We start from the raw sequence: 57,671 nt of genomic DNA on the forward strand, positions 1-57,671 counted from the left end.
GCATCCGTAGCTCAGCTGGATAGAGTACCCGGCTACGAACCGGGCGGTCAGGGGTTCGAATCCCTTCGGATGCACCATTTTTTTACGAACTTACACGCATCCGTAGCTCAGCTGGATAGAGCACTCGGCTTCGAACCGAGCGGTCAGGGGTTCGAATCCCTTCGGGTGCGCCATTTCGGTTGAATCCCGATATAATTCGAGTATACTAATCACACTAAATTTTGAATTGATTATCAATCTACTTTTTTCATATGATTTACTAGTTATATTCATTAAATAAATAATGTAGATAGATAACCCCTAATTAATGGACTTTTTTATGTTGGACCCTAATTTACTTCGAAATGAACTGGATCTTGTTGCTAACAAATTAGCTCGTCGTGGATTCAAATTAGATGTTGATACTATTCGACAACTGGAAGAAAAACGCAAAATATTACAAGTTGAGACCGAAAATTTACAAGCAGAACGTAATGCTCGCTCTAAAGCTATTGGTGAAGCAAAATCACGAGGAGAAGATATTACGGCTGTTCGTGAAGAAGTCAACAAACTTGGTGAAAAACTTAATAATGCGAAAATTGAGCTTGATACCTTACTCAATAAAATTAAAGACATCGTTGCCAATATACCTAATATTCCTGATGATTCTGTACCTGATGGTAAAGATGAAAAAAATAATGTCGAAATATCTCGGTTTGGTACACCAAGAACTTTTGATTTCCCAGTGCAAGATCATGTGGCATTAGGTGAACGATTTGGGGGGCTAGATTTTGCTGCCGGTGTAAAATTAACGGGAGCAAGATTTGTAGTAATGAAATCTCAAATCGCTCGCTTACATCGCGCTATAACCCAATTCATGTTAGATCTTCACACCGAACAACATGGTTATGCCGAAATCTATGTGCCTTATTTAGTTAACAATGCAACTTTATTTGGGACCGGTCAATTACCTAAATTCGCAGGTGATTTATTTCACACTAAACCATTAGTCGAAGAAGCTGAGACTAGCAACTATTCATTGATTCCAACTGCGGAAGTACCAGTGACTAATTTAGTGCGAGATGAAATTCTTGACGAAAATGTATTGCCGTTAAAAATGACAGCGCATACCCCATGTTTTCGCTCTGAGGCAGGATCTTACGGTAAAGACACTCGTGGTTTAATTCGTATGCATCAATTTGATAAAGTCGAACTTGTGCAAATTGTCAAGCCAGAAGAATCAATGAAGGCTTTAGAAGAGCTAACTGCTCATGCTGAGAAAGTATTACAATTACTTGAACTACCTTATCGTAAAATAGTGTTATGCACCGGTGATATGGGTTTTGGGTCATGTAAAACGTACGATCTGGAAGTATGGGTACCAGCGCAAAATACTTACCGTGAAATTTCTTCTTGTTCAAATATGTGGGATTTTCAGGCGCGACGTATGCAAGCAAGATATCGCAGTAAGGCAGATAATAAAACTTATTTAGTCCATACCCTAAATGGCTCAGGTTTGGCAGTAGGACGAACTTTAGTTGCGATTATGGAAAACTATCAACAAGCAGATGGAAGAATTAAAGTACCTTCAGTTTTAGTACCTTATATGAATGGTATTGAGTTTATTGGATAAAATAAGTTATATTACTCATATTGATAGCGCTAATAATTAGCGCTATTTTTTTATAAAACAAAGGGGAAAATGAATGATAAAAGGAGTGATACTTTCAATATTAGCATCATGTCTTTTTGGTTTGCTTTATTACTACCCTGTTTTATTACAACCGTTATCGGTGGTAGATATTTTTTGTTGGCGATTATTAACCTCGTTCCCCGCAATACTGGTATTAATTAGTATTGAAAAACAATGGTCTGCTATTTATATGTTATTTTACCGAATTAAACATCAACCATTATTTTTACTAGGTCTGTTATTTTCATCGCTGCTGCTTACCATCCAAATGATGATTTTTATTTGGGCACCGCTAAATGGTCATGGCTTATCAGCGTCGCTCGGTTATTTTTTACTACCATTATCCATGGTGATTTTCGGACAGTTATTCTATAAAGAAAAATTAAGCTTTTTGCAAAAAATAGCTGTAGGGCTTGCCGCACTAGGTGTAACCATTGAAATCTATAGTACCGGTGCATTTTCATGGGAGACTGCAGTTATTGCTTTGGGTTATCCAATTTATTTTATGACCAGAAGAAAATTACAAATAGAAGGTATAGCAGGAACATTTTCTGATTTCTTTTTTATTTTTTTAGGCTGTCTTGCTTTTTTTTCGATTAATTATAGTCTAGATAAAGCAATCAATGATATCTGTCACTTTCATATTTATCTCCCCATGCTAGGAATCATTACAGCAATTGCTTTTGCAATGTATTTTGTAGCAAGGCGATTACTACCAATGGGATTATTTGGCCTGCTAGGATATGTTGAACCAGTATTGCTAACCATTGTTTCGGTATTATTTTTACATGAATCAGTATCTTCCAAACATATAGCTTCTTATGGACTTATTTGGCTTGCTGTGTGCGTGCTTGCCTTAGAGGGTGGTATCTTTGTTTTGCGTGCGTTAAAACGCAAACGCATACGATAATGATTCATAAAAAAGCACTATCTTTAGTGCTTATTAGCGTAAATATCCCATAGTTTATTTACTAAATGTTACTGAGTGACCATAGCTTTCTAAAATAGATTGTATTTTGTCTAACGTTTCTCTTGGTGGTGCTTCAACACCTTCCAACATATATTTATCCCCTAGTGTTTCCCATTTGTAGGCACCTAACTTATGGTATGGCAATAATTCTACTCGCTCGATATTATTCATACCTTGAATAAATTGACCAAGTAAATGCGCCGAATTATCATCATCTGACCAACCAGGTACCACTACGTAACGAATCCAAGTCCTTTTATTAATTTTTTGTAGATATTTTGCAAATTCAAGCACACGTTTATTAGGCACACCAACTAATTTACGATGAATTTCATCGTTAATTTGTTTTAAATCCAACATAACAAGATCAGTAACATTCATTAACTCTTCAATAGTATGATCCAGCTGTCTAGCATAACCATTAGTGTCTAAACAAGTATGGATACCCTCTTGATGGCATGCTTTAAACCATTCTGTTACAAATTCAGCCTGCAAAGTTGCTTCACCACCTGATGCGGTTACCCCGCCTCCATTAGGCATAATAAAACTTTTGTAAGAAACAATTTCTTGCATAAGCTCATCAACCGTCACTTCTTTACCTGCTTTCAAATCCCAAGTATCGCGATTATGGCAATATAAGCAACGCATTAAACAACCTTGAAAAAAAACTATAAAACGAATTCCAGGCCCATCAACCGTACCAAAGGATTCAAATGAGTGAATTCGACCCTTAATTGGTTGCTTAGTTGTCATAATAATATTTTGTTCCATAAACATTCTCTAATAATACTCACATTACTTTTATGGTTTATTTTAACTCAGATGATGTTTAGCTTACACCAATTGTATTAATTGGATATTTGCTATAATTTTATTAAATTACATATAGCGTTAATAGGATTATTGCCACGAATAATATTTAAATCAAAACTAACATTGATTTCGATAACTACATTAAAAAAAATAGCGTCCAATATGGACGCTATCTGCGTGTATTGATTAACAACAATGACAAATATTACATTGACTGTGTAAAAGTACGTGTGATAACATCGTTTTGTTGCTCTTTAGTTAAAGAGTTAAAACGTACAGCATAACCAGAAACACGAATAGTTAATTGTGGATATTTTTCAGGATGCTCCATTGCATCTAACAATGTTTCACGATTCAATACATTCACATTTAAGTGTTGACCACCTTCTACTGTGGCTTCATGGTGGAAATAACCATCCATTAAACCAGCAAGATTACGTTTACGTACACTATCATCTTTACCTAACGCATTTGGTACGATAGAGAAAGTATAAGAAATACCATCTTTAGCATAAGCAAATGGAAGTTTTGCAACAGAAGTTAATGAAGCCACTGCACCTTTTTGGTCACGTCCATGCATTGGGTTAGCACCTGGTCCAAATGGTGCACCAGCACGACGTCCATCAGGTGTATTACCTGTTTTCTTACCATATACAACATTAGAAGTAATAGTTAATACTGATTGAGTAGGAATTGCATTACGATAAGTTTTAAGTTTTTGAATTTTCTTCATAAAACGTTCAACTAAATCAACAGCAATATCATCAACACGTGGATCATTGTTACCAAATTGAGGATATTCACCTTCAATTGCAAAATCAATAGCTAAACCATCTTCATCACGAACAGTTTTCACTTTCGCATATTTGATAGCAGATAATGAGTCAGCAGCAACAGAAAGACCAGCAATACCACATGCCATGGTACGAATAATATCTCGGTCATGTAGCGCCATTAATGAAGCTTCATAGCTGTATTTATCATGCATATAGTGAATCGCATTTAAAGCAGTAACATATTGTTTTGCTAACCAATCCATGAAATGATCTAAGCGAGCAAATACAGTATCAAAGTCTAAATATTCATCAGTGATTGGCTCCTCTTTAGGACCTACCTGCATTTTTAATTTTTCATCCACACCGCCATTGATTGCGTATAGAAGAGTTTTAGCAAGGTTAGCACGTGCACCAAAAAATTGCATTTGTTTACCAACGATCATCGGGCTTACACAACAAGCAATCGCGTAGTCATCGTTGTTAAAGTCAGGACGCATTAAGTCATCATTTTCATACTGTAAAGATGAAGTATCAATTGATACTTTAGATGCAAACTCTTTAAAACCACTAGGTAATTGTTCAGACCAAAGAATAGTCATATTTGGTTCTGGTGATGGTCCCATGGTATATAAAGTATTTAAGAAACGGAAAGATGTTTTAGTCACTAAAGTACGACCATCAACACCCATACCTGCAATAGATTCGGTTGCCCAAATTGGATCGCCTGAGAACAATTCATCATATTCAGGCGTACGTAGGAAACGAACCATACGTAATTTCATTACAAAATGGTCAACAATTTCTTGTGCATCTTTTTCAGTGATTAAACCTGCAGCAAGATCACGTTGGAAGTAAATATCAAAGAAAGTCGAAGTACGACCTAATGACATTGCAGCGCCATTTTGTGATTTAACTGCAGCTAAATAACCAAAATAAGTCCATTGCACAGCTTCTTGTGCAGTTGTTGCAGGTTTAGAAATATCAAAACCATATTTAGCAGCCATTTCTTTTATTTGACCAAGTGCACGATGTTGTTCGGCAATTTCTTCACGACGTTGCATTGTCATGGCTAAATCAACACCATTTTCAAAATCTGCTTGTAATGAATTAAATTGAGCAAATTTATCTTGCATTAAATAGTCAATACCATAAAGCGCTACACGACGGTAATCACCAATAATACGACCACGACCATAAGCATCAGGAAGACCTGTAATAACGCCTGATTTACGGCAACGAAGAATGTCTGGAGTATAAATATCAAAAACACCTTGGTTATGAGTTTTACGATATTCAGTAAAGATTTTTTTAACTAATGGATCGAGCGTTCTATTATATGCTTTACAAGAATTCTCGATCATTTTGATACCACCAAACGGAATAATTGCACGTTTTAATGGTTTTTCGGTTTGTAAACCAACAATTTTTTCTAGATTTTTTTCAATATAACCGGCATCATGAGCGGTAATAGTAGATATAACACTGGTATCAAAATCTACGGGCGCATGGGTAGCATTTTCGATTTTTATGCCTTCCATGACTTTTTCCCATAATTTAGTTGTAGCCTCAGTTGCTCCAGCTAAGAAAGACTCATCACCTTCATAAGGAGTATAATTTTTCTGGATAAAATCGCGAACATTGACATTATTTTGCCAATCACCTTCCTTAAAGCCCTTCCAAGCAACTGCTTGTACTTCATTTAAATTACTCATAGTTTTTACCTCAGGTTTTCAAAAACATATATTTGCCCTTTGCAATAAATAAGGGCAAATATTATACAATCAATGGGGCTTACGTAAATATAAAGCCCAATAAGGCAGTGCTACAGCTAGACCACCTAAAATATTACCTATAGTTACAGGAATTAAATTATTAAATATAAAATGCTCAATAGTCAGCGCTTTAAATTGATCCGGAGATATACCAACTGAAAGCCAAAATTCGGGAGAAGCAAAATTATTAATCACAATACCCATTGGAATCATAAACATATTAGCAATACTATGTTCAAAACCACTTGCAACAAACATTGCTACCGGTAAAACCATGATTAACATCTTATCTAATAAGCTCCGTCCAGCATAACTCATCCATGCGGCTAAACAGACCATTAAGTTGGCAAGGATACCAAGGCAAACAGCTTCAATAAAAGTATGATGTAATTTATGATCGGCGGTTTGTAATACATTTAATCCCCATAATCCATTGGCAACCATGTATTGACCAGAAAACCAGATAACCATTACAAACAATATTGCACCTACAAAGTTACCAACATAGACTAAAATCCAATTGCGGATCATTCGCATCCAACTTACTTTATGCGTCATCCGAGGCAAAATAGTTAACACAGTTGACGTGAATAAATCAGAACCACAGCAAACCACCAACATTAATCCTAAAGAAAAGCAAATACCACCAACCAATTTCGCTAAACCAAAAGCAACTGTTGCAGTTCCAGTTGTAACTGTAATATAAAAGACAAAAGCAATAGAAATAAAAACACCAGCAATGATGGCTGAAAGGATTGTACTACAAGGATGTTTACTTAATTTGTAATTGCCAACGTCTTCGGCTATTTGGGTCATTTGTGCGGGGGAAAATGAATCCACAATCTTATCAGTACTCAAAACTAACGTCCTCAAAAAAACTAGGGTTTTATGAGACAAATAGTATACTCAAAATTTGAAGTAGATCACCTTTTTTTTAATAAAAACTTTTAAAACTTAAAATCCATTAATTTTAAGGTAGGTAACTTAACTGCTTAAATAACTATCAGATCCATTTGATTAAGTTAATAATTTAAGCTACCTAACATTTATTCCTAGTGTTACCTGTTATCTAATATATTACTGACTTTTATAAGATAGTTACGCGATTCTTGTGATACATGTGAGGTAACTAATTTTCGATATACTTGCTGTGGTGTCATTGAATTAATGATATTAATAGCTTTATTACGATCATTTGAAAATGTACGTAGTACACTTCCTGCACCACCATTATAGGAAGTGATCATAGCGTAGCGTAATGAAATTGGATTATCAATACCTGCTAAATATTTAGTTTTTAGCAACGATAAGTAAGCCGTACCCATATCAACATTGTTACGTGGATCAAGCAAGAATTTTCTACTAGGCTCACCAGATTTACCTCGTAATTTAAAAATGTCGCGACCAGCGGTGTGCTGTTGTACTTGCATTAAACCTAGTGCATCACTACGGCTAACTGCATAAGGGTTAAATGCTGATTCGACTTCCATAATGGCTAAAATTAATCGTTCATCAATGAGATAACGATTTGAGGCTTCGGTGACGAGGGGTAAAAATTTTCGAGCTCGTTGGTTGATATGGTTAGGAACAAGTTTAATTTCAACATAAGTAATTTGATGAGGGCCAGATGTCCGCGTTCTTAAGCTATTAGCAAGCACATAATCAGCAAAGCTGTTGGCTCTACCACTCCAACGTATAGGTTGCCTTTCTTGATCAAGTACTTGATTATATAAAAAAGGTTCTTTTGTTAAATTTTGACTAGTTTTATCATGACGAATAATATCAACTGGCTCTGGCATCAATAATGTTGCAACAATAGCCTCTTTTAAAATATTTTCTGGCATATTTGACAGGGTTTCTATCGTAATTATACCAGAGACAAAGTTGATATGAACTCGCGTTTGCAAATTATCTTCATATTGAACATAATCTTTCGGTCCGGCAATAAGTACTTCTTTTGGCCCCCAAATTTGTTCGATATTATTTGCATACTGACTGATCAAAATGTTAAATGCATTAGTATCTTTAACATAATAGTCATCATTATTTGATTTTTTACTAAAACAACTGGTTAAAATGCTAACAAAAAAAATTAATATAATGATTTTTATATTATTTTTCATTTTATGTCTCAATTTTCAGGTTTATATCCATCGATAACAACATCACCACCTTCAAATAAAAATTTGACCATTTCAGTTTCAATTTTTTTTCGATGCTCTGGGTTCATCATATTAAGTTTATTTTCGTTAATTAACATAGTTTGTTTTTTTAGCCACTCTTGCCAAGCAAGTTTTGAAATCTCATCAAAAATACGTTTGCCAAGTTCACCAGGGTAAAGCTGAAAGTCGAGACCATCAGCTTCTTTTTTTAAAAAATGGCAGTAAATAACACGACTCATGTTTATCCTTATTTTAAATTCAATTAACGATTAAAAATTGATTATACATGAAAACAATTTATGAAAAGAAGAAAATTAATGAATATTTAACAATGCATATAAATTCATAATAACTGCATAATTATTTACTTTACTTGGTAAATAATTAGCATATTATAACAACTAAATAATTTAACTAAGGATGATTAAATGAAATCTCAGATAACACGTGAACTGTACGATAAAGTTATTTTACCTATTTATGCACCAGCTAATTTTATTCCCGTTAAAGGTAAAGGTAGCCGTGTTTGGGACCAAAATGGTGATGAATATATTGATTTTGCTGGTGGAATTGCAGTAAATGCCCTTGGTCATTGCCATCCTAAATTAGTTCAAACACTACATGAACAGAGCGAAAAGTTATGGCATGTAAGTAATGTGTTTACTAATGAACCAGCGTTACAACTTGCTCAAAAATTAATTGATAACACTTTTGCCGATCGCGTCTTTTTTGCTAACTCAGGAGCTGAGGCTAACGAAGCCGCATTTAAACTTGCCAGACATTATACCATTGAAAAATATAATCCTTATAAAACCAAAATTATTGCTTTTTATCAGTCATTTCATGGCCGTACTTTTTTTACCGTGTCAGTAGGTGGGCAAGCTAAATATTCTGATGGTTTCGGACCTAAACCTGCTGACATTATTCATGTACCATTTAATGATCTTAATGCGGTTAAAGCAGTTATGGATGATCATACTTGTGCAGTTGTGCTAGAGCCAGTGCAAGGTGAAGGTGGATTAGCTTCAGCGACACCAGAATTTTTACAAGGAGTACGAACACTTTGTGATGAATATAATGCGCTACTTATTTTTGATGAAGTACAATGTGGTATGGGCCGTACAGGCAGTTTATTTACTTATCAACAATATAATGTAATACCAGATATATTAACTTCAGCCAAGGCTCTTGGTGGTGGTTTCCCAATTAGTGCAATGTTAACGACTGAAGAGATTGCATCGGTTATGCATCCAGGTGTTCATGGTACTACATATGGCGGAAACCCACTTGCTTGTGCGGTAGGATGTGCTGCTTTTGATATCATCAATACCCCTGAAGTACTTGAAGGGGTACTAAAACGTCGGGCAATATTTATTGAACAACTTGAAAATATCAATGATAAATTTAAAGTTTTTCGTGAATATCGAGGTAAGGGGTTATTACTTGGGGTTGAGTTACAACCACAATTTTATAATAAAGCCCGCGATTTTTTAAATATGGCGACAGAGTTTAACGTGATGATTTTAAATGCCGGACCAAATGTGCTACGTTTTACACCTTCATTGATTATATCAGAAGACGAAATAACACAAGGCATGAGACGCTTTGCAAAAGCGGTCGAAACAGTTGTCAATTCTTGAGTTTTTCTATACAGTAACAGCATTTTAATTGATTAAGTGCCATGACTGTACTTAAAGGATACTTATTTATGACTGATATTCGTCCATTAAATTACGCCAAAACCCATTTTATTTTAAGTGCGCCTGATATTTCTCATCTGCCAATTGATAATGGTGTTGAAGTCGCTTTTGCAGGGCGTTCTAATGCCGGCAAATCCAGCGCGCTTAATACCTTAACTAATCAAAAAAGTTTAGCCAGAACCAGTAAAACACCTGGTCGCACTCAATTGATTAATCTTTTTGAAATCGAAGAAAACTGTCGTTTGGTGGATTTACCTGGTTATGGCTATGCACAAGTCCCTGAAGCTATCAAACGTAAATGGCAAAAATCATTAGGTGAATATTTACAAAAACGTGAAAGTCTTAAAGGATTAATTGTATTAATGGATATTAGACATCCATTAAAAGATTTAGATCAGCAGATGATTGAATGGGCGGTTTCTGTTAACATTCCTGTGATGTTACTTTTGACTAAAGCAGATAAACTAGCTTCGGGAGCACAAAAAAAACAAGTTAATATGGTAAAAGAAGCAATTTTACCTTTTCAAGGTGATATTACCGTTGCGCCTTTTTCTTCACCAAAACGAATTGGACTTGAACCTTTAAAACATAAGTTAAATGAATGGTTTAATCTCCTATAATTTGTTATATATTTACTAAATGTCGTTTTATAATGTAAATTGTTATTCACAATCGGACAGTAAACGATATTGCTATGATAATTTGATATGAAGCAATAAACTGGCAAAATCGAACGACGATATTGAATATTATCATCATTTGTTCGTTTTTACTGTATTTTAATTTAATCTAAATACAAATAAAACCATTGAGGTAAACATCTCATGCATAGTTCAGCATTTGCATTTCATACTTTATCACCCGATCTTATTGTTGCCAGTTTAGCATCAATTGGCATACGCATTGACTCAGGTTTAACGGCTTTAAATAGTTATGAAAATCGTGTCTATCAATTTTGTGATGAAGATCGGCAACGCTATGTTGCTAAATATTATCGCCCACATCGCTGGCATCGCGAACAAATTCTTGAAGAACACCAGTTTACAAAACAACTGTTAGATAACGAAATCCCTGTTATTGCGCCATTAACCTTCAATAATACCACCTTACATGAATATCAAAATTATCTGTTTGCACTTTTCCCAAGTGTTGGCGGTAGACAATTTGAAACAGATAACATTGAGCAAATGGAATCGGTGGCAATGTTACTTGGCCGTATTCATCAAATTGGTGCTCAGCAACCATTTGCCTATCGTCCAACTATAGGGCTTGATGAATATCTTTATCAGCCTCAAGAAATTTTATTGACTAGTTCTGTTATTCCTAAACAAGTGCAATCAGAGCTTAAAACAACATTAAACCAATTGATTAAAATTGTACAACAGCATTGGCATAATGACTGGCAGGCAATTCGTTTACATGGTGATTGCCATGCTGGGAATATTTTATGGCGAGATGGTGCAATGATTGTCGATTTTGACGATGCTCGAAATGGTCCGGCAATTCAGGATGTATGGATGCTTTTATATGGTGAAAAACAAGAACAACGCTTACAATTAGATATGTTAATTGAACTGTATCAAGAATTTTATGAGTTTGATATTAACCAGCTCAAGCTTATTGAACCATTAAGAGCAATGAGAATGATTCATCATCTAGCATGGATCATTCAACGTTGGCAAGACCCAGCCTTCCCTATCGCATTCCCTTGGATAACTGATCTGGATTTTTGGTATCAACAGCTAGTAATATTTAAACAACAAATTCAGGCAATTAAATCGCCACCAATACAATTAATTTCAAGAATGTGACATACATTTGATATTAGTGAATACTTGCTAGCAAGGATTATTTTATAACTTTCAATAAAACAATAATAGATAAGTGATATATTAAATTAATCTAGTAATTTCAATAAAATAGGTAATGTTGGGCTTTGTTCGATTAGTCTTTCTTTTTGCTGTTTGGTCAGTCGCTTGATTTTATATTCAAGTTTAAGAGCGGTTGAAAGGTCACCAATCATAATTTGATAAACCACAGTGAGATCTTTATGCCCTTTTAAGTATTTAGCACCTTTATTATGTTGATGTTGATGTTGATGTAAACGCCTAGCCACATTCGTTGTAATGCCAGTATAAAGCGTTTGCTTTGCAGTTCTAATAATGTATAGAAACCATATTGATGTTTTAACTGACATAATAAGACATACAAAATGAAAATATAATAACATTTTTATATTTAATGCTGGTATATCAAATTAGTTTTTAGATTGATAATGATTAGTAAATATCTACCTCACTTGTTAGTCTAAATAGTGCTGTTCCGTTTACTTTGCAAGAGATAATGTTTAAGATAGATCAATTTTTTGGAGTATTTTGAGGTTATTAATTTGAATAATTTTGCAAAAATTATTGAAATGCAACGTGGTGATATTAAATTTGCTTATGTTGAAAATGATGAAATAAATTATTTAGCTCTTTTTGATCAATTTTTAGCAGAAGAAGGGCATCATGAACTACTCGATCCTAGTGATAGAATTGAAAGATATACTTACTTAATCAACCATAATCAAACCAAGTTTATTTTTAAAATCGATGGTGGAGTTGAGCACCGTTTAGAACGACGACTTATTGCCAAAATTACAGGTGATTTTTATTTTAATTTGATTCATAAACTCGCCAAAATGTCACTTGATAAATGTGATGTTGCCTACGAACTTTATTTAGTTGCTTTCGATCAAAAAACTAAACGCCACTATATGATATTCAATTTTATTGAAGGTCGTTCATTGCAATGGGAAGAAATGAAAGATTATGGTGATCAAATAAAAGACTGTATCGAAAAACTACATAGTTACAATTTAGTTTCGAATGATATCCATGGTGGCAATTTTATTTTAACACCAGATGGGAAAATCAAAGCAATTGATTTGACTAACTCTGGATTTATCTGGCTTACCAAGGCCAATGATGCAATCGAATTAAGGGATCGCTTTGATATAAAAATTAAAGTCCCTTTTTTAGCTATGGCTTTTAAAGAATTTGCCCATGGTTTTAAACGTATATCGCGTAAACTACGTGGTAAAGAGGTCTAAATTTAGTAGCGATTAGCTGTGAGGAAAGCTTTCCTCACATTAATAAATTTTATAATATAAACTCTATAAATCATTAGCATATTTTTTAAAACATCAATCATTGCTAAACAAGTAAAGCAACTGTTCATATAACTTAAATTATTAGTTCACCTTGATCGATTGCTAGCAAATACGTTAATAAATAGATAGAATTAACTAAATCAGCCGGAAAAAGGATATAACATGAGGAAGTTAATCGCACTTTTTGTTGCATTAATGCTAACTAGCTGTGCATCTCAAAAAATGGCGTCAATTTATCAGATGGAAGGTATTGAAATAACCAAAAATTCATCAGATGTTGATATCTTAAATAAATATCGTACTTCTCGTGTAATTACTACTATTCACTCTTCATTATCACTTTGTATTGCGCAAGAGCTTGATAATACTCCTGTTGTACTGACAAGTGAAAACCATTTTGGTTCCCATTGGTGGTTTTCTAATAATATACCTAATCAACAAGCAATAACAGTTAATAGCGGTGAATCAATTAAGCTGATAGAAGGTAACAGCATAGTAGCTAATGCAATAACAGACTATCATTACTATTCCAAATATTTTGTTAGTTATACCTTAACAGCAACTCGTGATAAAAATAATATTCATTATTTATTCAGTAATATCAAACAAGCACAACAATACACAGGCTCTGTAGTTAATGACGGGTTTGAGAGTGTAAAAACACTCCAAAGTGCACATCCAAACTTGGTTATTGAGGCGTTAAACAAAGAAGTCGATAAAATTCAAGCATGTTTATTACAATAAGCTAAGATTAAATAACATAGATATATTGTAAAGATGTTTCAGGTCTACTATACGTTTGCGTATATTTATCGACAACCTAGCTATTACTATTTAATAGCTAGTTAAGATTGAACAAAAATGGAATAAATTAACCATAACATTTTTCAAAAAAATAAACTGTCTAACTGATATTTCGAAATATCGGTCTTAATTTTAATAATAACTTCGTGTTCAAAAAATAAATGACATAAAGTTATATCAATGCATATTTAATTTAACTTTTCCGAAAAAATGCTACCAGATCTGGATATAGCATATCATTATTAATGATGTAGCTACCATGATCATGATTAGGTATTATTTTCAATTGTGAGTCGGGTAGATTATCGGCAATTTGACTAAATAAAGCAGGATGATAAATATCGTTTTCAGCAGCTATAATTAAAGTTGGTATAGTAATTTTATTTAATGAGTTTATCTCTATATTAGGTTGTTCTAGCATCATTTTAAGCAAAGGATCACCTGTTTTAGCATAATGTTGTTGTACATATTTATAACTTTCTTGGGTAAAATCTGATGGTTTTAAATTTACACCTAATAATGCCATTTTTTTTATCACTGCCTGGTCACGTAACGCTAACAATAATGCAATAATAGCACCGTCACTAAAACCAATCAGATTAACTGCGTTAAGATGCAGCTCTTTAATTAAGGCCTCGATATCATCAGCCATAACGTTATAATCGTAAACAGTCGTTTTATCACTGCGACCATGATTACGGCTATCAACTGCATAAACCGTAAAATCCGATCGTAATTTAGCAATTAATGGTGAAAAAATCTGATGATCTTCTCCATTGCCATGCAATAAAATCATAGCTTCGCCATCTCCTGTTTTTTGATAGTAAAGATTCACTCCATTAACACTAATCATATTTCCCTCAGTAACAATAAGTTATTACTGGAAAATAGTATAGCTTTATTGCTATTTTTTACTATCAATATTTCAATATGATATAGCTTTACAACGCTATATTATTATTTCTCTTTCTCACTAAATATTATTTGTGGTCAGTTCAAAAACCCGTTATATTTGTATTTATATAACGAACATAATTATAAATTAATTAATGCATGATATGTTTTAGTAAGGATGAACGATGAAAAAATATAAACATTATTTACAACAGCTAGGATTATTTTTAGTACTTTGTTTAACATTTACTTGCGAAGCGAAACAAATAACTGATCAACTTAATCGTACCATCGAGATCCCAGATAAAGTCGAAAGGGTAGTGGTGCTGCAACATCAAACATTAAATCTAATTGTGCAACTTAACCGTCAAGATGCTATCGTTGGTGTACTCTCATCATGGCAAAAGCTATTAGGAAAAGATTATGTTAAGTTAGCCCCTAATTTAGCTACAATGCCAACTCCTGGAGATTTAACTTCAGTAAATATTGAAAGTTTAGTAGCACTTAATCCACAAGTGGTATTTGTCGCTAACTATGCACCAAAGGAAATCATTGAGCAAATTGAAAAGTTTAACATACCAGTCATTGCCATTTCTTTACGAAAAGATTTAGCAACAGAAGCCAACAAAATTAATCCAACCATGGTGGATGAAGAAACCACCTATAATGAAGGTTTAAAAGAAGGTATTTTATTAATTGGTGAAGTTTTAAACGCCCAAAATGAAGCTGAAACGTTAATTGATTATACTTTTATAAATCGACAAATTGTTACAGATCGCTTAAAAAATATCGCTCCAGAAAAACGCATCCGTGTGTATATGGCCAATCCTGATTTAACTACTTATGGTTCAGGTAAATATACTGGTCTAATGATGGAGCACGCTGGCGCTATTAATGTTGCCGCTAAAACAATTCAAGGTTTTAAACAAGTTACCATTGAAAATGTTATGCAATGGAATCCACAAGTTATTTTTGTGCAAAATAGATATCCACAAGTAGTTGAAAGTATTTTAACTGACAACTTATGGCAAAATATTGATGCGGTAAAACAAAAACATATTTACTTAATGCCCGAATATGCCAAAGCTTGGGGTTATCCAATGCCAGAAGCATTAGCTATTGGTGAATTATGGATGGCAAAAAAATTATATCCCGAATTATTTGCTGATATTGATATGCAAAAGCAAGCTGATGATTACTATTTACGTTTTTATCGAACTCATTATCAAGGATTATAATAGATTTGATATGACATTATTACCACATCAACGTATTCTTATTGGGCTGATTGTTATCACATTAGGATTAGCCCTATTTTCATTGTTTTTAGGACATTATTTGATATCTGTTAACCAGATTTTTAACCTGCTTAGTTTCCCTTTTTATGTTAACCAAGATCAATTGTTAACATTTCAACAGCAAATTATCTGGCAAGTTCGAATACCAAGAATATTGTTAGCTTTTTTTGCTGGCGCTGGATTGGCATTATGCGGAGCAGTACTGCAAGGATTATTTTATAATCCTTTGGTTGATCCACATGTCATTGGTGTAACTTCAAGTGCCGCTTTTGGTGGTACATTGGCCATTTTATTAAACTACTCTACTTTTGGATTGATCGTTTTAGCCTTTTTATTTGGCACCTCAACTTTATTGTTGATCTTTATTCTCATTAAAAGTCTAAAACAAAGCAATATATTAATGCTGGTATTAATAGGACTTGTATTAAGCGGTTTTTTTAGTGCATTAGTTAGTTTGATGCAATATTTAGCCGACACTGAAGAAAAACTACCGAGTATTGTCTTTTGGTTACTCGGTAGTTTTGCTACTGCAAATTGGGATAAATTAATCATATTGTCAATCCCAACTATTATTGCTAGCTATTTATTAATTCGGTTAAGTTGGCGAATAAATATATTATCTTTAGGTGATAACGAAGTAAAAGGTTTAGGAATCCCAGTATTATTTTCTCGTTGGCTAATATTGATATTATGTACCTTAATTATCTCAGTTCAAGTGGCAGTAAGCGGTTGTATCGGTTGGATAGGCTTAATTATTCCTCACGCAGCCCGATTATTAGTTGGTGGCAATCATCAACGTTTACTGCCAATTGCATTTTGGTTAGGAGGTGGATTTATGATAGTAATTGATGATATGGCGCGTTTAATAAGCACAGCTGAAATACCTCTTGGCATTATTACGGCTTTAATTGGCGCTCCTTGTTTTGTGATACTCTTACGCCAACAAATTTTATCGAGAGCTTAATATGTCATTAACCATGTTAAACACTCATGACTTAGTCTGCGGTTATCAAGTTGATAATCCTTTGACCTCACCAATTAATATTATGGTAAATAAAAATGACATCGTGGCAATTTTAGGTACTAATGGTCAAGGAAAAACGACTTTTTTAAATACTTTAATGGGTATTAATCAACCGTTATCAGGTCAATTTGAATGTAGTTACCCATGTTGTTATGTACCACAAAATTTTTTATGCACTATTGACTATGCTGTATGGGAAATTGTTGTTATGGGAAGTGTAAAACAGTGGGGACTATTTGGCAAACCCAGTAAAAAAATATTACAGTTAGTGAAAGAAAGTTTAAATCATTTAGGATTAGAGAATTATTATTCTCACCCTTTTTCTCAACTTTCTGGCGGACAAAAACAACTTGTTTTAATTGCTCGGGCATTATTAACGAAAAACAAAATACTTTTGTTAGATGAACCGACTAGCGCTTTAGATCTTTTTAATCAAAAAAAAGTATTACATATTTTAACTTCATTAGTTAAACAACGTGATTTAACAATTATTTTTACTACCCACGATCCTGCTCATGCAATGACCATTGCTAATAAAGTTTTATTACTCGATAACAAGAGTTATCAATATGGATTAACCGATTGTTTATTAACTGAAAGTAATTTAAGTCAACTATACCGTATTACTATGAAAAAAATAACGTTGACCAATATACATACCATTATTCCTATTTATGACTATGAGAAATAATTTATAATGAATAAACTTAATATCTATGCCGCAGGCAGTTTACGCCTGGCTTTTGCAGATTTAGCAAAACTATTTACCCAAATTCATCCAACTGAAATTGATATGCAATTTGCCCCAGCTGGATTGTTGTGTGAAAAGATTATACAAGAAACAGCTCATCCATTTGCTCACTTATTTGCCTCAGCAAATACCATTTATCCACAGAATTTAGTGATTAAAGGGCTGGCTATATCACAGTATATTTTTGCGCATAATCGCTTGTGTTTAACCGTGCGTAATCAACCTCAATGGACATCTTATGATGCTTTAACACTATTATTAGATCCTAATACCCGAATTGGAATCTCTACGCCTAAAAAAGATCCATCTGGCGATTACGCATTTGCATTATTTGATAAGATTGATAGCCATTATCAAGGTATGGGGGAACAATTAAAAAAACGAGCTAAACAATTAGTAGGTGGTTCATTAACTACTTCGACACCAACAGGAATGCTTCCAGCAGAATACTTATTATTAAATAATACCGTCGATGTTTATATTGGTTATGCAAATTATGCATCGAAAATTTTGCAAAATTCGCAATTAGCAATTATTGAACTGCCAATCGACTTTAACCCAGCAATTAACTATAGCATCGCATTACTTAATCATTCACATCCGCAAGCTAAATTGTTTATCGATTTTCTACTTAGCAGTCAGGGACAAAAGTGTTTACAAAGAAATGGTTATATAAAAAAAGCATAAATATGATAGAAACTCTATCACCTTATTTTCCATATATAATTATTATATATTTATTCATTTTGTTTTGTTTGCATATATACTTTTTTGGTTTAAAAAATTTTTTTATTTGTAATATGCCCACATATACTGTAATTAATTAAGAACATTAAAATTTAAACATTATTTATCCATTGTGATCTCATCTAGTGATAAACTAAAGCTAGGCACAAATACATCTAAAAAGTAATCCATTTCGGGACTGTTGCGATCCGATAAGGTCTTTTTTAGACGTTGCTCAGCTAATCTAAACTCATTATTACCTGCACTGAGTTCTTCAATCGTTTTAAGATAAGCACATAACGCGTCAGCCTGTTTTATAATATTTTTTTCTGTTTCTTCATAAAAATTGTCATCTATCAAAGATCTAAAATCCTCTTGTAACTCTTTTGGTAACATATTAATTAGTTTATTTTGTGCTATTTTTTCAATCTTTTTATATTCAGCAGTTATTTGTGGATTGTAATACTTCGTGGGCGTTGGTAAATCACCTGTAATTACTTCTGAAGCATCATGGTACATTGCTAAGAGCGCAATACGTTCAGGATTAACTTTACCATTAAATCGTTTGTTTTTTATAATCGCAAGCGCATGTGCTACAAAAGCAACTTGCAGACTATGTTCTGATACATTCTCTGTTCTAACATTACGCATTAATGGCCAACGATTAATGAGCTTTAAACGTGATAAATGAGCAAAAAAATGGCTTTCATTCATATATAATTCTCTTTGATTACAAAAAATAAAAACGCTCCCATTAATAATGGAAGCGTTTATAAATAAAATTCTATTTATTAATAAAATTACAGCTATGCTAATACAAGTTGCTGAGTACCTAAGGCAACAGGAACAATTTGCTCGTCTGTAAATGTCACATATTCCCATGCATCTTGTTTTGCTAATAATGCTTGTAATAACTGATTATTTAATGCATGACCTGATTTATAGCAAACCACTTCCCCAATCATATTATGACCACTCATGTATAAATCACCAATGGTATCAAGCATTTTATGGCGTACAAATTCATCTTCAAAACGTAAACCATCTTCATTCAATACTTTATAGTCGTCAACGACAATCGCACAATCTAAGCTCCCGCCTAAACATAAACCTTTTGATTGTAATGCTTCAATATCACGCATAAAACCAAAAGTTCTTGCTCGACTAATCTGACGAATAAAGGATTCTGATGAAAAATCTAACTGGTAACGTTGCGAACTACTATCAATAGCTGGATGATTAAAATCAATGGTAAAATCTAATCTAAATCCATTAAATGGCCTAACTTCAGCCCATTTATCACCAACTTCAACACGAACCGTTTCTTTAATTCGTAAGAATTTTTTTAATGCCTGTTGCTCGGTAATACCTGCATCAAGTAATAAGTAAACAAAAGGGCTTGCACTACCATCCATAATTGGAATTTCAGGTGCGTTGACTTCAATAATAATATTATCAATACCTAGCCCTGCTAATGCAGAATTGATATGTTCAACAGTTGAAATACGAACGTTATCTTGATTAACCAAACATGTACAAAGCATAGTATCACGCACTGATTTTGCATCAACTGGAAAATCAACTGATGGATTTAAATCAGTACGACGATAAATAACTCCTGTATTTTCAGGCGCAGGACGCAATGTCAAAGTAACTTTTTTGCCTGTATGCAGACCAACACCTGTTGCTTGTATTGTCTTTTTTAATGTTCTTTGTTTCACTTTGCACCTACTCTATTAATTGCTTTTATTCATGTTTGACAATAAAAAATCAAATAAGTTCACTATTAATTTGCCTGCTTACGAATAAATGCAGGTATATCTAAAATTTTATGCTCTTCAAGCGAAGATATGGATTGTTCATTAACTGCCTTAGCTAATTTATCTTCTTGCTGTTCCATCAAGTTATTTTGTCCAAATAGTGAATTTTGTGTAATCGGTTTGGTAATTTTCACTTCGGGACGTTTATCCATACCGATACCGGTCGCAACGACAGTTACCCGGATTTCATCAGACATATCTGGATCAAAGGTTGTTCCAACAACAACTGTTGCATTATCAGAAGCAAATGCCCGAACAGTACTACCAACTGTTTCAAACTCTTCTAAACCAAGATCTAAACCAGCTGTGACATTAACTAATACGCCACGCGCACCAGATAAATCAATATCTTCAAGTAGTGGGCTTGAAATTGCCATTTCAGCAGCTTCTTCGGCTCGATTATCACCACTAGCACGACCGGATCCCATCATCGCATAGCCCATTTCAGACATCACTGTTCTTACGTCAGCGAAGTCAACATTAATATGACCTGGTTTAGTAATTAGTTCTGCAATTCCTTGTACCGCACCTTTTAAAACACCATTAGCTGCAGCAAAGGCATCTAATAATTTAACCCCACGACCTAATACTTTTAATAATTTATCATTTGGGATAGTAATTAGCGAGTCAACATGTTTAGCTAACTCAGCAATTCCTTGTTCAGCAAAAGCCATACGCTTTTTACCTTCAAAAGCAAAAGGCTTTGTTACAACTGCAACTGTTAAAATACCTAATTCTTTGGCAATTTCAGCAACAACAGGGGCTGCTCCGGTGCCAGTCCCGCCCCCCATTCCTGCTGCAATAAAAACCATATCAGCACCTTCAATCGCACTTCGGATTACTTCTCGGTCTTCTTCAGCAGAATTTCTACCTACTTCAGGATTAGCTCCCGCACCAAGTCCTTTAGTAACATTAGTACCGATTTGAATAGTCTGACTTACCTTAATTCTTTTTAATGCTTGTGCATCCGTATTTGCAGCAAAAAATTCAACACCTTCGATATGCTCAGCAATCATATGTTCGACAGCATTACCACCACCACCGCCGACACCAATAACTTTAATGACTGCTGCTGGCTCATCATCTGCAACCATTGGCTCAAACATAACTTATCTCCACATTTACGATATTAGGACATTGTACAGATAACAGTCTACGATGTCCATGAAGTTCTTGTAATATATTAGCTAAAATTCTTTCTTAAACCAACTGGTCACTCGTTTAGCTAGCGCTTTTAATGATGATTTGTTTCTATCTTTAACATCATCGTTTAATAAATTTTGTTTTCCATAATGTAATAAACCTACTGTAGTTGAACAATAAGGTTTTTGTACATAGTCTGTTAATCCTGATATATTTAATGGTTGACCTACACGAACTTGATTTTGAAAAACTTTTTCAGCGCATTCTACCATACCTTTTATTTGAGAAGCTCCACCTGTTAATACAATACCTGCCGCCAATTGATATTTGACATTCTGTTTTTTAAGTTCATCTTGAAGTATTATCAACTCTTTTTGAACCAACGATAATAATTCTGAATAACGCGGTTCTATGACATCTACTAATGTTTGTCTTTGTAATGAGCGGGAAGGTCGACCACCAACGCTTGGTACATCAATCACTTCATCCTTACCAATTAACGATCCTACTGCACATCCATAACGTATTTTAATATTTTCAGCATCCATTGGTGGTGCGCCAAATGCATAAGCGATATCGCTAGTGACCACATTGCCAGCATAAGGAATTACAACTGAATGTTGTAAAGCACCGCCGGTATAAACAGTGACATCCATGGTACCGCCACCCATATCAATCACACAAACACCGAGTTCTTTTTCGTCATCGGTTAACACTGCATAACTAGAGGCTAAACCAGAAAAAATAAGTTGATCTACTTTTAATCCACAACGTTCAACTGCTTTCACGATGTTTCTTGCCATATCATTATGACAAGTGATTAAATGAACTTTGGCTTTCATTCGAACGCCTGAAAGACCTATTGGATTTTTAATGCCTTCTTGCAAATCAATAGAATACTCTTGTGCTATCACATGTAATATGCGGTGTTCATCTAGAATTCTAACTGATTTGGCGGTATGAACAACATTTTCAACATCATCAGCTGTAACTTCTTCTTCTGATATTGGAACCATACCGATTTCATTTTGACAACGGATGTGTTTACCGGAAAGACTTAAATAAACAGAAGATATCTGGCAATCAGCCATTAATTCAGCTTGATCTATAGCTCGTTGGATTGATTTCACAACTGACTCTAGATCATTAACACCACCTTTATCGACACCTTTTGATGGGCAATGTCCTACCCCAATAATATTGACAATACCATCAGGAAGAACTTCACCAACGAGTGCTAGGACTTTGGACGTGCCTACTTCTAGTCCAACGACCAATTTTTTTTCTGTTGCTTTCATACTTCAGCCTCAATCATTCGTTATTGCACCGTTTTTTCTTTTATCACCGAAATACCGCTTTCATAGCGTAAATCAGCGACAGTGATTCTTTCATCTTTTGGTATTCTTACCTGAATTTCAGGCAGCAATTTAATAAATTGTTGATATCTTTGCTCAATATTTTCACTTCCTAATATTAATTTCATTTCCTGATTTTCTGGACAAAAACCTGCTATACATTGTTTTATTGTTAGTTGCCAAGCATTTCGTTCATCGGTTACAGTTGATTTTATCTGCAATGTTAACCCACTACTAGCTAATTTCTTTGAAAGATCATTAAATTTATAATAAATTTTCACAATTGCTTTTTCTTTGCCCTCAGGGCCATAAAGTTTTGGTAATTGTCTTTCAACAAAATGGTCTAGTGGCACATTAAAAATGTTTCCATAATTATCTAGTAAAAACAGATCATTCCAATAAAATGCTGGTTTATATTCTTCTATAGATACAATTAATCTGTCAGGCCACTGCTTACGTACACTAGCTTGCTTAATCCAAGGGAATTGCATTATTTCTTGTTGAATATCATCAACATTTTGTCCAATATAAGTATTAGGTAAACCCAATCCTAAAATTGCTTGTCGAATATCATCTTCACCAGTGTAAGCATGATCACCATTTAATACCAATTGTGACAATACCATTTGTTCAGGATTATCTATCCAATTTTTGAAACTTGTGACAACCCAAACACTGACAGAAATAATCAAAATAAAAAATAAAAAACCAATCAATTGTTTTGTACTACGAAAAATAATTAATCGTCTTTTTTCTTTATCATCTCGTCTTCGTTCCGCTTGCCGAACTTGTTTCATAAAATAGAGCCAATTAGACAGTTGCCAGATTTAAGATTCGACACACAAGTTCACTAAATGACCAACCATTTTGTTTTGCTGCCATTGGAACTAAACTATGATCTGTCATACCTGGTGCTGTATTTACTTCAAGTAAATATGGATTTTGATTAGCATCAAACATAATATCTACCCGTCCCCAACCTCGGCATCCAACCGCTTTATATGCATCCAGGGCTAACTTACGAATCTGTTGTTCTTTATCATCCGATAAACCACTAGGACAAAAATATTGTGTTGAATCTGACAAATATTTCGCATCATAATCATAAAAATTAGTTGCGGGTTTAATATAAATAGATGGCAGTACTTCTTCACCTACAATTGCTACAGTAAATTCTGGGCCCGCTAAAAATGATTCAATCATTACATTGCTATCATATTTAAAAGCAAGTTCAATCGCTGCTGTTAATTCTGACTCTTCATTAACACGAGTCATACCAACACTTGAACCTTCATGGCTAGGTTTAACAAACAATGGCAATCCAAGTTGTTTAACAATGGCATGTACATTGAATGATTGAGATTTATCTACCATAACATAATCAGCAACTGGTAAGTTTGAAGCCTTCCAGACCAACTTTGTTTTTAACTTATCCATCGTAAGTGCAGATGATAGTACATCACTACCTGTATAAGGTATATTTTGGTAGGTTAAAATTGCTTGAACAATACCATCTTCACCACCTCGTCCGTGAAGAATCACAAAAGCTTTGGTAAACCCTTCTTCTTTTAAATGGGTAATTGGATGATTTTTAGTGTCAATAAGATGTGCATCAATCCCACCAGCTAATAATCCAGCCAGCACAGCATTACCTGATTTAAGTGACACTTCACGTTCAGCAGATGTTCCACCATACAATATCGCAATTTTATCAATCATTATGTACCTCTTTTAAAAATAATTGAGTGTTAATAAGCTGACGTGCAATACGCCCAACACTTCCAGCACCTTGAGTTAGCAAAAGATCGTTTCCTTGTAAAACTTCGTTCATGATTTCGGGTAAAAGCTCTAAATCGGAAACATAAATTGGATCAACTTTACCGCGATTTCGAATTGAACGACATAATGAGCGACTATCTGCACCGGCAATGGGCTGCTCACCAGCAGAATAGACATCTAACATCACCAAGGCATCAACTTGGGAAAGTACTTGGGCAAAATCATCAAACAGATCTCGAGTACGGGTATATCTATGCGGTTGAAAAATCATGACTAAACGACGATCTGGCCAACCGTTGCGAGCGGCTTGAATTGTTGCATTTACTTCACTTGGATGATGACCATAATCATCAACTACCATAATATCACCGCCATTGAGGTGAGGGTAAAAGCCTAACAAATCAAAACGTCGATTGGTGCCTGCAAATTTAGCCAACGCATTAATTATTGATTCATCATCTATACCATCTTCCGTTGCCACAATAATTGCTGCAACAGAATTTAGAGCATTATGTTTTCCTGGTGCATTTAATTCTATATGTAAATCATTTCGATTTGGGCGACTAACCGTGTAATAACTTTTACCTTGTTCTTGACGGTAATTTTTTATCACTACATCTGCTTCTTGATTAAAACCATAAGTGATTATTTTACGTCCAACAACCGGTAATAATTCCTTATTAATTGGATCGTCATAACATATAACCGCTAAACCATAAAAAGGAAGATTACGTAAAAAAGAGATAAATGTTTGTTTAAGATTTTCTACTTTGCCTTGATAGGTATCCATATGATCGGGTTCAATATTCGTAACGATAGATACCATTGGTTGTAAATGTAAAAATGATGCATCACTTTCATCGGCTTCAGCGATAAAGTAACGACTACTACCTAATTGAGCATGAGTACCTGCTGCTTTAACTAAACCGCCATTGACAAAAGTTGGGTCGAGTTTTGCTTCAGCATATATTGCTGTTACCATTGCTGTAGTAGTGGTTTTGCCATGAGTTCCAGCAACCGCAATACCATAACGAAAGCGCATCAATTCAGCTAACATTTCCGCTCGTTGAATTACGGGAATTCGAGCTTCACGGGCGGCCACAACTTCAATATTATCTTGTGCAATAGCAGAAGAAATAACAACTACACTTGAATTAAGCACATTTTCGGCGGTGTGACCAATAACAATTTTTACGCCTAATGTTTCTAAATGCTGGGTAACTGCATTTTCAGTGATATCAGAACCACTAATTTGATAACCTTCATTAGCAAGAACCTCAGCAATTCCACCCATACCCGCGCCACCAATACCCACAAAATGGATATGTTTAACCCGTTTCATTTCGGGAATAATTGCTCTTAATTCTGCTAACTTTTTTATATTCACTATTTAACTCCTAATTATCTTATCACTGAATCAATTGTTTCGGCTACTCTTTCAGTAGAATTTTCAATAGCTAAACTTTTAGCTTTAATTGCCATTTTCACTAATTGCTCTCTATTTAAATTTATTAACAAATTGAATAATGATTCAACATTAAAATCGGCTTGCTCAACAACATTTGCAGCACCAACATCAACTAAAGATTTAGCATTCCAAAATTGTTGGCGATCTTTATGCATGAATGGAACAAAAATGGCACCAATTCCAACAACTTCTATTTCGCTAACAGTCAAGGCTCCACTTCGACAAATAACAATATCTGCCCAACTATAAGCATAAGCTACATCAGTAATAAATTCAGTTACTTTATTATTTGTTATATTGCAATCCTTATAAGATTCAATAACCTGATCCAACATTCCTTTGCCAGTTTGATGCCATACAATATAGTTTTCCCCTAATTTAGCTATCACTTGAGGTACAATATCATTTATAATTTTGGCACCTTGACTCCCTCCCATTACCAGAATTCTAATTGGTCCTTCGCGATCTTTAAATCTTTGCATGGGCTCTGGTATATTGAGTAGATCAGTACGAACAGGATTACCTACAATTTCAGCTTTTGGAAATGCAGTAGGAAATGCTTGTAAAACTTTAGTGGCAATCTTCGCTAACCACTTATTGGTTAATCCAGCAACACCATTTTGTTCGTGTATTACTATCGGAATACCAAGTGTTTTAGCTGCAAAGCCACCTGGACCAGAAACATAGCCTCCCATACCTAAGACAACATCAGGACGATAGGCCTTTAAAATTTTCCTTGCTTGCAACATCGCTTTTAAAATTTTGTATGGTGCTTTTAATAATGCAAGCACGCCTTTACCTCGTAATCCAGATATTTCTATAAAGTCAATATCAATACCATTATCAGGAACTAATTGCGCCTCCATACGATCAGCTGTACCAAGCCATCGCACTTGCCAACCCTGCTTCATTAAATAGTGCGCAACTGCAATCCCTGGAAAAACATGTCCCCCTGTTCCTCCTGCCATAACCAATAATTTCTTCATTATTTTATTGACCTTATTCTTGCTTGTGCTTGTTTTCGCCTAAATTCAAAATCAATTCTAAGTAGTATTGCAACAGCTATACTCATTACAATTAAACTTGAACCACCATAACTAATAAATGGCAAAGTTAAACCTTTGGTTGGTAACATACCAGATGTTACACCAATATTCACAAAAGTTTGAAATCCAAACCAAATACCAATTTCACAGGCTAAATAGCCTGAGAATAGAACTCTCTCATTTAATGCCCGATAACCAATTGCCATAGCTTTAAAAGTTAAAAAGAAAAGTAATGCCAATAACGATATAACACCAACATAACCATATTCTTCCGAGATAATTGAAAAAATAAAATCAGTATGACATTCAGGTAAATACCCTAATTTGAGGATCGAATTACCCATACCTTGACCAAATAACCCACCGCTACCTATCGCCATTAATGATGCAATTAACTGATAACCAGAACCTGTTGCATCTTGCCATGGGTCAAGAAAGCTTAATAACCGAGCTAACCGATACGATTCAAATAAAATCAAACTAACTACAGTTAAAATACCTGTCGATAAAATAGCGATAAACTGCCACAATTTAGCACCAGCAATAAATAAAATACCAATAGTAACCATAAATAAAACAATAACTGTTCCTAAATCTGGTTGCAATAATAACAAAATAGACAAAATTGACATGATAGCCATTGGTTTAAAAAATCCCCAAAAACCACTTTGCACTTCATCTGATTTACGAGCCAAATAACCAGCTAAATACAAAAATAATGCTAATTTAGAAAGTTCAGCTGGTTGGAAATTAAATACACCTAATGGTATCCAACGTGACGCACCGTTGATTGAAGTGCCAATACCCAATACTACAACTAACATCGCGATAACAAGAATTAACAATACTGTGCCAAACTGTTGCCAACGTTGCATAGGAACATACAAAGTAATCAGTATTAAAAATAATGATATACCAAGTTGAATTAATTCACGCTGAGTATAAAAAAAAGGATTACTTTCACTAAATGACATGGAAGCTGATGTAACCATAGTTAAACCAAATACCATTAAACCAATTACTGTCCATAATAATTGATTATCAAATGGCACATGTGGGTTAACTTGCTTTTTAATCCCTAAAAGATTCATTACGCATTTCCTTTAGTCACTTGCTTAGCTAATTTTACAAATTGTTCCCCTCGTTCTATATAATTTTTGAACTGATCTAAACTTGCACAAGCTGGAGAGAGTAAGACGACATCATCCGATACAACCTTTTGGGCAATAATTTGCATCGCTTCTGCTAAAGTTTCAGTCATAGTTGTAATATTGGGTACTAACTTCGCAAGCAATGAGCGATCCCTTCCAAAACAAAAAATTTCAAGATTGCTGCTTTGTAAATAAGGAACTAATGGTGAGAAATCAGCTGATTTACCATCTCCACCTAATAATAGAAACAACTTTCCTTTACAAACTACACTTTTTAAAGCTGATTCCGTGCTACCTACATTGGTTGCTTTGGAATCATTAATCCATTTCACACCATTTTTTTCTAAAACTAATTCAAAACGATGTGGTAGACCTTGAAACTCAGCAATGGTTGCTAAACTAAATTTTCGAGAGATCATTAATCTATCAACAATGGCCAAAGCAGCTAATGCGTTTAGATAATTATGACAACCTGTTAATTTCATCATATTAGTTGCCAATACTGGTTGTTCCTTAGCAATCAAATAATCACACTGACTATTTAAGTGATAATCCCCTTGTGTCAATCCAAATGACAATATATCAGTGTGATTGTTCTCAGGAATTGTTAATTTATCATCATAATTAATAACACAACATTTAGCATTGTGATAAATACGTTGTTTGGCTTCAACATATTGCATCAAACCATGAGGATAACGATCCATATGATCTTCTGAAATGTTTAAAATGGTAGCAACCGTTGCGCTTAAACTTGTGGTTGTTTCTAATTGAAAACTTGATAACTCAAGCACATATATATCACAATCTTGCTTTAATAAGGTTAAAGCAGGTCGTCCAATATTGCCTCCAACCCCTACTTTAATCCCAGCAGATTTAATTATTTCACCAACTAAAGTTGTGACTGTCGTTTTACCATTAGCTCCGGTAATGGCTACAATTTTTTTATTCGTTTGCTGATTAACTTCACGACAAAAAAGCTCAATATCACCAATAATTTCAATACCTTTTTCAGCCGCTTTTTGTAATTCAGGTGTTGATATTGCAATACCAGGACTGGCAATGATTAAATCAGCTTCAAGTAACCAATCAGCCTTTAATCCTCCTAAATGATAAACAATACGCTTATCGAGTTGATCTAATCCAGTTGGCGATAAACGCGTATCAATAACTTTAGGAATAACATTTTGAGCAAGAAAATAGTCGACACAAGAAAGCCCTGTAATGCCTAAGCCAATAATAAGGACATTTTTGCCTTGATAGCTAACCATGATTTAATCCTGATCTATTTTTATTTAACGTAATTTCAATGTTAATAAACCAATTAATACTAACATTAATGAAATAATCCAAAATCGAACAATTACTCGTGGTTCAGGCCAACCTTTAAGTTCATAATGGTGATGAATAGGTGCCATACGAAAAATCCGCTTACCTCGTAATTTGAATGAGCCGACTTGTAAAATCACCGATAAGGTTTCAATAACAAATATGCCACCCATGATTAATAATAAAAATTCTTGGCGTAATAAAACTGAAATAATACCTAATACACCACCTAATGCCAGTGAACCGACATCGCCCATAAATACCATTGCCGGATAAGTGTTAAACCATAAAAAACCAAGTCCCGCACCGATAATTGCTGTACAAACAATCATTAATTCAGCACTAAATTTAATATAAGGAATATGTAAATACGCGGCAAAATTGATATTGCCTGTTGCCCAAGATACCAGAGCTAAACCTGCTGCAACAAATACAGTTGGCATAATAGCTAATCCATCAAGACCATCTGTTAAATTAACCGCATTACCGGCCCCAACAATTACAATATAAGTTAGTAAAATAAACCATAATCCTAATTGCGGTGCTACATCTTTAAAAAATGGTATGACAAGTACTGTCACAGCGCTATCTTTACCATAAGCATAAAGTCCAAATGCAACAATTAATGCAATAACTGATTGCCAAAAGTATTTCCATCTGGCGATAAGACCTGCTGTATTTTTACGAATCACTTTTAAATAGTCATCAGCAAATCCGACAATTCCATAACCAATTAACACAAATAAGGTTAACCAAACGTAAGGATTACGAAGATCTGCCCATAAAAATACTGACAACGAAATTGATGCCAAAATAAGCGTCCCTCCCATCGTAGGGGTACCTTTTTTACTAAAATGGGATTCAGGACCGTCGTTACGTACTACTTGACCAATTTGTAGTTTTTGTAACCAATTAATGACTTTTTGCCCCATAAATAAAGAAATAGCCAATGAGGTTAATAAACCCAAAATAGCTCTAACTGTTAAATAAGAGATAACATTAAAAAAGGTAAAATGTTTAACTAAATATTCAGATATCCACACCAACATAATTTTAATCCTGACTCATTCTAAATTGTTTAATAGTTTCTATTAAGTTTTCCATTTTTGCACTACGTGATCCTTTTACAAGCATAGTTAATGTTGAATGCTGACATAATAGTGTTAACAGATAATTAGCTGCATCTGGTTGGTTAGCAAAATGATGCCCAACTTGGCTAAATTCACTTATAATTCGGCTTAGGTTTCCTACACTAACTACACAATCAAGTTGGTATTGCCTTGCAAGTTCGCCTATTTGCTGATGATATTTTTCGGCGTCACGCCCTAATTCAGCCATATCACCTACTACTAATACTCTATAACCTGGCTGTTTAGCTAAAACTTGAATTGCTGCAGTCATTGAGCCAACATTAGCATTATAAGAATCATCCCAAATCAATTGGGTTGAATTTAATCTTATTGGGAATAATCGACCTTTAACCGGCTTTAAAGAAATCAGACCTTGTTGAATTTCTTCAAAATTTGCACCAACCGAAATAGCTAAAGCTGATGCAGCAATTGCATTTGCAACATTATGTTGCCCAACTAATGGTAATGTTATTTCACATTCACCTTGCGGTGTATGTAATGTAAAATTAGTAAACTCGCCTTCTCGAATATTAGTAGCATAAAAATCTGCCGATTGTTTAGATAACGAAAAAGTCCAAACTTTTTTATCTTTTAAATTAGTCAGCCACTTATCTGAGCAACTATCCAAATTGATGATAGCAATATCGCCTTTGGATAACCCTTGAAAAATTTCACCTTTTGCAGTTGCCACACCATCAAGTGAACCAAAACCTTCAATATGAGCATGCGCAATATTATTAATTAATGCAGTTTGTGGTTTGACAATATTGGTGGTATAGGCAATTTCACCAATATGATTAGCGCCTAATTCAATAACCGCAAACTGATCTTGTGGGGTTAAACGAAATAATGTAAGTGGTACCCCAATATCATTATTGAGATTACCTTGTGTATAAAGTGTTTGTCCACAATACTGTAAAATTGCAGCGGTCATTTCTTTTACCGAAGTTTTGCCAGAAGAGCCAGTGAGTGCCACAACTTTAGCTGAACTTTGTTGTCGAATGAAAGCAGCAATTTGTCCTAATACTTGGTGAGTATCTGCAACCACAATTTGCGGTAGTAAACCATCAAGTTTACGGTTAACAATAACTGCAATAGCACCATCTTTGATAGCTTGATGGGCAAATTCATGACCATCAAACTTATCACCGACTAAGGCAATAAAAAGTGAATTTTTAACGATTTTACGCGAATCTATACTAATTGAATCAACAATCACTGCTTCATCTTCAATATTGTAAGACTTACCTTTGACTAAGGTTTTAATTTGCTTAATAACTAATGGAATCATAATTGATTCTCTACTCCTAAAAGCTGTTTCACTGTTTCTTGATCTGAATAATGATATTTAGTGTTACCAACGATTTGATAATCTTCATGACCTTTTCCTGCAATAAGAATCACATCATTTAATTCAGCTTGTGCAAATGTTTGTGTAATGGCCTCAACTCTATTGGTAATTACTTGAACTTTGTCACTATTAAGCAAACCTTGCTCAATATCGGCAATAATTTTCATCTCATCTTCAGTTCGAGGATTATCATTAGTTAAAACAATTCTATCAGCAAATTTTTCTGCCACTTCACCCATTAAAGGTCTTTTACCCTTATCTCTATCACCACCACAACCAAAAATCACCCATAAATTGCCTTTACAATGAATTCGACTAGCTTGCAAAGCTTTTTGTAGTGCATCAGGTGTATGTGCATAATCGACAATTGCGGTCGGGGAGTTTTTTACATTGAATACTTCCATTCGTCCACAGATTGGTTTTAGAAAAGATGCCATATTAGTAACAGCAAAAAATGGAAAATCTAGTGTCAATAATGTTGCTAGTGATAATAATAAGTTTGAAACATTAAATTCACCTAATAATCGGCTATTAATAATTGCATTACCCCAACTTGATTCCATATATATTTTGGCGCCTTTATCATGATATTCAATCATTGATACGCCAACATAAGGTATATTTAATGCTTTCAATTGACGTAATGATTTTGGTTGACATGATACTGCTGTTGGCTGGTTAAGTTTTTCAATCCAACGTTTACCATAGTTATCATCATAATTAATTATGCTTTTACCAGAATATACTACTTGCTTTTCTTTTGCTTCTGGACTAAATAATGACCATTTTGCTTTAGCATATTTACTCATGGTTTTATGATAATCAAGATGATCCCGACTTAGATTGGTAAATACTGTTGCTGCACAACTTAATCCTTTTACGCGATTCATAACTAATCCATGTGAAGAGATTTCCATTGCAACAACTTTGACTTGTTGTTTTACAAACTCAGCTAACAATGTTTGAATATCTATTGGTGAGGCAGTTGTATTTAGTGATGGTTCAAGGTGATTATAAAGTCCATTACCAATAGTTCCCATAAGAGCACTTTTTTCATTCAATAATGTTGCGCATTGCGCTATCAGTTGCGTCACTGTTGTTTTGCCATTAGTACCAGTAACACCAATAACAGATAATTTTTTAGAAGGCGACTGATAATAGTCATTTGCAATAATTGATAATCGCTTAGATAATTGCAACACACTTATTTGTGGAACAAGCTTTGCTTGTTGTTTAATATATTTTATTTTTAGATCATTTGTTTTTTTGTTGGTTTCAGTCAAAATTACCGCAGCACCAGCTGAAATAGCTTGAGAAATAAAATCACGGCCATCAAAAACAGAACCTTGTATAGCAACAAAAACATCGTTGTTATTTACCATACGACTATCAATACGTAAGTAATTTAGAGGGAAATCATCCAAATCGAAATTATTATCTCCCCCTAACAAACTAAATAATGTTTTAAACGTAGATATTGCCACCACTTACCACCACCTATTAATAAATAATCACAGGACTATCAACTTGCCGATCAGGCTGTACATTCATTGTTCTAAGCACCCCCCCCATAATGCGGCTGAACACAGGAGCAGAGACAGAACCACCGTAATATTGACCTGCTTTGGGATTGTCAATTACCACCACTAATGAATATTTGGGTCTAGAAGCCGGAGCTATACCTGCTGTATAGGCCAAATATTGATTAACATACCGCCCACCTGATAATTTTTTTGCGGTACCTGTCTTTACGCTAACACTATATCCGGGGACTGACGCTTTCGTTCCTCCACCAGTAACAGCTACCGCTTCCATCAAGTGAACTACGGTTTTAGCTATCTGTTCTGGTACCACGCGCTTACCTTTAACTGGCTCAGTCACCTTAATAATTGAAACTGGTCGATAAATTCCGTAACTGCCAATTGTTGCATATGCTCTTGCCAGTTGTAATGGCGTCACACTTAAACCATAACCAAATGCAAATGTGGCTCGTTCAATATCAGCCCATTTTCTTGTTCTATCTGCGGCAATTGAGCCACTAGCTTCCCCACCTAAACCTAGCCCAGTAGGTTGACCTAAACCAAAACGACTGTAATATTCAACAAGATCACTCGATTGCATTTGCAAAGCAAGCTTACTTACCCCAACATTACTTGATTTTTCTAAAATACCTGCTAAATTCAGTGTTTTTTGATATGACACATCTTTAATTTCATAACGATTTACATAAAATGGTCGTGTATCAATAACCGAATTTAAGTTTGCAACTTTCTTTTCCAAAGCAGCCATTACTACTAAAGGCTTAACTGTAGAACCTGGTTCAAACGCATCTGTTACCGCTCGATTTCGTAATAAATTATAATCAATTGTGGCACGGTTATTCGGATTATAAGATGGGCTAGTTGCCATTGCTAAGATTTCACCAGTATGTACATCAATTAATACCGCCGTTCCACTATCTGCTTTGTTAAATTCAACAGCTTGACTTATTTCTCTAAACATTAAAGATTGTAGACGTTCATCAATACTTAATGTTAAATCGGAAGCTATCTCACTCTCTGTCCGTTTTAACTCTTCAATAACATGTCCACCTCGGTCACGTCTTACAATTCTTTGACCAGATTCACCAACCAACCACTTATTGAAACTTTTCTCAATACCTTCAGAACCCCTTTCAATTCCATTGTTATCAATACTAGTTAATCCAACTAACTGTGCAATATTTTCAGCAGCAGGATAATAACGTTTTGAAGTTTTAGTAAACGAGACCCCTGGTAATTTTAATTTTTTCAAATAATCCGATATTGTTGGCGTTATTTGTCTGGATAAATAAACAAATCGCATAGATGGATTATTCAATTTTTCCTCAAGTACTGACATTGGAATATTCAATGTTTTTGCCAATCCCTGCCAACGAACATCGTCGGCATTTACCCCACCTTTTTGTACCACAATTTTAGGGTCTGCCCAAACATCGAACATTGGCACAGACACCGCTAATGCTCGACCATTACGATCGGTGATCATTGCTCTGGGGGCAGCCATATCTTGATGACGAATCGAACGCTTATTACCTTCGGCAATGAGTTTTTCTGGCTCAATAATCTGCAAAATCGTCATTCGAATAATTAGACAAATAATAGCAAAAACAATCAAACCATATACAACATAAAAACGATTAGGGCTAAAAAAATGCCTATTAATCATCATGTTATTTACTTTTCTTGTTTTTACAACTTTTTTAGCTTTTTTTTTAGTAACAGGTTTCATTCGTTACTCTTTATCACAATAATCGTTTCATTTTGTGGCGTAACATAATTCATTCCTAATTGATTTTTAGCTTTATCTTCAATCCGCTTAGGATCCGCAAGGACATTCTCTTCAATTACTAAATTACGCCATTCACTCTCTAAAACATCTTGTTCTAATAAAAGTTGTTCTCGTTCATATAACTGTTTACGTATCTGTTGTGTTGTTATTAAAATCGCACCAGCTGAAACAATAATAAGTATCAACAATAGCAATGACAATTTTTGATGACCAATTAAATCACCAATAATTAACCCAAATAAACTTTTGCTTATTTTTTTGGGATTACCTTCATCAATATTATTAAGGTCATTACCATTATTTGGGTTATTGTTCATTTTTTCTTTCTGCTACTCTTAATAATGCACTCCGAGATCTCGGATTATCATCAATTTCAACAGTACTTGGCTTAATTTTGCCAAGTGATTTTAATTTAGTTCCACCATATTGTTTAATTTGTGCTTCTGTAAGTGGTAAGCCCGCTGGTAGCTGGGGTCCCTTACTATGCTTAGTGATAAATTGCTTTACTATTCTATCTTCTAGAGAATGAAAACTAATTATTGCCAGTCTTCCATGATTAGCAAGCATAGACAAACTACTATTTAATGCTTGTTCAACTTCTTCTAGTTCACTGTTAATGTAAATACGAATAGCTTGAAAACTTCGTGTTGCCGAATGTTTGTTTTTATCTTTCTTAGGAATAGTTTTTTCAATTAAGTTAGCTAGTTCCAATGTTCTTGTTATAGGTGATATTTTATTACGCTCAACAATGGTTCGAGCTATTCGTTTTGCGAATTTTTCTTCACCAAAGGTTTTGAGTACCCATGCTATATCTTCTTCATTACTGTTTTGTAACCATTCGCTTGCTGTCATCCCTTTATTGATATTCATACGCATATCTAAAGGTCCATCATGCATAAATGAAAACCCTCTTTGCGGATCGTCTAATTGTGGAGATGAAACACCAAGATCTAACAAAAAACCGTCAATCTTGCCCAATAATCCCAAATTATCAATATATTGTTTTACATTTGAAAATTCGCCACGAATAAAAGTAAATCTCGGATCTGTAATTTCTAAAGCTGCTTGCTGCGCACGGTCATCACGATCAACTGCAATGAGTCGACCGTTTTTACCGAGTTGCTCAAGTATCAGACGAGAATGTCCTCCACGTCCAAACGTACCATCAACATAAATACCATCTTTTTTTATATTTAGTGCTGCGACAGCCTCAGTTAACAAAACTGTTTTATGTTGATAAATCATCAATTTTTTACTCTTTTTAAATGGTCAAACTTTTCAAATTATCAGATAAGTTTTCAATATCTGCAGATAATGCAGCTATATCTTCACTAATTTGTTGGTGCCAAATTGATTCATCCCAAATTTCGAATTTATTAGATTGTCCAACTAGCATTGTATATTTTTCTAACTTAGCATAAGCACGTAATGTTGGCGGTAATAAGATTCGTCCAGAATTATCCATTGGACACTCTGTTGCATAACCTAATAATAAACGTTTAATTCTACGTTCGGCTTCAATAATTGCTGATAATGTAGAGAGTTGTTGTTCAATATATTTCCATTCAGACATAGAGTAAAGTGCAAGGCAAGGATGATATAAACCAATCGTACAAACCATACCTTCAGCCAAATATTCACGATAGCGGGTTGGAATAGCCATCCGCCCTTTACTATCTAAATTGACTGCAATTGCGCCACTAAACATGAAAGTACCATTATTTATAAATTTTTATTATTTATAAATTATTAATAATCAATCAATTAAATAATTCATTTACTTTTACCACTTACTCCCACTTTTTACCACAAAAATTAGTAAATTAATAGATATTTAATTAATTAATTTATCTGGATATAAAAGCTATTTTAATAGCCTAAATACTAAACAAGAATTAAGATATTGGGAGCTATGATTAACTAAAAAAAGTAAAAATGGTTGAAACATTAACGTTTGAAGCAAAACCTTTTGTTGTTTAATTTATAAACAATAGGTTAGAAATAAAAAATAGGATAAAAATAGAAAACAATATAGTTTTGCCAACTATACACTGTTGGCAAAACTTATAAAAATTAAGATGCAGTCCAAAAAATAGTTATATTTACTTTATCTTGTTGCAAAATTGCACGAATTGGCATTTCGGTAATATTATTACCTTTTTCTGCTTGTTCAAGCACATTCATTTTAACTTGACCAACTAAATGCAAATAAATATTTTGACTATTTAAAATAGTTGGCAATGTTAATGTAATTCGATCAAAAGGAGCCGTTAAAGGTGTCATACCAATCACTTTTCGATCTGATTGCATATCTAATCCCGCCGCTAAATTAGCGGCTCTAGGGAATAGTGATGCCGTATGACCATCTTCTCCCATTCCTAAGATTAAAACATCAAATGGCATTGGGAACTTTGTGAGTAACTTATCAGTTATAACCGAACCAACAAAAGGATTTTCACAGCTATTTTTTAATCCTACAAAATTAGCTAATTTAGCTTTATTTTGTAACAAATATGTTTTCACTAATTTTTCGTTACTGGCTTCATGAATATCATCAACCCATCTATCATCAACTAAAGTGATAAACACACGATGCCAATCCAAATCTTGTTGGCTAAGCATGATAAATAATGGAATAGGTGTTGTTCCTCCCGATACTGCTAGTGAAGCATGTCCTTTTTGTTTAATTGCTTGTTTTAACGCACTTACAATATGCGCATTCAAATCTTCATTTAATAATTGACTGCTCGCATATTTGTTTAATATAAACATCTTTATGCCCTCTTATTCAAATTCATGCCATGAATGCCCATCTTTAGTTATTAAGGCCACTGAAGCAACCGGGCCCCAAGTGCCTGCTTGATAAATTTTTGGTGATTCCTTATAAGCATCCCATGCATTAATAATCGAGTCAACCCACTTCCACGCTGCTTCAACTTCGTCACGATGTACAAATAATGCTTGGCGTCCACGCATGACTTCAAGTAATAAACGTTCATAAGCATCTGCACTGCGTTGGTGATAAGCTTCACTAATACTTAAATCAAGTTTTGTTGTTTGCAAATTATGAGTACTATCTAATCCAGGTACTTTATTTAAGATTTCAATATCCATGCCATCTTCGGGTTGTAAACGAATAGTCAATTTATTTTGAGGTAGCTCAGGAAAAGATTGACTGAATAAATTAAGGGGCAACGATTTAAAATAAACAACGACTTCTGAACATTTGCTTGTTAAACGTTTTCCTGTACGTAAATAAAACGGCACGCCAGCCCAACGCCAATTATCAATATCAACACGAATTGCAACAAATGTTTCAGTGTTACTTTCTTTATTCGAACCGTCTTCTTCTAAATATCCTGGCACGTTAATACCATTAATAAAACCTGCAGCATATTGACCACGAACAACTTTTTCGTGAATATTGCTTTGATCAATTGGCCTAAGAGCATTAAGCACAGCTATTTTTTCAGTTCGTATACTATCATCTTTAAGATCGGCCGGAGGAGCCATAGCAATCATAGTTAAAATCTGTAAAAGGTGATTTTGTACCATATCTCGCATTTGACCAGCTTTATCAAAATATCCCCAACGACCTTCAATACCAACTTGTTCCGCTACTGTAATTTCAACATGATCAATAAAATTACGATCCCAAAATGAAGCAAAGAATGTGTTTGCAAAGCGCAATGCAAGCAAGTTTAAAACAGACTCTTTACCTAAATAATGATCAATACGATAAACCTGTGATTCATTAAAAAATTCTGCAACAGAATCATTAATTTCACGCGATGATTGTAAATCGGTACCAAGCGGTTTCTCCATTACTATACGGTTTTTCGCTTGATTTAATCCCGCTTTTGCTAATCCTTGACAAATAGTACCAAAAGATGCCGGGTGCATGGCAAAATAAAAAATTATAGGGTAAGTATGGTTAAGTTTACGTTTTAAGCCATCAAAAGCAGAGGTATCGTTCACATCCAATTTATGAAAATTAAGCCGTTGACTGAATTTTTGCCAAATTTCTTCATCTAATGGCTCCGACATAAATGTAATTAATGCCTCCCTCGCTACATTGGTATATGCAGTATGATCCCAATCAGCACGACCTACACCTAAAATTTTTGTTTCTTTAGGCAATTTTCCATACTTTTCTAGTTTATACAGAGATGGCAATAACTTTCGCCTTGTTAAATCCCCTTTGGCTCCAAAAATAACTAAATTGCAGGCTGGGATATCAGACATAACTTTCTCCTAATATCGATTGGCACACATTATTTTTATATTATGTTAAACCGTAAGTATACCTCTAGTGAAATTAATTGTCTAAATTGTAGCAATAGGTGCTAGCGTTGATTTAAAAAAAATCTTAAATAAAAAAAGGTCACCTTATTGGGTGACCTTGTGATTAATACAGTTATTGGATAATATTTTAATGTATAAAGATATTATACTCGCAAAAAGTCCATATGTACTAATTTTGGTTTGAATGGATGGCGTTGTACCGCTTGTACTTTAGCTTTAACAGTTTTACTACCAACCTTAATTGATAACACTTCAGAATAGAATTCTGGTTTTTCTTGCATATTAAAGATTTGGTTGTGATCAAGCACAACAGATATAGCAGGCTTAGTTCCACCATAAATAATGGCAGGAAATTGACCAGCGTTACGCAGGCGGCGGCTCGCACCCTTACCATGCTCTTTTCTTACTTCTGCTTTTAATGTAAACATGTTTATTTCTCTTAGTTTTTTAAAATAAAAACCAATTACAGGCGACCCAGTAGTTGGCTATCAAATTGGTGCTTTATAAAGCGAAGGCGATTATAAAGTCTTCGCTATATAAACGCAATCAAATATTCAATCTATCATTGAACTAATTAAGCATAATTGCATAGATATAATTATCTATCTGCAATTTTAAACTAATTCTATTTTAAAACCGTATGTTGTTTTTTGCATCATTGATAATTTAAGTGGTTTATTTATGCAAGCAGTTTCAACACAAACCATCGATTGGTACTCTTCATCAGCAAAGTCAGCCATCGATTTGGCTTTATCTATCCATGGATTCCAGGTAACTACATCACTTGCTTCTGTATTTGTCAGTTGAATGGTTCTGTCACCATCACTAATAGTGATGATTTTGTTTGCATTATTATAAATACGATCGACTTCTTGATTAAAGGTAAGTTGCCCCTCAATCGCTGGTTTGTTAACTACCGCTAAACGTTCTTCATAGGTTTTTCCTAAACCTTTAACTACAACATTTGCTATATTATTAACACCGAAATAGGTATGTAATGCACTGGTTGCTTCAAAGTCACCTTGACAACTTAATGTAATTTGACACGTTTTCCCTAAATGGATTGTGAGCCAAACATTAAAAGGTTTGGTAAAAAATGCTTGTGTTTGTTGGTTATTAGTGAGTGATAATACTAATTCGACTCCATTTTCATCTTCTTTACATGAATCTAATGTCCAGTCAACAATGCGCGCAAAACCATGCATGGGATCACCTAATTTACCGAACCAAGGCCAACAAACAGGTACACCACCACGAATCGCTTTACCATGTTTAAAAATAGCTTTTTGACTTAACCAAATAACCGGTGTTGATTCAGTTATAGGTTGCCAAAATAATAAATGAGCGCCTTGAAGCGAAACTGCAGCGGAACAAATTTTATGTTTAATAACTAAAATAGGCAATTCACCAAATGTGGTTTGTTGAACCGATGGGCTTATTGATTTTTCTGAAACGCTATTATTTAAAATATCCTTAAAAATACTCATACATTCTCCTGCAAAATAACTGTGATTAATAATAAATTTTAAAAATTACTGTTGATTGTACCCTTTTTGTTTTAAATATAAAAATAACAAAAGGTGTAAAAAAGCTATTTTTATTAAATTAAGGTAATATAACGCGTTATTTTACTAATTAGGTTAATTATCAGCTATATTTATTGACAAAATCTTTCAGGAAAAGCATATGTTTCAGTATAAAATACCAATAAGTTTATATATTCACATGCCATGGTGTGTGCAAAAATGCCCTTATTGTGATTTTAATTCACATACAGTTAAAAATGAACCTGATTATAATGCTTATATTTATCATTTGATCAGAGATTTACAACAAGATGTCAAGCTTTGTTCTAATCGAACCGTTTCTTCAATTTTTATTGGTGGGGGAACACCGAGTCTTTTTACGGCTGAACTTATCAATCAATTATTAATTAACATCAATAAGATTATACCAATAGATAAAAATGCCGAAATTACTATTGAAGCAAATCCAAACTCGGTAGATGCTGAAAGATTTAATGGGTATCAACAAGCAGGTATAAATCGTATATCCATAGGTGTGCAGAGTTTTCAATCCGATAAGCTTGCCAAATTAGGACGAATACATAATCCTCAAGAAGCAATAAATGCCGCGAAACTGGCACACACATTAAATTTGCATAGTTTTAATTTAGATTTAATGCATGGTTTACCAAATCAAAATATTGATGACGCATTGTATGATCTAACACAGGCAATTGAAATTAAACCACCACATTTGTCTTGGTATCAATTAACCATAGAACCCAATACATTATTTGGATCTAAACCACCAGTTTTACCTGATGACGATAAACTGTGGGAAATTTATCAACAAGGACATCAATTGTTGACTCAACACGGTTATCAACAATATGAAACATCTGCCTATGCTAAACCTCATGCCCAATGTCAACATAACTTGAATTATTGGCGCTTTGGGGATTATTTAGGAATTGGTTGTGGAGCACACGGTAAACTTACCCAAACAAATGGGCAAATCATTCGCACAATTAAAACTCGTCACCCTAAAGGCTATTTGCAAGGACGCTATTTAGAAAAATCATATACAGTAATTCAAGAAGACTTACCTTTTGAATTTTTTATGAATCGTTTTAGGTTATTTGAACCAACACCAAAAGAAGAATTTGAACAACGAACCTTTTTACCATTACAAACCATCAACAAACAAATTGCTTTAGCTATTGAAAAAGGCTATTTAACTGACAATAAACAACATTGGCAAATAACTGAAAATGGGAAATTATTTTTGAACTCATTACTAGAGATTTTTTTATAGTTTCAATAATAATTACTATTTTATATCTGTTAGGTTGAAATTATTATCAGTTAACGTTCAATTAACAAATTTAATACAAACTATTTAAGTAATTATTGTTATCTATTTACATACATTTATATTAAAAAAGTGCATAATTTAATGACAATGTATTTATTTCATTGTTTTCCTATTCCTTATTTTACCCAATAACTTGGTTATTGGGTTTTTTTAATTGGATACTAAAAAAGTAATTTTAGCTACTTAAGGGTAACCTTAGAAAGGAATGCTTCTATTTCTGCTAATGTTGGCGTTCCCTCCATCGGTCCTATTTTTGATACCGCTAATGCACCACTAGCATTGGCATACTGTAATGCTTTTTTTACCGAATATCCCGCCAACAATAAACTCACAAAAGTTGCATCGAAACAGTCCCCAGCACCTGTTGGATCGATAGCATTTGTCATGTAACCATCCATATGAATCATTTGATAATTATGATATTTATCATATCCATAATAATTAGCGCCTTGAGCGCCTTTTTTCACGACGATATGTTTAATGCCTTTTTTCAGTAGCCCATACATTATTTGCGGTTCGCTTTCACCAATATTATGAGCAAAATAACTGACTTCGTTTTCACTCGGTAAAAATATATCTGTATATTCCATAATGTAATCAAACGATTGTTCCATTTCTTGAATATCGAACATTTCTTTTCGCAAATTAGGATCAAACGAGATTGTACCACCGCTACCTTTTATGATATCTAATGCTTTTCGCATTGCATCAATGGCACGAAATGAGTATAGCGAAGACCCCATTACATGCAAATGAGTACAATTTTTTAATAATTTTTCATTAATATGATTAAATGACAATAAACCACAAGCACTATTGGGAATATTAAAAATAAAATCTCTTTCATTCATACCTTTATAGGTAACAAAAGTGCTCCCAGTATTGGCTTTACTATGCGATGTGATACCGTCAATAATAACACCGTCTTTTTCCAGTCGCTTAATACACATTCGACCAAATGCATCTTTGCCAACACAGCTAAAGAAAACGACTGGAAAACCTAATTTTGCAACTTGATCGGCAAATATCGCAGGGGCTCCACTTGGAAAAGGACCTAAAAATTCACCATCTTGATCAAACCGTTGATTTTGCTCTTTCGCTAAAAACTCAACAACTAACTCCCCAAAAGTACAAATTTTAACGCTCATTTCATGCCTCGGGTAATATTATGATAAGTCACACAATATTTATTTGTAGTATATTGTTTAAAATTTGTTTCAAGTAATTGTTGATGATATTCAGTTACAGTAGGTCTTGATAATATGACCATATCCATATGCTTTAATTTACCAAGAATATTATTATCATGATAAGAAACAATTTGAGGTAAAATTCCAATCGTGTGTTGAGTAATTTTGAGTATTTGTTGATATGTTTTAAGCTGCTCCATATTTTTAATAACGACTTGATTATCCTTATTAATTGCAGCTAATTCGACAATAAAATGAGAAATAGTTAATTGATTCAAAAATACCTTAACGGTCTCTGGATCATATAAAATGTTCCCGTCAAGTAATGCACCACCAACTAAAATCACTTCCGCATCTAAAAATTCTTTAACCAATTGTGCATTACTAATATCATTCATAATGAGTTTTAGAGATTTTTTAGTATGCAAAAATGGAATGAGTTTTCGAATCACATTACCATGACCCAAAAAAATAGTTTCACCATCATTAATATAACTTAAACAGGTTTTTACTAAACCAATTTGACTGTCGATAGTAGTTGAATTATTTGAAGCTGGGGTAGTTGTTCTATTTAAATCTGCTTCAGGTACAATATAAATAGCGCCCCCAAATGAGCGTTTTAAATAACCTTGTTGTTCTAAATAAGTTAAGTCATGACGTATAGTTACATGAGAAACCTGCAACATGTCAGATAATTTATCAACTTTTATTTCACCTTGTTTGCGCACAATTTCCGCAATGTCTAATCGACGTTTTAATAAGGCTGAAGATACTTTAGCCAATTTCTATTTCCTATATTACAGATAAATATTAACAACAATGAAACTAAAATCTACTTTACAAACAAATAATACCAGTATTCAATTTTATGTATCATAACAGTCATTAATATTCACTTTCTTCCTGATATTTAAAGTGCACCGTTAACCATTAAAACTAAACTTTAGCAATGAAATTTATTTGGTTTTATTAGAATAACTTTCATTTTATAACTATAATTATTGGAAAATCCTTTTAATTCGGAGATATATTTAAAATTAATATAGCACAATAATAATTATCATTAAAAATCTTTATAAAAAAACTCATTTTTAATCTAGAAATCAAAATGTAGATAAACATAATTTTCTATTTTTATCTATCGCTTTTAATTTATTAAATCACATCTTCTATTTATAAAATTTTAAATTGTATATATCAACATTAATCTAACATATTGACTTAATTATATATTCATCTACATAATAATCATGCTTTTTTTAAAATAACGCGTAAATCTTCACCAACCATTTTCGTGGATTCAAAACGAAAATGTGGCGCTAATGACAGCTTTTGTAAATTAGTTAGTTTACACATATCTATTGCATTATGACCAAGCAACTTTGGAGCATAATAGATGATAAGCTCATCAATCAATTCTTGCTCAATCAATGCACCGGCTAATTGGGAACCCGCTTCAACCCACACCGAATTTATTTGTTGTTCGCCCAATGTTTTTAACAATATAGTTAAATCAATATTATTATTAGTTGATGATTCAATAATCAACTTGGTATTAGGCAACATAACAGGAATATTTTGCTTTCTAACTATCCATGTTTCACCAGGCTGTTTAAAAATATTTTCATCACCAGTTAGTCGGTGTTGACTATCAATAATAACTCTGACTGGCTGCCGTAGATTTTTTGGCAAATAGTTATGCTTTACATTATCAGGTAATTGAGCATATCGAACCGTAAGGCTAGCATTATCAGCTTGCACTGTCGATCGCGTACTCAAAATACAACAGGCTTGAGCCCGGAATTGTTGCACATCTTGTCGGGCAATGGTTGATGTGATCCATTTACTTTCGCCAGATGCCATCGCAATTTTGCCATCAAGAGACGTTGCAAGTTTAAGTTGTACATACGGCAAACCGGTACGCATACGTTTTAAAAAACCCTTATTGAGTAATTCAGCTTGAGCGGCTAAAACACCAACACTAACCTCGATACCAGCATCATTTAACCGCTTGATACCCTGACCGGCCACATTAGGATTGGGATCTTGCATAGCAATAACAACACGCTTAATTCCAGATTTAATCAAGGCATCTGCACAAGGTGGGGTTCGACCAAAATGACTACATGGCTCTAACGTTACATAAGCGGTGGCACCCTTAACATTATTGCCAGCCATTTGTAGTGCATAAACTTCAGCATGTGGCCCTCCGGCTTTTTGGTGATAACCTTGACCAATAATCTGATTATCTTTAACAATTATACAGCCGACATTAGGGTTAGGGGTAGTGGTAAAACGCCCAAGTTTAGCAAGCTCAATAGCTTGTTGCATATAAAATAAATCTTGGTCATTTTTCATAGTCATATAGGCAATTATTTTTGTTGTAACTTAGCAATTTCATTACTAAATTGTTCAATATCGTCAAAACTAAAATACACCGAAGCAAAACGAATATAGGCTACTTTATCTAAATTTTTAAGCTCTTCAATGACATAATCACCAATTAATTTAGTAGGTACTTCGCGTTCACCGGTTGCTCTAATTTTTGTTTTTATATGCGTAATTGCATCTTCAATAGCATCTAAACCTACAGGACGTTTTTCTAATGCACGCTTAATCCCATTTCGTAATTTATCTTCATTAAATGGTTCTCGTACTTTATTGCTTTTAATCACATTTGGCATAATTAATTCAGCGACTTCAAACGTGGTGAAGCGTTCATTACATTCAACACATTGCCGTCTACGACGAACTTGAAAACCCTCGGCAACAAGACGAGAATCAGTGACTTTAGTATCATCAGCATTACAAAATGGACAGTGCATAAGAATATCCTTATAATGAAATAATTTACATTACAATAGCCGAAATTATTGATTTAAACAAGATTTTACTTCAAGCAATATTTATTTTATTTTCATCTATTTGTAACAGCATTGTTAATATAATTATATAAAAAAACATATTAATCATCTATTGCACAATTTTAAAAGGAATTTAAAGGTTGCTTAAAAAATTTATATTATTAAGCACATTATTACTGTTGCCCCAAAAAGTTCCCCAATATGTACAAAAAGCAGAAAATTTTTTAGTTGATTTTTATGCCAAACGCAATTTTGATAAGACGGAACAACACCTAGCCAGCGGAAGATTTTTGTTGATATAGGAAAAGTAACAGATAAATTAGATAATTTAAATTTATTTAGAGCTCATTAATTTAAATATTTCGTCGCCAAAATTGACGACGAAAATATATGACTACCAATCTAAATTAATTAAGAAATTGCGCAATTTGGCGAAGTCATCAGGCATATAATGGGAAAGCAGTGTCATATCTTTTCTTTCTGCCAGTGCTGTTGGTAGTGAAATGGATTTACCTAAAATATTTTCAACAACTTCTTTAAATTTTGCCGGATGTGCTGTTCCTAAAAATAGACCATACTCACCATCTTGTAGCTGATCACGTAAAGCGCGATATGCGATCGCACCATGAGGTTCAGAGAGATAACCTAACTGATCAAGCTCACGGACAGATTGTATTGACACCTCATCAGAAACAGATGCATGTCCCAATGATTTCAATACCCAACCTTCGCGTTTGTAGATTTCTTCAATACGAGGCCAGTTATTAGGCTGGCTTACATCCATTGCGTTTGATAAAGTTGCCACAGTTGCATGAGGTTCCCATTTACCTGTTTCTAAGTAACGTGGAACGGTATCGTTAGCGTTGGTTGCGGCAATAAAGCGTTTAATAGGTAAACCCATGGTTTTAGCCAGTAAGCCAGCTGTGAGATCACCAAAATTGCCACTAGGAACTGAAATAACTAATTGTTCACGCTGTTTAGGTGTCAACTGTGCAAAAGCTTCAAAGTAATAACATATTTGCGCCAGCAAACGACTAACATTAATCGAATTTGCCGAATTTAAACCTATGCTTGTTTTTAACTCCTCATCATCAAAAGCTTTTTTAACCAGTGCTTGGCAGGCGTCAAAGTCACTTTGAATGGCAATAGTGTGAATATTATCGCCCAGTGTACAAAATAACTTTTCTTGTAACGGACTAATTTTGCCTTCAGGATATAAAATTACCACACGTATATTAGGTAAATGATAAAATGCATGCGCAACAGCAGCACCAGTGTCACCGGATGTAGCTGTAAGAATCGTGATTTTTTTATCCACCGCAACTTGCACTAAAGCTTGCGCCATAAATCTTCCACCAAAATCTTTAAACGCAAGAGTTGGACCATGAAACAATTCTAATGAACCAATATCCGCCGTTATTGATTTTACTGGCGCTGGAAATTGAAACGCATTTTGCACCAGCCTATGCATATCTTCTGCACTGATTTCATTACCAATGAACGCCGATAAGATTTTGGCACTTCTGGTTATAAAATCGAGTTTTAGTAGCGATTGTATTTCATCGGCAGTAAATTTAGGTAAATCTTGTGGGAAAAACAGACCTTGGTTTTTACCAAGTCCCTGTTGCACGGCTTGTGCAAAATTAACCTGCTCTGAATGATCTTTCAAATTGTACAATTTCATAATATATTCCAATAATCTTTAGGTCTAAACTGCTTACAGTTGTTATTAAAAGTTGGAATTAATCCAACATTCTCATATATCAAATTAAACTCAAATAACTCTTGCGCCTTGGGTATCTATTTTACAAATATGAGTAAAACCATCCTCATTTTGTAAATAATAACTTTTGAGCAGTGCTTCAATTTGTCGTGCTGTTTCTAGTTTGTCTGCAATCACAAACATTGTCGGGCCAGATCCAGAAATACCCGAGGCTAACGCACCAAGTTGCTTAACTCTTTTTTGGGTTTCATCAAAATTAGGTAATAATTGTTTACGATAAGGTTCTGCAATATTATCGCACAGCATAGTTGCTGCCAATTTTGGTTGTTTGGTATAACAAGCATGAAGAAAACCACCCACATATCGACCATGTGCAACACAATCTGCTTTTTGATATTGCGCAGGTAAAATAGCACGTGCTTCCGCAGTTGAAACTTTAATTCCTGGATAAGCCATTACCCAATACCAATCTTCGAAATGAGGTATTGATTCACTAATTATACCCATTTCATCAAGTATTAATTGCATTCCACCTAAGTAACAAGGTGCGACATTATCATAATGAACACTGCCAGAAATCCGTCCTTCAAGCTCACCCATCATAGAAAGCATTTGAAACTGATTAAATGGTTTATTAAAAAACTCATTTAAGGCTACAAACGCGCCAACCACGGAACAAGCACTGGAACCTAATCCAGAACCAATTGGCATATTTTTTTCGAGTGTTATATTAACGGGTAATAATTTACCTACTTCTTGGCAAAAACGTTGCCAACATTGATAAACAATATTGTATTTAGGATCACGAGGTAGTTTTTTAACAAATTGACCTTTACTAATAAGATTAAAATCTTTAGACGATTCAATGGTGATACAGTCTCCAAGCCTCTCCCCACTAATTGGATGAATAGCCGCACCTAAAATATCAAAACCAACACTGATATTAGCCATTGATGCAGGTGCATAAACAGTTAAGGATTTATGACTCATTTAACCTCCGAATTTACCTGATGTGGTACGTAAAATATCAGCAAACACACCTGCTGCTGTTACATCATTACCTGCACCATAACCACGCAACACCAGAGGAATCGGATGATAGTAACGAGTATAAAATGCTAAGGCATTTTCACCATTTTTAACTTTATAAAGCGGATCTTCACTATCAACTGCAACAATTTTTACACTACATTGGTTGTTTTCAATACTGCCAACATAACGTAAAACTTTACCTTCTTTTGCAGCTTGCTCTGACTTGGCCTTAAACTCACTATCCAATTGTGGCAATTTAGCCATAAACTCATCAATACTACCTTGTGCATATTGTGCTGGTAAAACAGATTCCACTTCGATCTGATCGAGTTCTAACTGTAATCCGGCTTCACGCGCTAAAATTAATAACTTTCTGGCAACATCTGTTCCTGATAGATCATCACGCGGATCGGGTTCGGTGAAACCGTTTTCTTTCGCTAGCTTAGTTGCTTGAGAAAGTGACATACCTTCGTCTAGTTTACCAAAAATAAAAGAGAGAGATCCCGATAAAATGCCAGAGAATTTGATTAGTTCATCACCTGCATTAAGTAAATTTTGTAGGTTTTCAATAACTGGTAATCCAGCGCCAACATTAGTATCATATTGGAACTTACGCTTATTTTTTGCTGCTTCTTGACGCAAACGTAAATAATATGCCATAGAACTGGTATTGGCTTTCTTATTTGGTGTAACTACATGAAAGCCATTAGCTAAAAAGTCAGCATATTTATCAGAAATTTCACTACTTGATGTACAATCTACTAAGATTGGATTGAGGAGTCGATTATTTTTAGCAAACTCAATAATTGCATCTAATGAATAAGGTGTTTGACTATGTTTGATTTGCTCACGCCAATTAGATAAATCAATACCATCCCGATTAATAACGCTGTGTTTAGAATTAAATAGACCACAAACATGTAAATCAATTTGTTTGTTTTTAAGCCATTTTTGTTGGCGCCCTATTTGGTCAATCAGTGCGCCACCAACACCACCTACTCCAATAACAAAAACATCTAACATTTTATCTGTCCCAAATAGCATTTGGTGAGCAACACGAACACCCATTACCGCAACATCATTATCCACAACAACAGAAATTGAACGTTCAGAAGATCCTTGGGCTATGGCAACTATATTAATGTTGGCCCTGGCAAGTGCTGTAAAGAAGTTTGCTGATAAGCCACGCAATGTACGCATACCGTCACCGACAACAGAAATTATGGCAAGCTTTTCAATCATTTCTATTGGTTCTAGTAATCCATCTTTTAGCTCTAGATAAAATTCATCACTTAAGGCTTCTTGCGCTCGATTTAGTTCAGCTTGAGGCACACAAAAACTTATACTGTATTCAGAAGATGATTGGGTAATAAGTACCACTGAAATGCCTGCATAAGACATAGCTGAAAATACCCGTGCTGACATGCCAACCATACCTTTCAAGCCAGGACCAGACACATTAATCATGGCCATGTTATTTAAATTAGTTATACCTTTAACTGGTGTGGTTGAGTCAATCACATTGGCGCCAATTAATGTTCCTGGAGCATCAGGATTATTAGTATTTTTGATTAAGCAAGGAATTTGGAATTGCGCAATTGGTAAAATAGTACGTGGATGAAGAACTTTGGCACCAAAATAAGATAGTTCCATCGCTTCTTGATAAGACATAGTTTTAAGGAGTTTAGCATCAGGTACAATGCGCGGATCACAAGTATAAACTCCATCAACATCAGTCCAAATTTCACAACAATTGGCACGTAAACAAGCTGCTAACACGGATGCTGAATAGTCAGATCCATTACGTCCAAGGACGACCAATTCACCTTTTTCATTACCAGCTGTAAAACCAGGCATTAAAATAATATCTTCTTGAGGTATTTGCATTTGTTTAATGCGACATGTAGATTCGGCAATATCCACAGTTGATTCTAAATAATCACCCTGTGCTAATAGCATAACCATTGGATTGATGACGGTAACTACATGACCTTTTGCTTTAAGTAGTTCTTGCATAATTGCAATCGATAGTTTTTCACCACGACAAATAATTGAGGCATTAATGCTATCGGGACATTGTCCTAATAAACGAATACCTTCAAGTAATTGCTTAACATGATTTAATTCATTTAAGGCAAAACGTTTCATTTCTTGATAAGCAAAATTAGGTTGTGCTTTTGATAGTCCTTCTAAAAGATCTGCAAAAATTTTTTCAGCATCATAAATATTATTATGAATATCTTGCCCAGCAATGGTTTTTTCAACCATGGCAACTAAATGATTGGTTATTTTAGCTGGAGCAGATAAAACCGTGGCTGTCTGTTCTTGCTTAGCATTATTTTCAATAATCTCTGCAACACGCAAAAAACGTTCGGCGTTAGCAACAGATGTTCCTCCAAATTTTAAAACTTTCATATCACACCTTTATTTATTATTTTAATTTCTTTCCGTCCATTACTATTTAAATTACCTAATACAAAATTTGTCGTTAAGTATTAAACGAATTTTTATAGAACCAAACCCTGACACTATTAATTGGTTATTTATTATTACTCTTTTATTGATATTAAATACTTCTTTTGCTTACAAAATAAAAACCCGCCTTTTTTGGCGGGTCTTTTAATTTTTTTAGGAAAAATCAACCCGCCCTATTTCTAATAATAGTGCCTAAGGTACCAATAATGCCTAAAATACTTGTTACCATTGTCATTTTTTTTCCTAAATAATTTATCAAATAAAATTCAAAACAAAACAGCCCGACATTTTCATGTCAGGCTGTAATTTTAAAAAACCTTTTTACTATTTTCGTACTCATTGACTACTTTATTTAACGCTTGATAGATATTTTCAACATTTTGTTTTTTTAATGCTTCATCAAGGATATTTAAATACGACAACATTAATTTTTGATTATCTTCGGCAAATTGTGGCGATATTTCCTGATCTTCATATAACATCACATAAGTACGCGCAAATCCAAAGATCAAAAAATACACTGCCGCATTTTTGGGATCTTCTTGGATCAATGTTTGCATTGCTCTACGTAATTTTACGTAAGTATCAGTACCGGGCAAACTTGTCGCAAATGTTTTCGTTACTTCAGAAAATGTCATTGCAATAAACCTCTATCAAATATATAAGAGAAAAGGATAGCAATCCATTAACATAAGTGCAAGTCTATTTTGTTTATCAACAAACAATTTTTTGGCTATCAAATTGTATTAGTGTATCTGCATTTATTATTTCATGCAGATACTGAATTTAAAGTTGTTACATTGTTCCTTTATATACAGCAAGACCAGCTTGAGCCTGAGCAACTGGCATTATTTCAATAGAATTAACATTAAAATGTGCAGGTGTATTGACCAGCCATGATACCGTATTGGCAATATCTTCAGCTGTAATATATTCTACTCCCTGATAGACTTTAGCTGCCTTCTTGTCATCACCGTGAAACCGAACATTCGAAAATTCGGTACCACCACATAATCCAGGTTCAATGTTGGTTACTCTTATTTTTTTACCAAGTAAATCTGTGCGTAAATTAGCACTAAACTGTTTAACAAATGCTTTAGATGCCCCATAAACATTGCCACCTTGGTAAGCATATGTGCCAGCAACTGAACCAAGATTAATAATATAACCAGTGTTGCGTTCAACCATTTTAGGCAAAATTTGATGAGTTAAATGTACAAGTCCAATGATATTAGTATCTATCATGGTTTGCCAATCATTATAATCCGCCTCATAAGCTGGCTCTAAACCAAGTGCTAGTCCAGCATTATTTACTAAAATATCAATTAATTGAAAATTCTGTGGTAATTGTTGCAAAATAGATTCCACTGCATCTTTTTTTGTCACATCTAATGGCAATGGCAAAAAGTTATGAGCTAATTCTTCGGCAAGTTTCTGTAATTTATCTGCTCGTCGAGCAATACCCACGACTTTATAACCATCTGCGATTAATTTACGACAAATAGCTTGACCAAAACCTGACGAAGCACCTGTAACCAAAGCTGTATTCATAATAAATCTCCTTGAAATGTTAAATTACAGTTTAGGCATATTTTTATTATATTTTAGATAAGTAGATAAAAGATAACATAAAAATATACTCAAACATATACTTAACCTGAAACATTTTTACAAATGATTTCGATTGAATCTAACAAAAACCCGCTAGTTAAGCGGGTTGATGTTTAAAATTTCACTTGGCAACTTCTTCGATTGGTTCTTCATCTTTTAGCGGAACAATTAAGGTGTCAATATGAGTATTATTAATAAGTTGGCGAGCTGAAGACATTAATTTACTCCAAAAATCTTGATGGTGACCACAAACTACAAGATCAGCACCATATTCTTGAATTGCTTCAATTAATACTTGTCCAAACTCACCGTTTCCAGAAAGAGTATGAGCAATTGGATAACCTGCATCATTTGCAAGTTTGTTCAATGCGATATGTGCATCTTCACTAATTTTATCTTTCATATCATTCATATTAATATCAACTAAACCAGTATAAAGATCGGAATAATTAATACCAACGTGAATCAATGATATTTGCGCATTATATGGCCTTGCCATAGAAACTGCTTTTTCGACAAGAACTTCACTTTCAGGTGATAAATCAACTGCGACTAATATATGTTTATAAGCCATGATATTTTACTCCTTCCTCTTTTAGACTTCCTGGTTAAGTTTAAAATCAATACCCTATTTTTACTACTAAATTAGTTTTTGAGCAAGCCAAAAAAGTGACGCAGATAACAAAATTGATATTGGAAGTGTTAAAATCCAGGTCAATGCAATATTTTTTATGGTTTTGCTTTGCACTCCACCACCATCAACAATCATCGTCCCAGCAACAGATGAAGAAAGAACTTGAGTTGTCGAGACCGGCATTCCAGTATAACTTGCGATACCTATGGATAATGCGGTAGTAATTTGTGCACAAACACCTTGTGCATATGTCATACCTTTTTTACCAATTTTTTCACCAATAGTAATAGCCACTCGTCGCCAGCCTATCATTGTTCCGATAGCCAGAGCAGAGGCAACGGCAACAATAATCCAAATAGGCGCATACTCAACTGTTTTAAGTAAATTATTATTTAACGATTTTAGATATTGCTTATCTGCTGTTGAAACTTTAGTTTGCTTAGCTACATGAGAAACCGTATCTGATAGACAAAGCAAAATACGTCTAGTTTGTAAACGTTGGTCAACAGTTAGTGTGTCATAATCATTGATTTTATTAAACAATGAATTAGCGATTCCTAGTGTGGTAAATGAACGTGAATAATCACAATGGTATTTATTTAAATCACCTACAGGGACAGTCGTATCTACTGCTGACTGTTTACCGATAATAGTATCAAGTTCATCATTATGGGTAGTAAAATACTCTTCAATATTATGAATTGCATTGCGTGTATTAGTAATATCGTAAGTAGTTGCACTCATATTTACAATAAAACCAGCCGGTGCAATCCCCATTAATACTAGCATTAACAGGCCAATACCCTTTTGCCCATCATTGGCACCATGTGAAAAACTAACACCAGCAGCTGAGATAATTAACATTATACGTATCCAAAATGGGGGTTTTTTCTTACCATATAGTTTTTCTCGCTGTTCTGGTGTCATAAATATACGTTCTCTTTTCTTACTACTTTTTTTACTTTGACTTTTACGCGTCCAATATTTTCGTAATAAAAATATCATTAAACCAGCAATGACTAATCCTACAACAGGGGAAATAATAAGAGATAAAAATATCTGAATCATCTTAGGAATATTGAGTGCATCAATAATAGAGGTATCCATAATAAATGCATTCGCAAGGGCAACCCCAATAATTGAACCGATTAAGGTATGTGAACTAGATGCGGGAATGCCAACATACCAAGTACCTAAGTTCCAAATAATAGCTGATAATAAGATTGAAAAGACCATCGCAAGTCCATGCATTGAACTTACATTAAGCAGTAGATCGGTTGGTAAAAGATGAACAATTGCGTAAGCAACACTAAGTCCACCTAGTAGCACCCCAAAAAAATTAAACATCCCCGCCATAAAAACAGCAAGTTGTTCTTTCAATGCCCTAGTATAAATAACAGTTGCTACTGCATTAGCCGTGTCATGAAAGCCATTAATTGCTTCGTAAAATAACACAAAAAGCAATGCTAAAGCTAATAATACAATGGTTGAAAACTCTAAATCAGCAAATAGATGAAACATAATATATCTTTCTGTTGTTAATAGCGGGACTATTATCCTTGAGAATAGGATAATGAGCAAAACAATTTTTATTTTTTTCTTTTAGCGTTTGGCATAACGGGCAGCTAAAAAAGCACAAATCATTAATTGGATTTGATGAAAAATCATTAAAGGCAAAATCATTATCCCCATTACGGACATGGGAAAAATGACACTGGCCATTGGAATACCGCTTGCCAGACTTTTTTTAGAACCACAAAATACTATCGTAATTTCATCTTCTTTATTAAAACCAAGAAGTCTTGAACCATAAGTTGTGATAACTAATACCATAGTTAATAATAAAATTGAAAACAAGATAATTTCCAAAAGAGATAAAAAACTAATTTGTGACCAAATACCATTAGCCACCGCATCACTAAAAGCGACATAAACGACTAATAAAATTGATGTTCGATCGGTTTTTGCGATCACACTTTTGTATTTTTCTATCCATTTAACAAGAAAACGCCGTGATAGATGTCCAATAACAAAAGGTAACATTAATTTCAACATAATAGAGGTTATTGCATCGATAATATTCATTGAACCGGCAGTTTGTGTATGCATTAAGAGTCCAACCAAAAGTGGGGTAATAAAAACACCTAATAAAGTTGATGCTGATGCACTACAAATTGCCGCTGCAACATTACCTTTAGCGATAGAGGTAAAAGCAATAGCTGATTGTACTGTTGCTGGTAAAACACAAAGATAAACAAATCCTAAGTATAAATTTGGGGATAAAAATCTTGGTACTAGCAATTGCATTGCCAGACCTAATAGAGGAAAAATAACAAATGTAGTAATAAATATTACACAATGGAGTCGCCAATTTTTTATGCCAATTATAATCGCTTGAAAAGAGAGTTTGGCACCATGCATAAAAAATAGTAAACCAATGGCAAAAGTGGTTAAGTATTCAAAAACAGTTTTAGTCTCACCTTTACATGGAAATAAACTTGCGGTAATAACAACACCAATTAATATTAATAAAAAAGTATCGATTTTAAAACGCTGCAAAATGTTCATAGTGTTCAAGGTAACAAGTTAAAAAAAACGCCACAGATGTGGCGATATAATTAAGGGATACAGATTTACTCTAAGAAACTACGTAGTACATCAGATCGACTTGGGTGACGCAACTTGCGTAATGCTTTGGCTTCAATCTGACGAATACGTTCACGTGTAACATCAAACTGCTTACCAACTTCTTCAAGTGTATGATCGGTATTCATATCAATACCAAATCGCATACGTAACACTTTCGCTTCACGAGGTGTTAAACCTGATAAGATATCACGTGTCGCACTACGTAAACTTTCTGATGTTGCTGCATCTAACGGTTGTTCTAATGCCGTATCTTCAATAAAATCACCTAAATGTGAATCTTCATCATCACCAACAGGGGTTTCCATTGATATTGGCTCTTTAGCGATCTTCAATACTTTACGAATTTTATCTTCTGGCATTTGCATACGTTCAGATAATTCTTCTGGTGTTGGTTCACGACCAATTTCCTGAAGCATCTGACGTGAAATACGGTTTAATTTATTAATTGTTTCGATCATATGTACCGGAATACGGATGGTTCTAGCCTGATCAGCAATAGAACGTGTAATTGCTTGTCTAATCCACCAGGTAGCATATGTTGAAAATTTATATCCTCGACGATATTCGAATTTATCCACCGCTTTCATTAAACCAATATTACCTTCTTGGATAAGATCTAAGAACTGTAATCCTCGGTTAGTATATTTTTTGGCAATTGAGATAACCAGACGTAAGTTAGCTTCAACCATCTCTTTTTTGGCTCGACGTGCTTTTGCCTCACCAATAGACATACGTCTGTTAATATCTTTAATTTGCTCAATAGATAGACTTGTTTCGGTTTCAATTTGTTGTAAAAGATTAATCTGATCCACTATCGGGTCTTCAAATTCTTTTAAATTAGCAGCAAATGCACCTTTAGCAGTTAAGGCTTTATTATACCAGTTCATGTT

53 protein-coding genes and 2 tRNA genes (1 of these 55 running past the window's edge) are annotated in these 57,671 nt (G+C 34.2%); 14 read left to right on the top strand and 41 right to left on the bottom strand.

What is annotated here, in order from left to right:
• From Q0K76_RS08150 to rarD, 4 genes are all read left to right on the top strand, one after another.
• Window positions 1–77: transfer RNA gene (locus Q0K76_RS08150), tRNA-Arg, on the top strand.
• 19 nt (window positions 78–96) lie between these two features.
• A tRNA-Arg gene (locus Q0K76_RS08155) sits at window positions 97–173 on the top strand.
• A gap of 146 nt (window positions 174–319) precedes the next feature.
• Complete coding sequence (gene serS / locus Q0K76_RS08160; protein ID WP_294614119.1) at window positions 320–1,612, top strand: serine--tRNA ligase; 1,293 nt, start codon at window positions 320–322, stop codon at window positions 1,610–1,612.
• Between the two features lie 73 nt (window positions 1,613–1,685).
• Complete coding sequence (rarD, locus tag Q0K76_RS08165; protein WP_294614122.1) at window positions 1,686–2,582, top strand: EamA family transporter RarD; 897 nt, start codon at window positions 1,686–1,688, stop codon at window positions 2,580–2,582.
• A gap of 54 nt (window positions 2,583–2,636) precedes the next feature.
• Here rarD and pflA read toward each other — a convergent pair whose 3' ends face one another.
• The 5 genes from pflA to Q0K76_RS08190 all read right to left on the bottom strand — a co-directional run bounded on the left by pflA (window position 2,637) and on the right by Q0K76_RS08190 (window position 8,404).
• Window positions 2,637–3,413, bottom strand: a complete 777-nt coding sequence (pflA, locus tag Q0K76_RS08170; protein ID WP_294614125.1) for a pyruvate formate lyase 1-activating protein — start codon at window positions 3,411–3,413, stop codon at window positions 2,637–2,639.
• 247 nt (window positions 3,414–3,660) lie between these two features.
• Complete coding sequence (pflB, locus tag Q0K76_RS08175) at window positions 3,661–5,943, bottom strand: formate C-acetyltransferase (RefSeq protein WP_294614128.1); 2,283 nt, start codon at window positions 5,941–5,943, stop codon at window positions 3,661–3,663.
• Between the two features lie 69 nt (window positions 5,944–6,012).
• The gene (focA, locus tag Q0K76_RS08180; RefSeq protein ID WP_294614131.1) at window positions 6,013–6,861 is read right to left on the bottom strand and encodes a formate transporter FocA; all 849 of its coding nucleotides are present in this window, start codon (window positions 6,859–6,861) and stop codon (window positions 6,013–6,015) included.
• Between the two features lie 200 nt (window positions 6,862–7,061).
• Window positions 7,062–8,126, bottom strand: coding sequence for a membrane-bound lytic murein transglycosylase MltC (gene mltC, locus Q0K76_RS08185; protein WP_294614134.1), 1,065 nt, complete (start codon window positions 8,124–8,126; stop codon window positions 7,062–7,064).
• 8 nt (window positions 8,127–8,134) lie between these two features.
• Window positions 8,135–8,404, bottom strand: a complete 270-nt coding sequence (locus Q0K76_RS08190) for an oxidative damage protection protein (protein ID WP_294614137.1) — start codon at window positions 8,402–8,404, stop codon at window positions 8,135–8,137.
• Window positions 8,405–8,593: 189 nt separating this feature from the next.
• Between Q0K76_RS08190 and Q0K76_RS08195 the strand changes: the two genes are divergently transcribed.
• From Q0K76_RS08195 to Q0K76_RS08205, 3 genes are all read left to right on the top strand, one after another.
• Window positions 8,594–9,805 carry an aspartate aminotransferase family protein gene (locus tag Q0K76_RS08195; protein WP_294614141.1) on the top strand — a complete coding sequence of 404 codons (1,212 nt, stop codon included), beginning with the start codon at window positions 8,594–8,596 and terminating at the stop codon, window positions 9,803–9,805.
• Between the two features lie 68 nt (window positions 9,806–9,873).
• Window positions 9,874–10,485 carry a ribosome biogenesis GTP-binding protein YihA/YsxC gene (gene yihA / locus Q0K76_RS08200; protein ID WP_363322442.1) on the top strand — a complete coding sequence of 204 codons (612 nt, stop codon included), beginning with the start codon at window positions 9,874–9,876 and terminating at the stop codon, window positions 10,483–10,485.
• Between the two features lie 204 nt (window positions 10,486–10,689).
• A complete protein-coding gene (locus tag Q0K76_RS08205; RefSeq protein ID WP_294614144.1) occupies window positions 10,690–11,676 on the top strand; it encodes a serine/threonine protein kinase in 987 nt (328 codons plus the stop codon).
• 86 nt (window positions 11,677–11,762) lie between these two features.
• Here Q0K76_RS08205 and Q0K76_RS08210 read toward each other — a convergent pair whose 3' ends face one another.
• On the bottom strand, window positions 11,763–12,062 hold the full coding sequence (locus Q0K76_RS08210; RefSeq protein WP_294614147.1) for a GIY-YIG nuclease family protein: 300 nt from the start codon (window positions 12,060–12,062) through the stop codon (window positions 11,763–11,765).
• 192 nt (window positions 12,063–12,254) lie between these two features.
• Here Q0K76_RS08210 and Q0K76_RS08215 point away from each other — a divergent pair, with 192 nt between their 5' ends.
• Window positions 12,255–12,959 carry a lipopolysaccharide core heptose(II) kinase RfaY gene (locus tag Q0K76_RS08215; RefSeq protein WP_294614149.1) on the top strand — a complete coding sequence of 235 codons (705 nt, stop codon included), beginning with the start codon at window positions 12,255–12,257 and terminating at the stop codon, window positions 12,957–12,959.
• 222 nt (window positions 12,960–13,181) lie between these two features.
• Window positions 13,182–13,763: a hypothetical protein gene (locus Q0K76_RS08220; protein ID WP_294614152.1), complete on the top strand. Its 582-nt coding sequence runs from the start codon at window positions 13,182–13,184 to the stop codon at window positions 13,761–13,763.
• A 253-nt stretch (window positions 13,764–14,016) separates the two neighbouring features.
• On the opposite strand, the gene Q0K76_RS08225 is transcribed toward Q0K76_RS08220, so the two are convergent.
• Window positions 14,017–14,676, bottom strand: coding sequence for an alpha/beta hydrolase (locus tag Q0K76_RS08225; RefSeq protein WP_294614155.1), 660 nt, complete (start codon window positions 14,674–14,676; stop codon window positions 14,017–14,019).
• A gap of 226 nt (window positions 14,677–14,902) precedes the next feature.
• Here Q0K76_RS08225 and Q0K76_RS08230 point away from each other — a divergent pair, with 226 nt between their 5' ends.
• Genes Q0K76_RS08230 through modA form a run of 4 tightly spaced genes read left to right on the top strand, consistent with a single transcriptional unit; the run spans window position 14,903 to window position 18,477 of the window.
• Complete coding sequence (locus Q0K76_RS08230) at window positions 14,903–15,955, top strand: ABC transporter substrate-binding protein (protein WP_294614158.1); 1,053 nt, start codon at window positions 14,903–14,905, stop codon at window positions 15,953–15,955.
• A gap of 10 nt (window positions 15,956–15,965) precedes the next feature.
• A complete protein-coding gene (locus tag Q0K76_RS08235; protein WP_294614161.1) occupies window positions 15,966–16,979 on the top strand; it encodes an iron ABC transporter permease in 1,014 nt (337 codons plus the stop codon).
• A gap of 1 nt (window position 16,980) precedes the next feature.
• Window positions 16,981–17,730, top strand: a complete 750-nt coding sequence (locus Q0K76_RS08240; protein WP_294614164.1) for an ABC transporter ATP-binding protein — start codon at window positions 16,981–16,983, stop codon at window positions 17,728–17,730.
• Between the two features lie 6 nt (window positions 17,731–17,736).
• On the top strand, window positions 17,737–18,477 hold the full coding sequence (gene modA, locus Q0K76_RS08245) for a molybdate ABC transporter substrate-binding protein (RefSeq protein ID WP_294614166.1): 741 nt from the start codon (window positions 17,737–17,739) through the stop codon (window positions 18,475–18,477).
• A gap of 159 nt (window positions 18,478–18,636) precedes the next feature.
• On the opposite strand, the gene yfbR is transcribed toward modA, so the two are convergent.
• The 21 genes from yfbR to Q0K76_RS08350 form a co-directional block, all read right to left on the bottom strand.
• The gene (gene yfbR / locus Q0K76_RS08250; RefSeq protein ID WP_294614169.1) at window positions 18,637–19,230 is read right to left on the bottom strand and encodes a 5'-deoxynucleotidase; all 594 of its coding nucleotides are present in this window, start codon (window positions 19,228–19,230) and stop codon (window positions 18,637–18,639) included.
• Between the two features lie 92 nt (window positions 19,231–19,322).
• Window positions 19,323–20,237, bottom strand: a complete 915-nt coding sequence (lpxC, locus tag Q0K76_RS08255; protein WP_294614172.1) for a UDP-3-O-acyl-N-acetylglucosamine deacetylase — start codon at window positions 20,235–20,237, stop codon at window positions 19,323–19,325.
• Between the two features lie 65 nt (window positions 20,238–20,302).
• Window positions 20,303–21,442: a cell division protein FtsZ gene (gene ftsZ / locus Q0K76_RS08260; RefSeq protein ID WP_294614175.1), complete on the bottom strand. Its 1,140-nt coding sequence runs from the start codon at window positions 21,440–21,442 to the stop codon at window positions 20,303–20,305.
• An 81-nt stretch (window positions 21,443–21,523) separates the two neighbouring features.
• Complete coding sequence (gene ftsA / locus Q0K76_RS08265; RefSeq protein WP_294614178.1) at window positions 21,524–22,777, bottom strand: cell division protein FtsA; 1,254 nt, start codon at window positions 22,775–22,777, stop codon at window positions 21,524–21,526.
• A 20-nt stretch (window positions 22,778–22,797) separates the two neighbouring features.
• Window positions 22,798–23,631, bottom strand: a complete 834-nt coding sequence (locus Q0K76_RS08270) for an FtsQ-type POTRA domain-containing protein (RefSeq protein WP_294614181.1) — start codon at window positions 23,629–23,631, stop codon at window positions 22,798–22,800.
• Window positions 23,632–23,644: 13 nt separating this feature from the next.
• On the bottom strand, window positions 23,645–24,553 hold the full coding sequence (locus tag Q0K76_RS08275; protein ID WP_294614184.1) for a D-alanine--D-alanine ligase: 909 nt from the start codon (window positions 24,551–24,553) through the stop codon (window positions 23,645–23,647).
• Window positions 24,546–26,000, bottom strand: a complete 1,455-nt coding sequence (gene murC / locus Q0K76_RS08280) for a UDP-N-acetylmuramate--L-alanine ligase (RefSeq protein ID WP_363322443.1) — start codon at window positions 25,998–26,000, stop codon at window positions 24,546–24,548. The genes Q0K76_RS08275 and murC overlap by 8 nt, the downstream gene beginning before the upstream one ends.
• A 14-nt stretch (window positions 26,001–26,014) precedes the next feature.
• Window positions 26,015–27,067 carry an undecaprenyldiphospho-muramoylpentapeptide beta-N-acetylglucosaminyltransferase gene (murG, locus tag Q0K76_RS08285; RefSeq protein ID WP_294614187.1) on the bottom strand — a complete coding sequence of 351 codons (1,053 nt, stop codon included), beginning with the start codon at window positions 27,065–27,067 and terminating at the stop codon, window positions 26,015–26,017.
• Window positions 27,067–28,218, bottom strand: coding sequence for a cell division protein FtsW (gene ftsW / locus Q0K76_RS08290; protein WP_294614190.1), 1,152 nt, complete (start codon window positions 28,216–28,218; stop codon window positions 27,067–27,069). Before ftsW ends, murG begins: the two co-directional genes overlap by 1 nt.
• Window positions 28,218–29,549 carry a UDP-N-acetylmuramoyl-L-alanine--D-glutamate ligase gene (murD, locus tag Q0K76_RS08295; RefSeq protein ID WP_294614193.1) on the bottom strand — a complete coding sequence of 444 codons (1,332 nt, stop codon included), beginning with the start codon at window positions 29,547–29,549 and terminating at the stop codon, window positions 28,218–28,220. Before murD ends, ftsW begins: the two co-directional genes overlap by 1 nt.
• Before the next feature lie 24 nt (window positions 29,550–29,573).
• Window positions 29,574–30,656 carry a phospho-N-acetylmuramoyl-pentapeptide-transferase gene (gene mraY, locus Q0K76_RS08300; protein WP_294614196.1) on the bottom strand — a complete coding sequence of 361 codons (1,083 nt, stop codon included), beginning with the start codon at window positions 30,654–30,656 and terminating at the stop codon, window positions 29,574–29,576.
• Between the two features lie 4 nt (window positions 30,657–30,660).
• A complete protein-coding gene (murF, locus tag Q0K76_RS08305; protein ID WP_294614199.1) occupies window positions 30,661–32,028 on the bottom strand; it encodes a UDP-N-acetylmuramoyl-tripeptide--D-alanyl-D-alanine ligase in 1,368 nt (455 codons plus the stop codon).
• Window positions 32,025–33,572, bottom strand: coding sequence for a UDP-N-acetylmuramoyl-L-alanyl-D-glutamate--2,6-diaminopimelate ligase (gene murE, locus Q0K76_RS08310; RefSeq protein ID WP_294614202.1), 1,548 nt, complete (start codon window positions 33,570–33,572; stop codon window positions 32,025–32,027). The genes murF and murE overlap by 4 nt, the downstream gene beginning before the upstream one ends.
• Before the next feature lie 16 nt (window positions 33,573–33,588).
• Window positions 33,589–35,358, bottom strand: a complete 1,770-nt coding sequence (gene ftsI / locus Q0K76_RS08315; protein ID WP_294614205.1) for a peptidoglycan glycosyltransferase FtsI — start codon at window positions 35,356–35,358, stop codon at window positions 33,589–33,591.
• Window positions 35,355–35,735, bottom strand: coding sequence for a cell division protein FtsL (ftsL, locus tag Q0K76_RS08320; protein WP_294614208.1), 381 nt, complete (start codon window positions 35,733–35,735; stop codon window positions 35,355–35,357). The genes ftsI and ftsL overlap by 4 nt, the downstream gene beginning before the upstream one ends.
• The gene (gene rsmH, locus Q0K76_RS08325; protein ID WP_294614210.1) at window positions 35,725–36,663 is read right to left on the bottom strand and encodes a 16S rRNA (cytosine(1402)-N(4))-methyltransferase RsmH; all 939 of its coding nucleotides are present in this window, start codon (window positions 36,661–36,663) and stop codon (window positions 35,725–35,727) included. Before rsmH ends, ftsL begins: the two co-directional genes overlap by 11 nt.
• A gap of 16 nt (window positions 36,664–36,679) precedes the next feature.
• Window positions 36,680–37,126, bottom strand: a complete 447-nt coding sequence (mraZ, locus tag Q0K76_RS08330) for a division/cell wall cluster transcriptional repressor MraZ (protein WP_294614213.1) — start codon at window positions 37,124–37,126, stop codon at window positions 36,680–36,682.
• A gap of 365 nt (window positions 37,127–37,491) precedes the next feature.
• Entirely contained in the window at window positions 37,492–38,190 is a 699-nt protein-coding gene (gene pgl, locus Q0K76_RS08335) for a 6-phosphogluconolactonase (protein ID WP_294614216.1), read from the bottom strand.
• Between the two features lie 12 nt (window positions 38,191–38,202).
• Entirely contained in the window at window positions 38,203–39,663 is a 1,461-nt protein-coding gene (gene zwf / locus Q0K76_RS08340; RefSeq protein WP_294614219.1) for a glucose-6-phosphate dehydrogenase, read from the bottom strand.
• A 203-nt stretch (window positions 39,664–39,866) separates the two neighbouring features.
• A complete protein-coding gene (gene rplY / locus Q0K76_RS08345; protein WP_294614221.1) occupies window positions 39,867–40,151 on the bottom strand; it encodes a 50S ribosomal protein L25 in 285 nt (94 codons plus the stop codon).
• Window positions 40,152–40,337: 186 nt separating this feature from the next.
• Window positions 40,338–41,210, bottom strand: a complete 873-nt coding sequence (locus Q0K76_RS08350) for a D-hexose-6-phosphate mutarotase (RefSeq protein ID WP_294614224.1) — start codon at window positions 41,208–41,210, stop codon at window positions 40,338–40,340.
• 199 nt (window positions 41,211–41,409) lie between these two features.
• Between Q0K76_RS08350 and hemW the strand changes: the two genes are divergently transcribed.
• Window positions 41,410–42,543, top strand: coding sequence for a radical SAM family heme chaperone HemW (gene hemW / locus Q0K76_RS08355; RefSeq protein ID WP_294614227.1), 1,134 nt, complete (start codon window positions 41,410–41,412; stop codon window positions 42,541–42,543).
• Between the two features lie 239 nt (window positions 42,544–42,782).
• On the opposite strand, the gene Q0K76_RS08360 is transcribed toward hemW, so the two are convergent.
• From Q0K76_RS08360 to rpoD, 13 genes are all read right to left on the bottom strand, one after another.
• Complete coding sequence (locus Q0K76_RS08360; protein ID WP_294614230.1) at window positions 42,783–43,751, bottom strand: sugar kinase; 969 nt, start codon at window positions 43,749–43,751, stop codon at window positions 42,783–42,785.
• Complete coding sequence (locus Q0K76_RS08365) at window positions 43,748–44,575, bottom strand: DeoR/GlpR family DNA-binding transcription regulator (protein ID WP_294614233.1); 828 nt, start codon at window positions 44,573–44,575, stop codon at window positions 43,748–43,750. Before Q0K76_RS08365 ends, Q0K76_RS08360 begins: the two co-directional genes overlap by 4 nt.
• A 466-nt stretch (window positions 44,576–45,041) precedes the next feature.
• Window positions 45,042–46,157, bottom strand: a complete 1,116-nt coding sequence (ribD, locus tag Q0K76_RS08370) for a bifunctional diaminohydroxyphosphoribosylaminopyrimidine deaminase/5-amino-6-(5-phosphoribosylamino)uracil reductase RibD (RefSeq protein ID WP_294614236.1) — start codon at window positions 46,155–46,157, stop codon at window positions 45,042–45,044.
• Window positions 46,158–46,165: 8 nt separating this feature from the next.
• Window positions 46,166–46,618, bottom strand: a complete 453-nt coding sequence (gene nrdR / locus Q0K76_RS08375; RefSeq protein WP_294614239.1) for a transcriptional regulator NrdR — start codon at window positions 46,616–46,618, stop codon at window positions 46,166–46,168.
• A gap of 433 nt (window positions 46,619–47,051) precedes the next feature.
• On the bottom strand, window positions 47,052–48,341 hold the full coding sequence (thrC, locus tag Q0K76_RS08380; protein WP_294614241.1) for a threonine synthase: 1,290 nt from the start codon (window positions 48,339–48,341) through the stop codon (window positions 47,052–47,054).
• A 90-nt stretch (window positions 48,342–48,431) separates the two neighbouring features.
• Window positions 48,432–49,370 carry a homoserine kinase gene (thrB, locus tag Q0K76_RS08385; RefSeq protein WP_294614244.1) on the bottom strand — a complete coding sequence of 313 codons (939 nt, stop codon included), beginning with the start codon at window positions 49,368–49,370 and terminating at the stop codon, window positions 48,432–48,434.
• Window positions 49,371–51,827, bottom strand: coding sequence for a bifunctional aspartate kinase/homoserine dehydrogenase I (gene thrA / locus Q0K76_RS08390; protein WP_294614247.1), 2,457 nt, complete (start codon window positions 51,825–51,827; stop codon window positions 49,371–49,373). It lies immediately after the preceding gene.
• A 368-nt stretch (window positions 51,828–52,195) separates the two neighbouring features.
• Window positions 52,196–52,525, bottom strand: coding sequence for a hypothetical protein (locus tag Q0K76_RS08395; protein ID WP_294614250.1), 330 nt, complete (start codon window positions 52,523–52,525; stop codon window positions 52,196–52,198).
• A gap of 157 nt (window positions 52,526–52,682) precedes the next feature.
• The gene (locus Q0K76_RS08400; protein ID WP_294614253.1) at window positions 52,683–53,438 is read right to left on the bottom strand and encodes an SDR family oxidoreductase; all 756 of its coding nucleotides are present in this window, start codon (window positions 53,436–53,438) and stop codon (window positions 52,683–52,685) included.
• 181 nt (window positions 53,439–53,619) lie between these two features.
• Entirely contained in the window at window positions 53,620–54,072 is a 453-nt protein-coding gene (gene uspA, locus Q0K76_RS08405; protein WP_294614256.1) for a universal stress protein UspA, read from the bottom strand.
• A gap of 66 nt (window positions 54,073–54,138) precedes the next feature.
• Window positions 54,139–55,653, bottom strand: a complete 1,515-nt coding sequence (gene pitA, locus Q0K76_RS08410; protein ID WP_294614259.1) for an inorganic phosphate transporter PitA — start codon at window positions 55,651–55,653, stop codon at window positions 54,139–54,141.
• 81 nt (window positions 55,654–55,734) lie between these two features.
• Window positions 55,735–56,700, bottom strand: a complete 966-nt coding sequence (locus Q0K76_RS08415; RefSeq protein ID WP_294614262.1) for a bile acid:sodium symporter family protein — start codon at window positions 56,698–56,700, stop codon at window positions 55,735–55,737.
• 65 nt (window positions 56,701–56,765) lie between these two features.
• Window positions 56,766–57,671, bottom strand: partial view of an RNA polymerase sigma factor RpoD gene (gene rpoD / locus Q0K76_RS08420; RefSeq protein WP_294614265.1) — the end only. The gene runs 942 nt beyond the window's last position; the window shows 906 of its 1,848 coding nt (coding positions 943–1,848); its start codon lies beyond the right edge, outside the window — the gene reads right to left on this strand; its stop codon occupies window positions 56,766–56,768.

It is taken from the genome of uncultured Gilliamella sp. (genome assembly GCA_945271295.1).
Classification (GTDB): Bacteria; Pseudomonadota; Gammaproteobacteria; order Enterobacterales; family Orbaceae; genus Gilliamella.

Excerpts from the sequence above, each read along its gene's own strand:
- rplY (WP_294614221.1), bottom strand. The coding sequence starts at position 40,151 with ATGTTTACATTAAAAGCAGAAGTAAGAAAAGAGCATGGTAAGGGTGCG.
- yfbR (WP_294614169.1), bottom strand. The coding sequence starts at position 19,230 with ATGAATGAAAGCCATTTTTTTGCTCATTTATCACGTTTAAAGCTCATT.
- ftsI (WP_294614205.1), bottom strand. The coding sequence starts at position 35,358 with ATGAAACCTGTTACTAAAAAAAAAGCTAAAAAAGTTGTAAAAACAAGA.
- Q0K76_RS08230 (WP_294614158.1), top strand. The coding sequence starts at position 14,903 with ATGAAAAAATATAAACATTATTTACAACAGCTAGGATTATTTTTAGTA.
- Q0K76_RS08395 (WP_294614250.1), bottom strand. The coding sequence starts at position 52,525 with ATGACATTTTCTGAAGTAACGAAAACATTTGCGACAAGTTTGCCCGGT.
- zwf (WP_294614219.1), bottom strand. The coding sequence starts at position 39,663 with ATGTCTGATATCCCAGCCTGCAATTTAGTTATTTTTGGAGCCAAAGGG.
- serS (WP_294614119.1), top strand. The coding sequence starts at position 320 with ATGTTGGACCCTAATTTACTTCGAAATGAACTGGATCTTGTTGCTAAC.
- Q0K76_RS08210 (WP_294614147.1), bottom strand. The coding sequence starts at position 12,062 with ATGTCAGTTAAAACATCAATATGGTTTCTATACATTATTAGAACTGCA.
- ftsZ (WP_294614175.1), bottom strand. The coding sequence starts at position 21,442 with ATGTTTGAGCCAATGGTTGCAGATGATGAGCCAGCAGCAGTCATTAAA.
- Q0K76_RS08190 (WP_294614137.1), bottom strand. The coding sequence starts at position 8,404 with ATGAGTCGTGTTATTTACTGCCATTTTTTAAAAAAAGAAGCTGATGGT.
- uspA (WP_294614256.1), bottom strand. The coding sequence starts at position 54,072 with ATGGCTTATAAACATATATTAGTCGCAGTTGATTTATCACCTGAAAGT.
- thrB (WP_294614244.1), bottom strand. The coding sequence starts at position 49,370 with ATGAGTCATAAATCCTTAACTGTTTATGCACCTGCATCAATGGCTAAT.
- ftsL (WP_294614208.1), bottom strand. The coding sequence starts at position 35,735 with ATGAACAATAACCCAAATAATGGTAATGACCTTAATAATATTGATGAA.
- thrA (WP_294614247.1), bottom strand. The coding sequence starts at position 51,827 with ATGAAAGTTTTAAAATTTGGAGGAACATCTGTTGCTAACGCCGAACGT.
- Q0K76_RS08235 (WP_294614161.1), top strand. The coding sequence starts at position 15,966 with ATGACATTATTACCACATCAACGTATTCTTATTGGGCTGATTGTTATC.
- Q0K76_RS08275 (WP_294614184.1), bottom strand. The coding sequence starts at position 24,553 with ATGATTGATAAAATTGCGATATTGTATGGTGGAACATCTGCTGAACGT.
- mraZ (WP_294614213.1), bottom strand. The coding sequence starts at position 37,126 with ATGTTTAGTGGCGCAATTGCAGTCAATTTAGATAGTAAAGGGCGGATG.
- Q0K76_RS08360 (WP_294614230.1), bottom strand. The coding sequence starts at position 43,751 with ATGAGCGTTAAAATTTGTACTTTTGGGGAGTTAGTTGTTGAGTTTTTA.
- pflB (WP_294614128.1), bottom strand. The coding sequence starts at position 5,943 with ATGAGTAATTTAAATGAAGTACAAGCAGTTGCTTGGAAGGGCTTTAAG.
- murF (WP_294614199.1), bottom strand. The coding sequence starts at position 32,028 with ATGATTCCATTAGTTATTAAGCAAATTAAAACCTTAGTCAAAGGTAAG.
- thrC (WP_294614241.1), bottom strand. The coding sequence starts at position 48,341 with ATGAAATTGTACAATTTGAAAGATCATTCAGAGCAGGTTAATTTTGCA.
- Q0K76_RS08225 (WP_294614155.1), bottom strand. The coding sequence starts at position 14,676 with ATGATTAGTGTTAATGGAGTGAATCTTTACTATCAAAAAACAGGAGAT.
- rarD (WP_294614122.1), top strand. The coding sequence starts at position 1,686 with ATGATAAAAGGAGTGATACTTTCAATATTAGCATCATGTCTTTTTGGT.
- ftsW (WP_294614190.1), bottom strand. The coding sequence starts at position 28,218 with ATGAATCTTTTAGGGATTAAAAAGCAAGTTAACCCACATGTGCCATTT.
- murD (WP_294614193.1), bottom strand. The coding sequence starts at position 29,549 with ATGGTTAGCTATCAAGGCAAAAATGTCCTTATTATTGGCTTAGGCATT.
- Q0K76_RS08415 (WP_294614262.1), bottom strand. The coding sequence starts at position 56,700 with ATGAACATTTTGCAGCGTTTTAAAATCGATACTTTTTTATTAATATTA.
- modA (WP_294614166.1), top strand. The coding sequence starts at position 17,737 with ATGAATAAACTTAATATCTATGCCGCAGGCAGTTTACGCCTGGCTTTT.
- mltC (WP_294614134.1), bottom strand. The coding sequence starts at position 8,126 with ATGAAAAATAATATAAAAATCATTATATTAATTTTTTTTGTTAGCATT.
- rsmH (WP_294614210.1), bottom strand. The coding sequence starts at position 36,663 with ATGATTTATCAACATAAAACAGTTTTGTTAACTGAGGCTGTCGCAGCA.
- Q0K76_RS08220 (WP_294614152.1), top strand. The coding sequence starts at position 13,182 with ATGAGGAAGTTAATCGCACTTTTTGTTGCATTAATGCTAACTAGCTGT.
- pflA (WP_294614125.1), bottom strand. The coding sequence starts at position 3,413 with ATGGAACAAAATATTATTATGACAACTAAGCAACCAATTAAGGGTCGA.
- yihA (WP_363322442.1), top strand. The coding sequence starts at position 9,874 with ATGACTGATATTCGTCCATTAAATTACGCCAAAACCCATTTTATTTTA.
- Q0K76_RS08270 (WP_294614181.1), bottom strand. The coding sequence starts at position 23,631 with ATGAAACAAGTTCGGCAAGCGGAACGAAGACGAGATGATAAAGAAAAA.
- nrdR (WP_294614239.1), bottom strand. The coding sequence starts at position 46,618 with ATGCACTGTCCATTTTGTAATGCTGATGATACTAAAGTCACTGATTCT.
- Q0K76_RS08195 (WP_294614141.1), top strand. The coding sequence starts at position 8,594 with ATGAAATCTCAGATAACACGTGAACTGTACGATAAAGTTATTTTACCT.
- pgl (WP_294614216.1), bottom strand. The coding sequence starts at position 38,190 with ATGTTTATATTAAACAAATATGCGAGCAGTCAATTATTAAATGAAGAT.
- murG (WP_294614187.1), bottom strand. The coding sequence starts at position 27,067 with ATGAAGAAATTATTGGTTATGGCAGGAGGAACAGGGGGACATGTTTTT.
- ftsA (WP_294614178.1), bottom strand. The coding sequence starts at position 22,777 with ATGAAAGCAACAGAAAAAAAATTGGTCGTTGGACTAGAAGTAGGCACG.
- Q0K76_RS08350 (WP_294614224.1), bottom strand. The coding sequence starts at position 41,210 with ATGAGTATTTTTAAGGATATTTTAAATAATAGCGTTTCAGAAAAATCA.
- pitA (WP_294614259.1), bottom strand. The coding sequence starts at position 55,653 with ATGTTTCATCTATTTGCTGATTTAGAGTTTTCAACCATTGTATTATTA.
- Q0K76_RS08205 (WP_294614144.1), top strand. The coding sequence starts at position 10,690 with ATGCATAGTTCAGCATTTGCATTTCATACTTTATCACCCGATCTTATT.
- Q0K76_RS08400 (WP_294614253.1), bottom strand. The coding sequence starts at position 53,438 with ATGAATACAGCTTTGGTTACAGGTGCTTCGTCAGGTTTTGGTCAAGCT.
- Q0K76_RS08240 (WP_294614164.1), top strand. The coding sequence starts at position 16,981 with ATGTCATTAACCATGTTAAACACTCATGACTTAGTCTGCGGTTATCAA.
- hemW (WP_294614227.1), top strand. The coding sequence starts at position 41,410 with ATGTTTCAGTATAAAATACCAATAAGTTTATATATTCACATGCCATGG.
- ribD (WP_294614236.1), bottom strand. The coding sequence starts at position 46,157 with ATGACTATGAAAAATGACCAAGATTTATTTTATATGCAACAAGCTATT.
- mraY (WP_294614196.1), bottom strand. The coding sequence starts at position 30,656 with ATGTTGGTGTGGATATCTGAATATTTAGTTAAACATTTTACCTTTTTT.